This is a genomic window from Pseudomonas sp. fls2-241-TYG-175, from assembly GCF_030209155.1.
Lineage (GTDB): Bacteria > Pseudomonadota > Gammaproteobacteria > Pseudomonadales > Pseudomonadaceae > Aquipseudomonas > Aquipseudomonas viridiflava.
The window spans coordinates 1-42581 of sequence record NZ_JARVSO010000048.1; the positions used below are offsets into that span (position 1 = coordinate 1).

The 42581-nt window shown below is 57.1% G+C and carries 38 protein-coding genes and 1 pseudogene; 17 read left to right on the forward strand and 22 right to left on the reverse strand.

Features of this window, described 5'->3' with window-relative positions; all coding sequences use genetic code 11:
• Together QRN20_RS24580 and QRN20_RS24585 are read right to left on the reverse strand one after the other, a co-directional pair.
• Window positions 1-589, reverse strand: a 589-nt coding sequence (locus QRN20_RS24580; protein WP_285361437.1) for a DUF4225 domain-containing protein, incomplete at its 3' end; no start/stop codon positions are given.
• Window positions 586-1071 carry an Hcp family type VI secretion system effector gene (locus QRN20_RS24585; protein ID WP_122424061.1) on the reverse strand — a complete coding sequence of 162 codons (486 nt, stop codon included), beginning with the start codon at window positions 1069-1071 and terminating at the stop codon, window positions 586-588. The genes QRN20_RS24580 and QRN20_RS24585, both read right to left, overlap by 4 nt.
• 289 nt (window positions 1072-1360) lie before the next feature.
• On the opposite strand from QRN20_RS24585, the gene QRN20_RS24590 reads away from it, so the two are divergent.
• Window positions 1361-2077 carry a hypothetical protein gene (locus QRN20_RS24590; protein WP_285361439.1) on the forward strand — a complete coding sequence of 239 codons (717 nt, stop codon included), beginning with the start codon at window positions 1361-1363 and terminating at the stop codon, window positions 2075-2077.
• 110 nt (window positions 2078-2187) lie between these two features.
• On the opposite strand, the gene QRN20_RS24595 is transcribed toward QRN20_RS24590, so the two are convergent.
• Window positions 2188-2763: a BRO-N domain-containing protein gene (locus QRN20_RS24595; protein ID WP_285361441.1), complete on the reverse strand. Its 576-nt coding sequence runs from the start codon at window positions 2761-2763 to the stop codon at window positions 2188-2190.
• 427 nt (window positions 2764-3190) lie between these two features.
• Between QRN20_RS24595 and QRN20_RS26980 the strand changes: the two are divergent.
• Together QRN20_RS26980 and QRN20_RS24600 are read left to right on the forward strand one after the other, a co-directional pair.
• A pseudogene (locus QRN20_RS26980) lies at window positions 3191-3382 on the forward strand (McrB family protein); the annotation flags it as partial.
• 53 nt (window positions 3383-3435) lie between these two features.
• A complete protein-coding gene (locus QRN20_RS24600) occupies window positions 3436-4578 on the forward strand; it encodes a protein NO VEIN domain-containing protein (RefSeq protein WP_285361443.1) in 1143 nt (380 codons plus the stop codon).
• Window positions 4579-4681: 103 nt separating this feature from the next.
• Here QRN20_RS24600 and QRN20_RS24605 read toward each other — a convergent pair whose 3' ends face one another.
• The 6 genes from QRN20_RS24605 to QRN20_RS24630 all read right to left on the reverse strand — a co-directional run bounded on the left by QRN20_RS24605 (window position 4682) and on the right by QRN20_RS24630 (window position 14770).
• Window positions 4682-5668 carry a hypothetical protein gene (locus QRN20_RS24605; RefSeq protein ID WP_285361445.1) on the reverse strand — a complete coding sequence of 329 codons (987 nt, stop codon included), beginning with the start codon at window positions 5666-5668 and terminating at the stop codon, window positions 4682-4684.
• Window positions 5661-7490, reverse strand: coding sequence for an ORC-CDC6 family AAA ATPase (locus QRN20_RS24610; RefSeq protein ID WP_285361446.1), 1830 nt, complete (start codon window positions 7488-7490; stop codon window positions 5661-5663). Before QRN20_RS24610 ends, QRN20_RS24605 begins: the two co-directional genes overlap by 8 nt.
• 12 nt (window positions 7491-7502) lie before the next feature.
• On the reverse strand, window positions 7503-8567 hold the full coding sequence (locus tag QRN20_RS24615; RefSeq protein WP_122531780.1) for an HD domain-containing protein: 1065 nt from the start codon (window positions 8565-8567) through the stop codon (window positions 7503-7505).
• Window positions 8564-9616: a DNA cytosine methyltransferase gene (locus QRN20_RS24620; RefSeq protein ID WP_122446225.1), complete on the reverse strand. Its 1053-nt coding sequence runs from the start codon at window positions 9614-9616 to the stop codon at window positions 8564-8566. Before QRN20_RS24620 ends, QRN20_RS24615 begins: the two co-directional genes overlap by 4 nt.
• 146 nt (window positions 9617-9762) lie before the next feature.
• The gene (locus tag QRN20_RS24625; protein ID WP_029242457.1) at window positions 9763-11010 is read right to left on the reverse strand and encodes a ribonucleotide-diphosphate reductase subunit beta; all 1248 of its coding nucleotides are present in this window, start codon (window positions 11008-11010) and stop codon (window positions 9763-9765) included.
• 847 nt (window positions 11011-11857) lie between these two features.
• Complete coding sequence (locus tag QRN20_RS24630; RefSeq protein ID WP_004887321.1) at window positions 11858-14770, reverse strand: ribonucleoside-diphosphate reductase subunit alpha; 2913 nt, start codon at window positions 14768-14770, stop codon at window positions 11858-11860.
• Between the two features lie 688 nt (window positions 14771-15458).
• Here QRN20_RS24630 and QRN20_RS24635 point away from each other — a divergent pair.
• Genes QRN20_RS24635 through fhuF form a run of 3 tightly spaced genes read left to right on the forward strand, consistent with a single transcriptional unit; the run spans window position 15459 to window position 18538 of the window.
• Window positions 15459-16196, forward strand: a complete 738-nt coding sequence (locus tag QRN20_RS24635) for a response regulator (protein ID WP_285361452.1) — start codon at window positions 15459-15461, stop codon at window positions 16194-16196.
• A 6-nt stretch (window positions 16197-16202) separates the two neighbouring features.
• Window positions 16203-17813 (forward strand): ATP-binding protein, encoded by a 1611-nt coding sequence (locus tag QRN20_RS24640; RefSeq protein ID WP_285361454.1) that lies wholly within the window; start codon window positions 16203-16205, stop codon window positions 17811-17813.
• Between the two features lie 47 nt (window positions 17814-17860).
• Window positions 17861-18538, forward strand: coding sequence for a siderophore-iron reductase FhuF (fhuF, locus tag QRN20_RS24645; protein ID WP_502942245.1), 678 nt, complete (start codon window positions 17861-17863; stop codon window positions 18536-18538).
• 31 nt (window positions 18539-18569) lie between these two features.
• Here fhuF and QRN20_RS24650 read toward each other — a convergent pair whose 3' ends face one another.
• Window positions 18570-19295: a 4'-phosphopantetheinyl transferase family protein gene (locus tag QRN20_RS24650; RefSeq protein ID WP_205853421.1), complete on the reverse strand. Its 726-nt coding sequence runs from the start codon at window positions 19293-19295 to the stop codon at window positions 18570-18572.
• A gap of 436 nt (window positions 19296-19731) precedes the next feature.
• A complete protein-coding gene (locus QRN20_RS24655) occupies window positions 19732-20520 on the reverse strand; it encodes a dienelactone hydrolase family protein (protein ID WP_004887304.1) in 789 nt (262 codons plus the stop codon).
• Between the two features lie 160 nt (window positions 20521-20680).
• Here QRN20_RS24655 and QRN20_RS24660 point away from each other — a divergent pair, with 160 nt between their 5' ends.
• The 4 genes from QRN20_RS24660 to QRN20_RS24675 all read left to right on the forward strand — a co-directional run bounded on the left by QRN20_RS24660 (window position 20681) and on the right by QRN20_RS24675 (window position 25121).
• A complete protein-coding gene (locus tag QRN20_RS24660) occupies window positions 20681-21025 on the forward strand; it encodes a hypothetical protein (RefSeq protein WP_004887302.1) in 345 nt (114 codons plus the stop codon).
• A gap of 33 nt (window positions 21026-21058) precedes the next feature.
• Complete coding sequence (locus QRN20_RS24665) at window positions 21059-21736, forward strand: response regulator (protein ID WP_004887300.1); 678 nt, start codon at window positions 21059-21061, stop codon at window positions 21734-21736.
• Window positions 21733-23079, forward strand: a complete 1347-nt coding sequence (locus tag QRN20_RS24670; protein ID WP_004887298.1) for an ATP-binding protein — start codon at window positions 21733-21735, stop codon at window positions 23077-23079. Before QRN20_RS24665 ends, QRN20_RS24670 begins: the two co-directional genes overlap by 4 nt.
• Window positions 23080-23768: 689 nt before the next feature.
• Window positions 23769-25121, forward strand: a complete 1353-nt coding sequence (locus QRN20_RS24675; protein ID WP_004884198.1) for a dicarboxylate/amino acid:cation symporter — start codon at window positions 23769-23771, stop codon at window positions 25119-25121.
• Between the two features lie 63 nt (window positions 25122-25184).
• Here QRN20_RS24675 and QRN20_RS24680 read toward each other — a convergent pair whose 3' ends face one another.
• Both QRN20_RS24680 and QRN20_RS24685 read right to left on the reverse strand, forming a co-directional pair.
• Complete coding sequence (locus tag QRN20_RS24680; RefSeq protein ID WP_004884196.1) at window positions 25185-25679, reverse strand: SprT family zinc-dependent metalloprotease; 495 nt, start codon at window positions 25677-25679, stop codon at window positions 25185-25187.
• Window positions 25680-25800: 121 nt separating this feature from the next.
• On the reverse strand, window positions 25801-26400 hold the full coding sequence (locus QRN20_RS24685) for a Yip1 family protein (RefSeq protein WP_004884193.1): 600 nt from the start codon (window positions 26398-26400) through the stop codon (window positions 25801-25803).
• A gap of 219 nt (window positions 26401-26619) precedes the next feature.
• On the opposite strand from QRN20_RS24685, the gene ttcA reads away from it, so the two are divergent.
• Window positions 26620-27444: a tRNA 2-thiocytidine(32) synthetase TtcA gene (gene ttcA, locus QRN20_RS24690; protein WP_025993790.1), complete on the forward strand. Its 825-nt coding sequence runs from the start codon at window positions 26620-26622 to the stop codon at window positions 27442-27444.
• 6 nt (window positions 27445-27450) lie between these two features.
• On the opposite strand, the gene QRN20_RS24695 is transcribed toward ttcA, so the two are convergent.
• From QRN20_RS24695 to arsC, 4 genes are read right to left on the reverse strand one after another with little or no spacing between them, the layout of a single operon-like run.
• Window positions 27451-28122: a DNA-3-methyladenine glycosylase I gene (locus QRN20_RS24695; RefSeq protein ID WP_029242373.1), complete on the reverse strand. Its 672-nt coding sequence runs from the start codon at window positions 28120-28122 to the stop codon at window positions 27451-27453.
• Between the two features lie 38 nt (window positions 28123-28160).
• Window positions 28161-28577 (reverse strand): DUF2069 domain-containing protein, encoded by a 417-nt coding sequence (locus tag QRN20_RS24700; RefSeq protein WP_122410118.1) that lies wholly within the window; start codon window positions 28575-28577, stop codon window positions 28161-28163.
• On the reverse strand, window positions 28570-29175 hold the full coding sequence (wrbA, locus tag QRN20_RS24705) for an NAD(P)H:quinone oxidoreductase (RefSeq protein ID WP_004884184.1): 606 nt from the start codon (window positions 29173-29175) through the stop codon (window positions 28570-28572). Before wrbA ends, QRN20_RS24700 begins: the two co-directional genes overlap by 8 nt.
• Window positions 29172-29525, reverse strand: a complete 354-nt coding sequence (gene arsC / locus QRN20_RS24710; RefSeq protein ID WP_004884183.1) for an arsenate reductase (glutaredoxin) — start codon at window positions 29523-29525, stop codon at window positions 29172-29174. Before arsC ends, wrbA begins: the two co-directional genes overlap by 4 nt.
• A 131-nt stretch (window positions 29526-29656) precedes the next feature.
• On the opposite strand from arsC, the gene QRN20_RS24715 reads away from it, so the two are divergent.
• Window positions 29657-30124 (forward strand): TlpA family protein disulfide reductase, encoded by a 468-nt coding sequence (locus QRN20_RS24715; RefSeq protein ID WP_058432039.1) that lies wholly within the window; start codon window positions 29657-29659, stop codon window positions 30122-30124.
• A gap of 293 nt (window positions 30125-30417) precedes the next feature.
• Here the strand turns inward: QRN20_RS24715 and QRN20_RS24720 are convergent, their stop codons facing one another.
• From QRN20_RS24720 to QRN20_RS24735, 4 genes are all read right to left on the reverse strand, one after another.
• On the reverse strand, window positions 30418-30825 hold the full coding sequence (locus QRN20_RS24720; RefSeq protein ID WP_057407961.1) for an META domain-containing protein: 408 nt from the start codon (window positions 30823-30825) through the stop codon (window positions 30418-30420).
• Entirely contained in the window at window positions 30822-31259 is a 438-nt protein-coding gene (locus QRN20_RS24725; RefSeq protein ID WP_004884177.1) for a hypothetical protein, read from the reverse strand. Before QRN20_RS24725 ends, QRN20_RS24720 begins: the two co-directional genes overlap by 4 nt.
• A gap of 45 nt (window positions 31260-31304) precedes the next feature.
• Entirely contained in the window at window positions 31305-32294 is a 990-nt protein-coding gene (locus tag QRN20_RS24730) for a 2-hydroxyacid dehydrogenase (protein WP_122509278.1), read from the reverse strand.
• 507 nt (window positions 32295-32801) lie between these two features.
• Window positions 32802-35555 carry a response regulator gene (locus QRN20_RS24735; RefSeq protein WP_058432041.1) on the reverse strand — a complete coding sequence of 918 codons (2754 nt, stop codon included), beginning with the start codon at window positions 35553-35555 and terminating at the stop codon, window positions 32802-32804.
• A gap of 247 nt (window positions 35556-35802) precedes the next feature.
• Here QRN20_RS24735 and cysM point away from each other — a divergent pair, with 247 nt between their 5' ends.
• The 5 genes from cysM (at window position 35803) to QRN20_RS24760 (ending at window position 41939) form a co-directional block, all read left to right on the forward strand.
• Complete coding sequence (gene cysM, locus QRN20_RS24740; protein WP_057407955.1) at window positions 35803-36705, forward strand: cysteine synthase CysM; 903 nt, start codon at window positions 35803-35805, stop codon at window positions 36703-36705.
• On the forward strand, window positions 36705-38060 hold the full coding sequence (rlmD, locus tag QRN20_RS24745) for a 23S rRNA (uracil(1939)-C(5))-methyltransferase RlmD (RefSeq protein ID WP_122501121.1): 1356 nt from the start codon (window positions 36705-36707) through the stop codon (window positions 38058-38060). Before cysM ends, rlmD begins: the two co-directional genes overlap by 1 nt.
• Before the next feature lie 157 nt (window positions 38061-38217).
• Window positions 38218-40461: a GTP diphosphokinase gene (relA, locus tag QRN20_RS24750; protein ID WP_025993800.1), complete on the forward strand. Its 2244-nt coding sequence runs from the start codon at window positions 38218-38220 to the stop codon at window positions 40459-40461.
• A 75-nt stretch (window positions 40462-40536) separates the two neighbouring features.
• Entirely contained in the window at window positions 40537-41370 is an 834-nt protein-coding gene (gene mazG, locus QRN20_RS24755; protein WP_088234777.1) for a nucleoside triphosphate pyrophosphohydrolase, read from the forward strand.
• Window positions 41371-41396: 26 nt separating this feature from the next.
• The gene (locus tag QRN20_RS24760) at window positions 41397-41939 is read left to right on the forward strand and encodes a DUF2058 domain-containing protein (RefSeq protein WP_285361463.1); all 543 of its coding nucleotides are present in this window, start codon (window positions 41397-41399) and stop codon (window positions 41937-41939) included.
• Between the two features lie 68 nt (window positions 41940-42007).
• Here QRN20_RS24760 and QRN20_RS24765 read toward each other — a convergent pair whose 3' ends face one another.
• Entirely contained in the window at window positions 42008-42187 is a 180-nt protein-coding gene (locus QRN20_RS24765; RefSeq protein ID WP_088234779.1) for a hypothetical protein, read from the reverse strand.
• Window positions 42188-42581 lie beyond the last annotated feature (394 nt).

A 42581-nucleotide genomic window follows, 5' to 3' on the forward strand; every position in this document is an offset into this window, starting at 1 on the left:
CACAGCTAAGCGCTTTACCTGTCTTTAGCCAGGTGGGGTTTATGGAGCGCTTACGGTCTACCGTCCCATAAGCCATGTTGCCGTGAAACTCCGTCCCTCCCGCCAGTTTCGAAAGTTCCTGATACGCCTTTCGTGTCGGCCCCTGTGTATCCGAGCGGTCTTCGATAAGATTGCGTCCGTTCTCATAGATGTTGTTAGCCCCATGCGCCATCAGAGGGACTCCAAACACGAGGCAGAGCGTCCCGAAGGAGCCGTAGCACACGGCTACACCGTTAGTGACCTGCAGAGTCCCTGCGAGGATGCCGACGCTTTTTTTACCGATCTCAAGTGACTGCTCTACGAAGCTACGCTGCGTCGTCTCAATCGCCTCCAGCCCCTCATCAACACTCTTCCTGCCGGCCTCCACATCCCGAACAATCCCTTGCGCGTAATAGGCCACGTCCCGATTGAACTGCAGCCTGAGCGTCCCGTCGCGGATGTGCCGGGCAGACACCGTACAAGCCTGTCCGGCGAGATGGCCTGCCGCCTCGCTGACCTGCCACAGGTCGTCGTGGCGCCCGGACGACCGTTGCCTCTCCGGCAGGCTCATTCCTCTGCGATCCACGAGGCGTAGCCGCTGGTGTTTCCCTGGTGATGGGTCCAGATGATGTCCCGGTAGCGGATGGCGACATGCTCTTGGGGTTCTGCGTCGTTCTGCAGAATGGCGTGGGGCATGTCGAGTGTCAGGTCGGCGATGATGCCTTCCCGGATTTCAACGGTGTAGAACTTCTCCTGAACGCCTGTGGGCGAGGTGCGATAGAAGTCGACTGTGCAATCAACCGGCTCCCGATTGGCGAGCGCCTGACCGAGCATTGGGGAGGATTTATCGACGTGTTTGGTGATGACGACCGGTCGGTGAGTGGCGTGCTTGATGTTGTCGATGTTGCTCATGTTATGGGTCAGCGACAGCACCATGATCTCGTCCAGGTGACCCGCCTGACATTTCGCACCCATCGACTCGGGGCTAGAGCATCCTGCAGAAATGAGGCCTTGATCCTTGCCTTTGATGGTCATGTAACCGTGGTTAGCCATTCTGCGATCGTCCTGAAAAAGAGAACGGGCAGTGTATTTTCGGGATCCCGGAATGAATGTAGGACGCGTCTGAAAATGCCTTTGGCGAACAATGCCGACGTCGTGATCCGATCAGACCTAGGAAGCCTTGATTGGCGCTAGTCCTCAACGTCGTAAGAAGCACCCCATAACTTAATCAGATTTGCCTGACATCATCATAAGGCTCCAGTCATTAACGCCCGGATTGCTTTGCGCTCTGATGAACGCCCGAACGCCAACACACTGCGTTCACAGTCGTTCAAGGAAAGCCATGAGCAACGAAATCGAACAGTACCTGCACATCAAAGCCCAGATCGAACAAGCCGACAGGCATGTCGTCGAGACGCTACGACAGGAGCACAGCACCAGCAGACGACTGCAGATGAGCACCAAACGCTTCTGGTCATGCGTGACCGCTCCGCTGTTCCTCGCCGTACTGGTCGCACTCGCAGGCCTGATCGAACCCATGCGCTGGATCTACTACACCAGCTGGGGACTGATCGCGGTTTCGTATGGGGCGCTCTTTGCCTACCCGGTTCTGTGCATCGGGCGTTACCGAGACTCGGTGAGAAATGTGCTGGCTGCACCCTTCGCCGGTCTGGCGGGCATCAACATCAGAACCCGCCTGCTCATCGACGAACAATTCCTGCCGCTCCTGACATCGCTTTCCAGTCATACACTGGCACTCGGCGCGCTTGAACTGAAAAACGAGCGCAGCGGCTTCGAGAGACGCCTGCGTCTGGTCACCGGCGTACTGCAGAACATCGGCATCGCCCCGGGCGTGCTTGCCCTGTCAGCCGGGCTCGTCAGTCTGTACAAAACCCTGTTCGGCATGGGCTCGTTCGCACTCTACCTGGACTGGGTGTTCACCCTGGCGGCAGTCAATCTCTTCCTGTACCTGCTGTGTGGCTACGCCCAGAACGTACTGACCCGCGACGACCGCATGATCGCCCTGACGGAACTGGCGATGGAGCGCAAGAAGGGTTAGCTCGACGCGGGCTGCAAACGCGCAACATCGACTTCCCCACAGCGCGGCTCAGCGCAACGGCTGAACATCCAAACCAGTGGCCGCCAATCTGGACGGCCACCTCATCACACTCACCCCAGCCGAAACACCGGCAATGCCGAACGCCACCACCGCTTGCTCACGTGTCGCGGCGCCGGCTCAGTCTGCATCTGCGGATGAGCCAGCATCAACGGCATGTCCCGCAGCCTGATCCACGGCTCGCTCTGCCAGTGCAACACACTCACCGACAACCCCGGCCATTGCAGCATGCTCAGGTGCGGCGCGTGATCATCAGACGGCACCTCGGCGTCCCGCAGCATCGGCACCACCTCGTGGGTCAACCACTGCCGCAAACCGCGATTCTCCGCGTGATAGTGATGCACCAACATCGCGTAAGCCCCCGACTCACTCACCATCAACTCCGGCTCAGGGCCGCTGTGCTGCTCAAGCGTCATCATTCGGTACTGGTCCGCATCGAGCTTGCGCATCGTGCGCTCGTTCAACGGCCAGCCTATGAGGCGACCGAGATTGCGGGCGCTGAACCAGGGTTGGTGTTCGTAGAGCAGGGCCTTGAGAGGGCGGTTGTGGCGGTGGAAGAGGGTGGGTACGTAGGCGCACGTTTCCGCTTGAAGTTGATGAGCCTGTGCCTTGAATCTGTCGCTGAACATGCTGAACCTCTACAAAGGACTTGGAATGGCGCTAAGACCAACGTAGAGCGGGCTTAAGAAATCCCAACGGAGCGGCTCGGCATTTCTGAGTTCGCGTTCGAATAGAACGAAAAATTCAGAGCTAATGCTGAAGTCACTGTGTCTACGTTGGGTGTTTCTTAGGCACCGGCGGTTAAGATAAACGCGTACTTAACGCTCTGCTATCGGATAGGGGGCGGCGCTAATGTCAGATTTTTCCGTTCGTTTGAGTGGCATTCAGACAGCTCAATCTGATCGTTCCAACGCTCCGGCGTGGGAATGCAGCCCGTGACGCTCCGCGTCACATTCTCGCGCCCTCGCACAATCTCCAGAACGACCAACCCTTTGCTTTACCCGTGCTGGCAATCTAGATACTGTTGACGGAATTTTCCTACAAGGACGTTCCGCAATGCCTTCGCTTAATCAGATTTTCTTCGGTCCGCCCGGTACGGGGAAAACCTACGCCACAGTCGAAGCGACGTTGCAGATTCTTGATCAACCTTTTCTCGCCAGAAATCCGGATGATCGAATGGCTTGGAGAATACGGTTTGTTTCTGTGTTCAAAGCGGAACGTTTTACTGCTTGGCAGTCTTCTAGCTCGTCGACTCCAATAACGGGGCCTGAAGGCCCATCGCTCGTGTGGGATATCCGGTAATGTCTAGAATTTTTCGCCTGCAGAGTCCTGAAGCTGTCCAGGTTGCTATGGATGAATTCACTGAGATGGGACGTGAGGGATTCCTTAAGCGTTACGGATACGGTCAATCGCGTGATTTCCTTGTTCGCAATCCTAAAAACGGTGAACTATGCGATTCCAAAGCTATCGCTGGCGTTGCATACGGCAAGCAGCATCTGAATGAGGAAGCGTTGACTGCTAAAGCTTTTTCGGGCGGAGAGAAAACAGTGGTTCCTACGCTTGAAGCATTGGGCTATGAAGTCATTCGGATCGGGACGGACTGGTCTGAGGCAGAGGTGGATGCTGCTGTAGCTGAGTACTTCAGAATGCTGCAGCTTGAAGCAGAGGAAACTCGCTACAACAAAACCGAGCATAATAGCGCGTTAAGAAAGAAGCTTAACAATCGTACTAAAGGCTCGGTAGAAATGAAACACTCAAATATCAGTGCTGTTTTATCTGATCTTGGCCTTCCCTTTATCAGTGGTTACAAGCCTAGAGGAAATACGCAGCTGTTATTGCGTAAAGCGGTCCAGGCATTTTTGAATGGACACGTCTCCACGGTTTCAAAAATTGTCGATGCACTTGAGGAAGTAAAGACTCCTGGCGAAAAAAACTACAAAGCTGTATTGGTTGAACCGCCAAGCTTTCGTCCGGCGGTAGGCACGTCCAAGACTAAGCGACGAGAAAGAATTCCACGTCGTTTCGACTATGCCGCGCGTGACGAAGCTAACCGCTCTTTGGGGCGTGCAGGTGAAGAATGGGTTGTTGGTTTTGAACAGCATAGACTGACTGAACTCAAACTTCCGGAGCTATTTCAGCATGTCGACTGGGTGTCCGATCGTCTGGGAGACGGAGCGGGTTTCGATATTCTCTCATTCGATCAAGAAGATTTGAAACGCTACATAGAGGTAAAAACGACTAATGGAAATGTTGAAACCTCATTTGTGATTAGCCACAACGAACTCGAGTTCTCGAAGGAGATGGTTGATCGTTTTTATTTATATCGCTTATTTCAGTTTCGCCAAGATCCAAAGCTTTTTATTTTGAATGGCGATATTTCAAAATATTTATATTTAAAGCCTTTGGATTATAGGGCCAGCTTTCGTGAGCAGTTTTCATATTAATTTATTTAAATGGTAGTTGATAATACCTACACTTTAGAAAACGACGCTATATCCAAAATTATTGAGTCGTAAGGTGGGTCCCTAAGCTAGGACCCACCTGTGCTCAATAAAAATCAGCATCTACAGGTAAATCTATAATGGTTACTTCATCCCCGGGTTTGACATATCCTAAGATGTTGTATTCTTGAGGTTGAGCATAACATATTTGAATTTTTGGATTTTCGAGAGCGGCTAAAGCAGCGCCAATTGTCGATATTTTATTATTAAGCGCACATATAATTATATTGTCATTTGGGAAACTGTTTATATGATTAATTAGTATTTTTTTAGTGGTTAGTGGATTGTTACATGAAAATTCAAATTGTAATGGCGAGTCATCTACAAGTTCGTTCTCGATGACATAGTTGAAAATATTTTTAGCGAATTCTCTGTTCGTATTATGGTGTTCTAAAAGCACAGAATCTTTTCTAGAGCCATAACCGATAGACAATCTCGCGGGTTCATATCTAGAAATTACTTCCATGGCGCGATCTGATTCAAATCCCGCCATGATGATCAAATGAAGTTTTCTGGATGGAAGCATCATCCCAGGAAAGCCCAATATAGATCGGATGTCAGATATGCCTCTGCTAAGCCATTTTGAGTTGTTGTCGGTGTTATAACTATACTCTGAGGCCGTGGTATAGATTATCGTAGTTTTTTTAAATAGATTTTCACTTGCCAGAAGGCCGATAATCGCAACTAATAGCTCGTGAGATAATGACGTTATGTCCAGTATAATATCTAGCTTTAATACTTTAAGGTTTTGTATTTCTTCTTGTAGTCGGTCTATAGTGTTGATGAGTGAGTGTGAGTTTAAGCCTATTAATTCACGCGTTTCTTTAGTCTTGGATATGAAGTCTTCATGGTAGTTCGTTTGAGGTGTTCCGGCCCTTACAGGGTTAAGTATTCCAATAGTCTTCTGCGGAAGATCTTTTGCTAAGTTTTCAACTGCGCACAAGCTACGTTGGTCGAATCCTAAGCCAATCAAAAGAGCAAACTGACGCCCGGCAAATTCTTCGTTTAGCAAGTTTAATTTTATTTTATGCATTGTCGTTATCTCCTAAAAGTGATAGCTGTGGAGACTCTGCTAGTGTATTACTTATCCCTTGTTTGCGTAAACGATTAACAAATTTGTTAGGCCTTTCAGATATCTCAAGTAAAAAATCATTTTTGAGGGAGAGATATCCGGAAAATCCTATAGGGTCTAGCTTGAATGCGGGAGCTAGTCTTCGAGATAATACGTAAAGCTTCGTACGTCCCATGCCGCTTTTATTACCTGTGGTGTCAGCGTAAAGATAGCCATACTTTACACCCATTTTTATTATTTCTTCAAGCTCTAGACTGGGTGTGTCGCTGATGATAAATGAAAACAGTCTTCTTTGAGAGGCTTTTTCATCCATAATATGGGCTTGGAAAAGAGAGCCTAATCCTTGAATTAGATTTCTGAGCCGGTCGATATTGCCAAGATCTGATGTTATGTCTGGATCATTCTGAACCTCACCTCGCATTTCATCGAACTTGTCTATTAGCAATTCATCCGATTGTTTACGAATTTCATCATCTTGGATTGCGGCGGAAATATGCGTTACTAAGTTTCCGTCATTATACTTAACCTGGTCTGCGAACATTCGTGCAGCTGGTTCTAGAAAAAACCTAATTATCCCTGATGATATATGGATTAACTGTTCAAAGCCCGCGTACTTATAGTTTGAGCCTTGCTTAGATATTCCGGATAAGCGTCGGATATACTCTGGTCTCGCGGCTCTATATGCATCATCACCTGCACGATAACCACCGCTAGAGCTGTCGCCCCAGCTATCTTTTAACTCGGAAGAAATATCTTTAATTGCTTTCTCCTGGTTCTCATCAACAGGGAAAAAAGCCGAAGGCTTAATATCTCCATACCCACTTCTTCTCAATCTTTTTTGGACTATCTTTTCAATTAGCTTAGGGTAGTTTTCTTTTAGTGATCCGGTGTAGACAGAAGTAAAGTTTATCTCGGAATAGTCATGCGGTGCTTCAATTTTTATTCCAGAAGACGTCGAGTACGTTTTGTAACCCAGTTGTGTAGATATTTTGAGAGATAGCACATCCGTGCTTCTATATGATACCCATGTATTTAAGACTTTGGTCTGCTGCAGTGTCAGATTGTCAGCATCATCCAAAAGCAGAAAGACCGGACAGTCTGGAATTATACCAGAATCTCTCAAGCCTTTTATTACCGGTTGCAATACATCTTGAAAGCCTAGCAACGGGCCGGTGTAAGGCAGGTAGTCTTTTGAAAATGCTCTCCGTTTAATATAACTAACCGTCATAGCCTGTAACATATCAAATATTTCAATAATTTGAGAAATGCTTGATATATTTTCGTTGTTCGTCAGATCTTTTGACCATCCTACGTATTGGAGTCTTTTAATTAGAATTGATTTAGAAAAGTTATGAATGTTTTGGTTCGTTTGAGATGCTTCAAGATGGGGTATGCAGTTTGACAGGATTGATACAAACAATGCGCTTAATATTTTCGTTGCTAAAACATGTTCTGATAGTATATATCCGCTAGGCTCACTTTCAATTCGAGAGTATTCAGCGGAATTAATCTCTGTAGCCTTTATAGATAAGTATGCTCCGTAAAACGGTAACTCATAAAGCGAGCAGTTTCTTGTAATCCGCTGTGCGTCAGGAGTCATCATTTTAAGCATCATACTTTTACCGCTGCCTCTGTGGCCGTGTAAAAATTGATGGCCACTCAACTGTAAGTTGTCGTACTCAGCATACGGTACAAATAGATCTACCAATTCCTCTGCTGTCAGATTTTCGGGCGTTTTCACCGAGAAAGGATTGGTTTTTATTTCGGATGACTGAATGTTCAAATTTAAATCCTTTTAGTGATTTGAATATTTTTGTGAGAGAGCAATTCCGCTATGCTCTATCAACTGTTCCCTTAAGCTTTTAGTGCTCTTGTCAGGGTAACCGGTATCGATCAAATCAGGTACTCTGATCGACTCAATCTGGTCATGATGATCGTCAACAATGGTTATCTTTGCTCGAATTGCTTCGACTGCATAAATTCCTCGGGTATACATATTGCAGTATTTTCTTTCCCGATTCATTTTCTCTAGACGATCAAGTATTTCATCTATTAGGTAAACCGAGTCTATTTCTTTGTCGCCGTCTTTTCTAATGCCGCAACCCCAAGGTTTGCTTACATGTTCTGTTTTAAGTTCGAACTCAACTCTTACGGTTTGCTCTTTAGTTGCATATTTTGATCCTTTTATGGCAGCCGCATACTTGTGATAGACTTCACTTTGAGGTGGTAATATTCCATGCTTCAATAGGTAGCGAGCTGCTCTCCCGCTATGCTCACATATTTCGTCAGCAAACCTTAATGTGGCTGCAATAAGGCGCGGTCTTATTTCAATATTCGCTATAGTTTCCGTGGTGTGTAATTCACCAATCGTATCTTTATTTCCATTTATATAGCCACCATGTGATTCGGCGATTTTTGCTATTATTTTCAGTTCCGATGGATCACCTCCTACCAAAGCCTGATGTTGTAAAAGGAAGGGAAAACATTTTTTTTCATGATCGTCACGCCCATGGATGTTGCCTACGTCATGAATGCGAATGGCCACCAATAGTACATATAGCTCATAGGGACTAAGTACGGACCATGTGTCGATATTATCTTCACTAGCTCCCAGCAAATCGCCTGCATAGCGCACTACTTCGTCAAAGTGCTCAGAGTTGTGTGCTGTATAGTAGCCGTGAGCTTCAGAGTTTACTGCTAATCCAGTATCGACTTGTGGATAAATATCTACGCGTAGCATATTTACGAAACCACAGTACTGAGTATAGTAGTTGTTAGGCATTCTTGGAAACTTTGAGGTTTCACTACTTTTTGCTATGAAGATTTTTTCAAGAAGTTGAGGGTTGGTTAGAGTACTCATGTCGCAGCCCTCAGCATATCAAAAACAGCTTTTGCAAGGATTGGGGGCACAGCATTCCCTACTTGTTGCTGTTGAAAACCTATAGATCCGTAAAATTTGAATGCGTCTGGGAAAGACTGTAAGCGTGCAGCTTCTCTCACTGATAGACCTCTATCCTGCCATGGATGAATTAACATGTTTTTCCTAAAATTACCAATTACCACCGATGGCTCGTCTGCTTTTAATCTTCGGTAGATTCCTGTATGGCAGCGGGTCGCATCTTTATAGTTCTGCATAAGTGCTAGAGGGATATCTTCCCAGTTTCCACCTTGCGGAATGTGCTTATATCGCTCTATAATGTGTTTCGCATTTTTTGTTACTATATTGTTCCAGCATTCTTTATTATTGTTGCGTATTAGTTTTGCATAATCAGACTTTGGTTTTCTTGAGTAGCCAAGAAGATCTCGGGTGTCACCATTCTCTAATAGTGGCAAGTCCTCAATGGCCTCTTGAACACTAACTCTTTTAAATGACACTGCTGGCGGCGCCGTTAAAGTTATGCCATGCAGAGATCCTATGATAAATAGGCGGTTTCTCCTTTGGGGCACTCCGTAATCTGCTGAATTAAGTACGAAATGACTAGTGGCGTAACCAGCCTGTTTGAAACCATCCAAAACTTTTTCTAAAAAATAGCCGTTTTCAGTCTCAATTAAACCTTTAACATTTTCAAATACTACCCAGTCCGGTTTTGTTTCCTTAACAATTCGCAAGTACTCTTCAAATAGCCAGTTGTTTGGGTTTGTCGTACTTCTATTTTTTTGGTTTGAAGTTGAAAACCCTTGGCATGGTGGCCCTCCAAAAAGTACCTTTAATTCATTGCCAATAATTGGCATGTCTTTAGATGATACATCCTTCACGTTTTTGTGAATTAGCACGGTCTCAGGATGATTGCTTTTAAAAGTCTTTATTGCATTGGAGTCTATTTCTACCGCAAAGCGTACGTTGATGCCGCTTAGCTGTGCTCCCGTTGACATTCCACCAGCCCCGCAGAACAGATCAATTCCTAGCACGTCCGTCACTTCTCAAAAAATTAGTCCGTTAACATATGCCGAATCTCTACCTAGGAAAAAGCTATCAGAAAGGCACTGTTAAAAAAAGATATTATCGCATTTAAATGAAAAAAAGCCTCATAGAGGCTTTTTATATTGCTATAGCTTTAATCCCAGCTCAACGCCCCACCTGTCTGATACTCGATAACCCGAGTCTCGAAGAAGTTCTTCTCTTTCTTCAAGTCCATGATCTCGCTCATCCATGGGAACGGGTTGGTGGTACCTGGGTACTCTTCCTTCAAACCGATCTGGCTCAGGCGACGGTTGGCGATGAACTTGAGGTAGTCCTCCATCATCGCTGCGTTCATGCCCAGTACGCCGCGCGGCATGGTGTCACGTGCGTATTCGATTTCCAGCTGAGTGCCCTGCAGGATCATCTGCGTGGCTTCTTCTTTCATCTCGGCATCCCACAGGTGCGGGTTTTCGATCTTGATCTGGTTGATCACGTCGATGCCGAAGTTCAGGTGCATGGATTCGTCGCGCAGGATGTACTGGAACTGCTCGGCGACGCCGGTCATTTTGTTGCGACGGCCCATGGACAGGATCTGGGTGAAGCCGCAGTAGAAGAAGATGCCTTCCAGAACGCAGTAGTAGGCGATCAGGTTGCGCAGCAGTTCCTTATCGGTTTCGACGGTGCCGGTTTCGAACTTCGGATCGGAGATCGAACGGGTGTACTTCAGGCCCCAGGCTGCTTTCTTCGCGACCGATGGAATCTCGTGGTACATGTTGAAGATCTCGCCTTCATCCATGGCCAGCGATTCGATGCAGTACTGGTAGGCGTGGGTGTGGATCGCTTCCTCGAAGGCCTGGCGCAGAATGTACTGGCGGCACTCCGGGTTGGTGATCAGGCGGTACACGGCCAGTACGAGGTTGTTGGCAACCAGCGAGTCGGCGGTGGAGAAGAAGCCCAGATTGCGCATGACGATGCGGCGTTCGTCGTCGGTCAGGCCTTCCGGGTTTTTCCAGAGGGCGATGTCGGCGGTCATGTTGACTTCTTGCGGCATCCAGTGATTTGCGCAACCGTCCAGGTACTTCTGCCAGGCCCAGTCGTACTTGAAGGGTACGAGCTGGTTCAGGTCGGCGCGGCAGTTGATCATCATCTTTTCGTCAACGGCAACGCGAGCGCTGGCGCCTTCGAGTTCGGCCAGACCTTCAGCGACGTCCAGTGCATCCAGCGCCTTCTTGGCGCGGACCAAGGCTGCGGAGTCGTTGGCGGTGACGGCACGTGCTTCCTGGGCCGCTGCGCCACCGGCGCTGTCGAGGCGGTCCATGTTGGCTTCGTTGGCGTGACCGGCGTTAGCCGCTTTGGCAACTACTTCGCCGTCTTCTTTATCGAATTCGTCCCAGCTCAGCATGGTGATGAGGCTCCCGCTTGAGGATCGCCGTAGCGACCTTGGTTAGATTTTAAGGTGTGAAGTGCCCACGTCGTCAGGTCGAAAACGCAGATACTGAAATTGAGGCTGTCTTTGATGCCGCGATTGACCGGTTATGAGCGTGTCGGTCGTCCGTTCGGTTTGCTGCCGTGGCAATGCCCTACAGGCGAGCAAAGCGAGTGATCTGGATTGCTTTGAGGTGATGCAATTTTGCTGATGCAAATTGTCATTCGAGTACCCTGAAGCGAGCGCGGGATTATACAGATTTTGCCCGGCACTTGTTGAACCGAAAGTAGATTTCGGTGGGTGATTCACGCTTTTTTCTCGCAGGCTTCAGCATCGGTTTACGCATTGCTGAGAGCCGCATGAAATTCAGCTGAATCCCTTATCTAGTGTTTTTTACATTTCGAAACGCAGCATATAGTGCCTGCCGGTTTTGGGCAACAGGCTGCGTTGTCGCACATAGGTCCGGTTTTCACCGATGCGTAATAGGTAGATTTCCTGCGCATCGCGGCTGCTGGGCTTCTTGGCGTGATGAGATATTTGAGGGGATGATTGGCGGTCTTTTTCGGCGCTGATTTTAACTGCGAATTCATGCGGGAATCGACGAGCGGTGTATTGGCGCCTTTCAGTGTTTCTTCAACACAGACTGTATTTGCGCGCAGCTTTAGACCTTGTTTTTTCAGACCCAATGGGACGCAGAGCGTCACGGGCGGCATGCCAACGCGGAGCATTGGCACGATCACATAATCGAGTTTATCCAGCGCAACAAAAAGCCCCTGAAAAGGGGCTTTTTGTTTACTGCCGTACTGGGCTCAGACGCTCAGCCTTATTGGCAAGCCTCGCAATCCGGCTCGTCAATGGCGCACGCCTTTGGAACCGGTGCCGGACCTGCCGGTGCGGCTTCGGTCGGGCGCGGGGCGGTGATGGCCGAGTCGTCCGGGCCGTGGCCGCCGCTCGATACTGCATTGAGCTTACCGGTGTTGACGGTCGACTTCTCGGTGCTGGTCGCAGCCAAGGCACGGAGGTAGTAAGTGGTTTTCAGACCACGGTACCAGGCCATGCGGTAGGTCACGTCCAGCTTCTTGCCCGATGCGCCAGCGATGTACAGGTTCAGCGACTGAGCCTGATCGATCCACTTCTGACGACGGCTTGCCGCGTCGACGATCCACTTGGTGTCCACTTCGAAGGCAGTTGCGTACAGCTCTTTGAGCTCCTGCGGGATGCGCTCGATCTGCTGCACCGAACCGTCGTAGTACTTCAGGTCGTTGATCATGACCGAGTCCCACAGATCGCGAGCCTTGAGGTCGCGAACCAGGTACGGGTTGATCACGGTGAATTCGCCCGACAGGTTCGATTTCACGTACAGGTTCTGGTAGGTCGGTTCGATCGACTGCGACACACCGGTGATGTTGGCGATGGTGGCGGTCGGTGCGATGGCCATGATGTTCGAGTTACGGATACCTTTCTGCACACGGGCACGTACCGGTGCCCAGTCCAGGGATTCCTTCAGGTCGACGTCGATGTACTTCTCGCCACGCTGCTCGATCAGGATCTGTTGCGAATCCAGCGGCAGGATGCCTTTGGACCACAGTGAACCTTGGAACGTCTCGTAGGCGCCACGCTCGTCGGCCAGGTCGCAGGACGCCTGGATGGCGTAGTAGCTGACCGCTTCCATCGAGGAGTCGGCGAACTGCACGGCAGCATCGGAACCGTACGGGATGTGCTGCAGATACAGCGCGTCCTGGAAGCCCATGATGCCCAGGCCGACCGGACGGTGGCGCAGGTTGGAGTTCTTGGCCTGCGGCACGGAGTAGTAGTTGATGTCGATGACGTTATCGAGCATGCGAACGGCTACGTCGACAGTGCGCTTGAGCTTGTCGGTGTCCAGTTTGCCGTTGACGATGTGGTTCGGCAGGTTGATCGAGCCCAGGTTGCAGACAGCGATCTCGTCCTTGTTGGTGTTGAGGGTGATCTCGGTGCACAGGTTCGAGCTGTGAACCACGCCCACGTGCTGCTGCGGGCTGCGCAGGTTGCACGGGTCCTTGAAGGTCAGCCATGGATGGCCGGTTTCGAACAGCATCGAGAGCATCTTGCGCCACAGATCCTTGGCCTGGATGGTCTTGAACAGCTTGATCTTGCCTGGGTATTCGGTCAGCGCTTCGTAGTACTCGTAACGCTCCTGGAAGGCCTTGCCGGTCAGGTCGTGCAGGTCCGGTACTTCGGATGGCGAGAACAGGGTCCACGGGCCGTCATCGAAGACGCGCTTCATGAACAGGTCAGGGATCCAGTTGGCGGTGTTCATGTCGTGGGTACGACGACGGTCATCACCGGTGTTCTTGCGCAGCTCGATGAACTCTTCGATGTCCATGTGCCAGGTTTCCAGGTAGGCACAGACAGCGCCCTTGCGCTTGCCGCCCTGGTTGACTGCTACAGCGGTGTCGTTGACCACTTTCAGGAACGGCACGACGCCTTGCGACTTGCCGTTGGTGCCCTTGATGTAGGAGCCCAGCGCACGAACCGGCGTCCAGTCGTTGCCCAGACCGCCTGCGAATTTGGACAGCATGGCGTTGTCGTGGATCGCGTGGTAGATGCCCGACAGGTCATCCGGCACGGTGGTCAGGTAGCAGCTGGACAGCTGTGGACGCAGGGTGCCGGCGTTGAACAGTGTCGGGGTCGACGACATGTAGTCGAAGGACGACAGCAGGTTGTAGAACTCGATGGCGCGGTCTTCACGAGCCTTCTCTTCGATGGCAAGGCCCATGGCCACGCGCATGAAGAAGATCTGCGGCAGTTCGAAACGTACGCCATCCTTGTGGATGAAGTAACGGTCGTACAGGGTCTGCAGGCCCAGGTAAGTGAACTGCTGATCACGCTCGTGGTTGATCGCCTTGCCCAGCTTCTCGAGGTCGAACTCGGCCAGCACAGGGTTGAGCAGCTCGTACTTGATACCCGCAGCGACGTAGGCAGGCAATGCCTTGGCGTACAGGTCGGCCATCTCGTGGTGCGTGGCGCTTTCGGCCACTTGCAGGAAGCTCAGGCCTTCGGCACGCAGGGTGTCCATCAGCAGGCGGGCGGTCACGAACGAGTAGTTCGGCTCACGCTCGACCAGCGTACGGGCAGTCATCACCAGCGCGGTGTTGACGTCTTTCAGCGCAACGCCGTCGTACAGGTTCTTCAGGGTTTCGTTCTGGATCAGGTCGGCGTCGACTTCAGCCAGACCTTCGCACGCTTCGGTAACGATGGTGTTCAGGCGGCCCATGTCGAGCGGCGCGAAGCTGCCGTCAGCGCGGGTGATGCGGATCGACGGGTGAGCCTGGACTTCGTCTTCCGGTGCACGAACGGCACGCTCCTTGGCGCGCGAGTCACGGTAGATGACGTAGTCGCGGGCCACTTTCTGCTCGCCGGCACGCATCAGGGCCAGTTCGACCTGGTCCTGGATTTCTTCGATGTGGATGGTGCCGCCCGAAGGCATGCGACGCTTGAAGGTGGCGGTGACCTGTTCGGTCAGGCGGGCAACGGTGTCGTGGATGCGCGACGAGGCGGCAGCAGCGCCGCCCTCAACTGCAAGAAACGCCTTGGTGATGGCAACGGTGATCTTGTCATCGGTGTAAGCGACGACAGTGCCGTTACGCTTGATCACGCGCAGTTGACCAGGAGCGGTTGCGGACAGGTCCTGCTGGGCCTGGCCTGACAACGGCGCAGTGGTCGGCGAGTTCTCGCGAGTTGTGTCTGTTTGCATGGGTGTCTCCACGTTCTTTAAGTTTGTTCGGGCATCGCTGCCCACCTTTCCGTTTTGTGACAGTGAGTCGCCAACCGGACGACTCAATGACTCCAAAACGGAGGTGGAGGCGGGTTTGGCCGCTTCCGGGTTTTGAAGTCAAAAAGGGACTGGGTCATGTGCCCAATCCCTTGCAGATCTGATGAAGCTTGCGTGTTCTATGTTGCAAGACGTGTACCGGGTCGCCTGGGTGTAAGCGCGCGCGGTTTGGTTACTGATTACGTCTTAAAGTTCAACCCCTCAAACGCAAGAAAAATGCTTGAATTTTTCAATTGAGTTGTGCTGGAGTTTTCGCAGAAAACCCTACATGTAGGGTGTGACTGCAGGTCGGGCTACAAGATAATGCGTTTCGGACATCAATTGCAACGTACGACCTGTGGATAAACTTGTGAGTACTTTGTGTATGAATCACCGACATCGCGTGTAGGCCGCATGGCTGCTGCGTCGGACCGTTTGTCACTGATTTTTACAGATGTCATTGGGCTGCAACGGATTTTTGCGGGCGCGAACCCTATCACAGAAAAAGCAGCCTGCAAGGGGCATCTGGCATGTCGTGTGGTTTGCCGCGCGATTGCTACAATCGCCGGACATCCGCGCGATGCGGCGGTGCCTGAATCCGCTATTCGATAACAACAAAAGGAAGCCCTTCGTGGAGCCACATACCTGGCAGGTGCTCATCGTCGAGGACGATCAGCGATTGGCGGAACTGACCTGCGACTACCTTCAGAACAACGGCCTGAGCGTCAGCATCGAAGGCAATGGCGCGCTGGCGGCAGCGCGCATCATTCAGGAACAGCCGGATCTGGTCATCCTCGACCTGATGCTGCCCGGCGAAGACGGCTTCAGTATTTGCCGCAAGGTGCGCGACCGCTACGACGGGCCGATCCTGATGCTCACCGCCCGCACTGACGACACCGACCATATTCAGGGGCTGGACACCGGCGCTGACGATTTCGTCTGCAAGCCGGTTCACCCGCGCGTGCTATTGGCGCGTATTCACGCCCTGCTGCGCCGTAGTGAGGCGCCACAGGTGCCCGCGGCCGAGCTGCGCAGGCTGGTGTTCGGGCCGCTGGTGGTGGACAACGCACTGCGCGAGGCCTGGTTGCGCGAAGAGAGCATCGAACTGACGGGTGCCGAGTTCGACCTGTTGTGGCTGTTGGTGGCCAACGCCGGGCGCACGCTGTCCCGTGAAGAAATCTTCACGGCCCTGCGCGGCGTGGGGTATGACGGGCAGGATCGCTCCATTGATGTGCGCATCTCGCGCATCCGTCCCAAGATTGGCGACGATCCTATCCACCCGCGTCTGATCAAGACCTTGCGCAGCAAGGGCTATCTGTTCGTGCCTGAAGCCGCGCAGGACATGAGCGGCCATGTGTTCAGCGGCTGACCTGTCATGAATTCGATCTTTCTGCGTATCTATGGCGGCATGCTGGGCGTTCTGGTGCTGGTGGCGCTGCTCGGCATGCTCGCGCTGCATGGCCTCAATCAGGCGCGTGGCGAGCAGTACCGCGAGCGACTGGCCCACGGCACGTTCACGGTCATGGCCGATAACCTGATCGCCCTCAACGATGTGGAGCGTCGTCGTGCGCTGGCGGTCTGGGAGCGTTTGCTGGGTATTCCGCTGAGTCTGCAAAGCCTTGAGCAGGCACAACTGGACAGCAGCGCCCGCAGTCGGCTGGCGCGTGGGCAGGTGGTGGTCGAGCAGATCGGCCCGCATGCGGCAAAGGTCTATCGCCAGTTGAGCGACAAGGAGCCGCTGCTGTTGACGGGCGAGGTGCAGCAGATCACCGAGCAACTGGCGAGGGCGACTATTTACCTGCTGATCGATGAATTGGTGCGCTCTCCGGTCGATGAGCAACCGGCGCGCTTGCAGGCGTTGCGGGTCGACAAGGGGTTCGGTTTCGACATGCACCTGCTGGCGCTGGATCAGGCTGATCTGGATGACGACCAGCGTCGCCGCATCTATGAAGGCGACACGGTCATGGCGCTGGGCAAGGGCGGTGACTCGATCCGTGTGTTGGCCGGGATCGTTGATACCAATTGGGTGCTGGAAATCGGCCCGCTGTATCAGATGAATCCCTATCCGTTGCAATGGCTGGTGCTGATCGCCTTGCTGGGGCTGTGTTTCATCGGCCTGGTGGTGTACCTGCTGGTGAGGCGTCTGGAGCGTCGGGTGCTGGCGCTTGAAGCTGCGGCGACCTTGATTGCTCAGGGCAGCCTGCAGACGCGCGTGCCCACTGAGGGCTCGGATTCGGTCGGGCGCTTGGCGGCGGCCTTCAACAGCATGGCTGAGCATTTGCAGCGTTCGCTGATGATTCAGCGCGAGCTGGTGCGCGCGGTGTCCCATGAGTTGCGCACGCCGGTGGCGCGTTTGCGCTTCGGGCTGGAGATGGTCAGCGACGCGACCACGACCGAAGCACGCCTGAAGTACATGCGCGGCATGGACAGCGATATTCAGGACCTCGATAAACTGGTGGATGAAATGCTGACGTACGCCCGGCTTGAACAGGGGGCACCGACGTTGAATTTCCAGCGTATCGATCTGGAGGCGTTGATTGATCAGGTGATTGCCGAGCTGGCGCCGTTGCGCGCTGATGTGCGGGTTTCACGGGGTGAGTGCATCACCGCGGCTGAAGGTGAAACGGCGTGGGTCGAGGCGGAACCGCGGTACATGCACCGGGCCTTGCAGAATCTGGTCAGCAACGCCATGCGCCATGCCGAAACGCAGGTGTCCATCAGCTATCGCCTGGGTGCGCAGCGTTGCCGCATCGACGTGGACGACGACGGCCCCGGTGTTCCGGAAGACGCCTGGGAGCAGATATTCACCCCCTTCATGCGCATCGACGACAGCCGTACACGCGCCTCGGGCGGGCACGGGCTGGGACTGTCGATTGTGCGGCGCATCATCAACTGGCACGAAGGGCGAGCGCTGATCGGGCGAAGTGAAAGCCTGGGCGGCGCTTGCTTCAGTTTGTCCTGGCCACGTACGCAGGCGCCGAGGTGAAGGGTCATCCATCGAAAGATCGCTTTTGTGGGAGTAGTCAGTCAGTTATGTTTGATGAAAGCCAGCTTGAACTTCGTACATCCGCCAGCGACGTCGTGGCACTGCCCGACCTGCTGCACCCCGAGCGGCTGGACGCGCTGCTGCTGAGTCTTTATGGCGCAACGCTCATGCCCAGCCATTTGCCGGTGCTGGTGTCGCAGTGGGCGAAGTATTACTTCATGCAGATCATCCCGGCGGTCCTGTCGGCCAGTCTTCTGGAAGGACGTCATTACGCGCTGCACCTGGATCAGGTCTCGCTGACGCTGGATGAGCGAGGGCTTCCGGTGGGCATCCGGTTCGCAGAAGAGGTCGTCGTATTGGCGCAGGTCGAGACTGATCCGTTCCAGCGCTTTGCCGGTCTGCTCGACGATAATCTGCAGCCTTTCATCACCACGCTAAGCCGTTACGGCGGGCTGGCGAGCAGTGTGTTGTGGAGCAGCGTGGGGGATACGCTGGAAACCTGCCTGACAGAACTCGCCGCAGGCAGCCATGCATCATTGGCGGCAGGGTTCGCCTTGCTGGCTGAGCGCAAACGTCCCGATGGCCGCCTCAATCCGCTGTATCAGACGGTGGCCTATATAACGCAGGCCGAAGACGCCGAACCGCGCAGGCAGCGAAAAGCCTGTTGCCTGAGTTATCAGGTGGAGTGGGTCGGTCGGTGCGAGCATTGTCCGCTGCGCGATTGATCCCAGAAGACAGCGATCCCGATGGCACTGATCAAGCAGGGATCGCGATCAGGCTCAGCAGATGATCGTCCTGCACGCTGAACTGGCCTTCCAGTTCCTTGCCGTGGTGCCATTCGCTGGACAGGTCGATCAGCAGGCGCAGGCGGGCACTGCCGTCCTGCGACCATTCCAGTAGCTCGGCGTGCTCGAAGTAGAAGCGCTGCTGCACGATGGGATAGAGGGCCTTGAACAGCGCTTCCTTGATCGAGAAGGTCAGCGTCACGCGCTGGGCGACCTGATCGTCAGGCCCGTTGGCCATGTCCGCCAGCTCATTGGCCGTCAGGATTTCCCCGGCCAGACGCGAGGCACGGTCGTGGCTCAGCAGATGTTCGGTGTCCAGTCCCAGCCCGCGCCATTGCTGTTGGTGCGCCACGATGGCTGCGGCCCAGCCGGTGCTGTGGGTGATCGAGCCACAGATTTCGCCTGGCCAGATGGGCGCACGGTCTTCAGCGATGCCGGGGATGTACTGACGTCCGTCAAGCCTGCGCAGTGCGTCGCGGGCACACAGACGACCGGCGAGAAACTCGGTCTGACGCTTGGCAACCGAGCGCTGGATGCTGGCAGGTTTGTCGACAGCGGTGTGCTGAAAGTCGCCATCGACCAGCTTGAGCGGATCGAAACGGCCACTGACCAGCACCGCACCGGGTACCGCGTAAGGCAACGGCCAGTGCTGGACAAGTTCGGGACAGCAGGCAGGAAGGGCAGGTGATTGAGTCATGAACGGCATTTTGCCGGGGGATCGCGCTTGAGGGAAGGCTTGCGATGATCCATCCGATGCTCCGCGTCCGCTTTGGAATAGGACGCGGAGCGTCCCGGGCTGCATACCCACGCGGAGCACTCATCGTTATACACAAATCGACCTTGGAGGAATGCGGTATCTGAAAGTGGGAGCGGACTTGTCCGCGAATACTGCGTTTCAGACGCTGCATCTTCGTCGGATGTACCAGTTTTCGCGGACAAGTCCGCTCCCACTGCTGAAATCGTGCTCGCACCAGATGCTCATCGCGACTTGTGTATAACGATGAGCGCGGAGCATGGGCACGATCAGCACACTGACGGTGATCGTTCCTCACGCTCCGCGTGGGAATGCCTCTCAGGACGCTCCGCGTCCGGGCTGGATGCCCACGCGATGGGCACGATCAGCCTGCGAGAGATCAACCAAAGATTTTCTTGAAGAACACCTGCATGTCCGACCACGAACTCTGGTCAGCCGCCTTGTCGTAACCGATGTCCGGGCCGCCGTGTTCGCCATGGCTCAGGCGGTCGGCGTCGGGGTTGGTGAAGCCGTGTTTGGCGCCGTCGATGCTGACGAATTTGTAGTCAGCCTTGGCGTCGTCCATTTCTTTCTTGAAGGCCGCGACGTTTTCAGGCGTCACCATGCTGTCCTTGGCGCCATGTTCGACCAGCATCGGCACCTTGATGCCCGGTTTGGCGGGCGTGTTGGTGACCAGTGCGCCGTGGAAACTCACCACACCCACCAGCGGCTCACCGCGACGGGCTGCATCGAGCACGATTTTGCCGCCGAAGCAGTAGCCAATCGCGGCGATCTTTGCAGGGTCGGTCTGGGGCTGTTTTTTCAATTGCTCAAGGCCCGCATCGAAACGCTTGTCGGCGGCGTCGCTGTCCTTGAGGGCGGCCTGCATGAAAGCCATGGCGTCTTTCGGGTGCTCGGTGTTCTTGCCGTCGCCGTACATGTCGATGGCCATGGCGCTGTAACCCAGCGCAGCCAGATCACGGGCGCGACGCTTGGCGTATTCATTCAATCCCCACCATTCATGAACCACCAGCACGCCGGGGCGCGGGCCTTTTATCGCGTCGTCGTAGGCGTAGTAACCCACCAGTTTGGTGCCGTCGGCACTTTTATAATCGACCTGTTCGGTCTTGATCGCGGCCTGGGCAAGTCCCGCAAGGCCCATCATGATCACTGCCATCCACACGCGCATGTTCAGCTCCTTCTTGAGTGGGGTGTCGCATTGAACGGCAACAATAGCCGATTCGGTGCCATTCAGCGCAGGTTCATGCAGCGTTCAGTCGGGGTTCAGGGCGGCACGCTTACTGTTGAGCCATACCTTGACAGCGTCCCCGAGCGCAAAAGGAGTCCGCATGTTGAACATCAACAAGTTTTTCCTGGCCCTGGCTTTTCTGGGTGGTAGTGCGGCGGCGCAAGCCGGTGATGGCAGAGTCGAGCCGACGCGTATCGAGTTCGGCAAGACCAGCGAACGCCTTGATGATGCCAACGGCTGGAGCCACGAACTGGGCCAGCAGGACCGCAGGAATGTTGCAGTGGGGACGCTTTACTCGCCGCCGGTTTACGGCGTGGTGTCGGGCACCCACAATGGCATGCCCGTCAGCCGTGATATTTTGCTGGGCAGCTATGATGTAACCCGGCATGTGCCTGTGAGCGCTCGGCTGTTGAGTACCGATGCGACGCTGTCGATTCATTCCTGATATTAAGGCTGGGGCTGTGCCTGGGAGGGCTGCATGAAGTTGTTGGTGGTTGAGGATGAAGCGTTATTGCGGCATCACCTGCGGACCCGTCTGACCGAAGCGGGGCATGTGGTCGAAGCGGTAGCCAATGCCGAAGAGGCGCTGTATCAGGTCGGGCAGTTCAATCATGATCTGGCCGTGATCGACCTGGGTCTGCCCGGCATCGGCGGTCTGGACCTGATTCGTCAGTTGCGCACCCTGGGCAAGTCTTTTCCGATCCTGATCCTGACCGCGCGCGGCAATTGGCAGGACAAGGTCGAAGGTCTGGCTGCCGGCGCCGACGACTACGTGGTCAAACCGTTTCAGTTCGAAGAGCTGGATGCGCGGCTCAACGCCTTGCTGCGGCGTTCAAGCGGTTTCATTCAGTCCACCATCACTGCCGGGCCGCTACTGCTGGACCTCAACCGCAAGCAGGCGGCGCTGTCCGAGCAGCCGCTCGCGCTCACGGCCTACGAGTACCGGATTCTTGAGTACCTGATGCTTCATCATCAGCAGGTGGTGCCCAAGGAGCGATTGATGGAACAGCTGTACCCCGACGATGACGAGCGCGATCCGAATGTGATCGAAGTGCTGGTGGGTCGTCTGCGTCGCAAGCTGGACAGCAACATGGCCTTCAAACCCATCGAAACCGTACGCGGCATGGGCTATCTGTTCACTGAGCGCTGTACGTGATTCGCTCGCTTCGCCTGCGCCTGATGCTGGGCGCTGTGACGCTGGCGATCATCTTCATGCTGTTGATGCTGCCTGCGTTGCAGAGCGGCTTCAGCCTGGCGTTGCGCGGCGCCATCGAGCAGCGGCTGGCGTCGGACGTGACCACGATGATTTCTGCGGCGCGTGTCGAGGACGATCATCTGTTGATGCCGTCGGTGCTGCCGGGCGAGCAGTTCAACCTGCCGGGCAGCCGCCTGATGGGCTACATCTATAACCGTCAGGGGCAGATGGTCTGGCGCTCGCTGTCCACCGAGGACCTGGACATCGACTACCACCCCAACTATGACGGGCAGGGCAGTCAGTTCACCAAGATCAAGGAAATCAACGGCGACGAGTATTTCGTCTACGACGTCGAGATTCGCCTGCTGGGTGGCCGCAATGCCGCGTTCAGTATCGTCGCCGTGCAACCATTGCGCGGTTATCAGGAAACCGTCAACAATTTGCGTCAGAAGCTCTATCTGGGGTTCGGCGCGGCCTTGCTGGTGTTGCTTGGATTGTTGTGGGGCGGCCTGACCTGGGGCTTGCGTGCCCTGAGGGGACTGAGTCACGAGCTTGATCAGGTGGAAGCCGGCGAGCGCGACAGCCTGAGCGAAAAACACCCCAGTGAACTGCTGCGTCTGACCGATTCCCTCAACCGCCTGTTGCGCAGCGAACGCGAGCAACGGGCACGCTATCGCGATTCCCTGGGCGATCTGGCCCACAGCCTGAAAACCCCGTTGGCGGTCTTGCAGGGGGTCAGTGAAAACATTGCCAAACGTCCCGAAGATGTCGAGCAGGCCCGCGTGCTGCAATCGCAGATCGAGCGCATGAGCCAGCAGATCGGCTATCAACTGCAGCGCGCCAGCCTGCGCAAGAGCGGGCTGGTGCGTCATCACGTGATGCTGCGGCCGGTGATCGAAAGCCTGTGCAACACGCTGGACAAGGTGTACCGCGACAAGCGGGTCAAGGTCACGCTGGACCTGCCCGAGGATTGTCAGGTGCACATGGAAGAGGGCGCACTGCTGGAAATGCTCGGCAACCTGTTGGAAAACGCCTACCGACTGTGCCTGAGTGAAGTGCGCGTCAGCTTTAGCGCATCGGCGTCCGGCGACGAGCTGTGCATCGAAGACGACGGTCCCGGCGTTCCTCAGTACCAGCGGGCTCGCATCCTCGAACGCGGCGAACGTCTCGATCGCCAGAATCCGGGGCAGGGCATCGGCCTGGCCGTGGTCAAGGACATCATCGAAAGCTACAGCGCACAACTCACGCTGGACGATTCGCCTCTGGGCGGCGCAGCGTTCAGGATTCACTTCATGGCGGAGTAGGTGTGGGGCTGAATGTGACGCTCTGCGTCACGGGCGGGTGCGCAATACCAACCTGTGGGAGGCGGCTTGCCGGCGATGAACGATGACGCGATTTTCCTGAAATACCGGGTCGCCTGCATCGCCGGCGCTTGAGATCACGCTGATCGTTCCTACGCTCCGCGTGGGAATGCCGCCCAGGACGCTCCGCGTCCGCTCTTGAATGTGGCGCAGATGCGTGACCAAGCTCCAGCGTTATCCATGTCATGCGCTCGGCTCACTGAATCCGCAATCTGTGCCATTTGTGACGCAGAGCGTCACGGGATGCATGCCCACGCGGAGTGAAGGGCACGATCAGTGGTGAGGCGGATTTGTGCATAACGATGAGCGCTCCTGCGTGGTAACGCCGCTCAGGACGCTCCCGTACCTGCTACGGCAGGCGGATACCCGCCACTGAAGCCCGGTTTTCAGCTCAATACGGCGGAAAACCGCCATCTCTTTTTCCGGTTTCCGGCTATCGTTACCCCAGCGCCCTTGTAATACGTGGCGTTGATGTCCTTTTGCCTGCATGGCACGCCTATTGCTATCTAACCTGTAGAGGTCTGCCCCGCGCAGCTCGACAAAACAAATCCCTCCAATGCAGGAGGGTTAGCGCTTTATAGGCTCGCGTGCATCCGGTGAAGATGCCGACGACGCCCTTGAGGATAACTGCAATGACGACTCGTCAGCCCATCTACAAATCTCTCTATTTCCAGGTAATCGTAGCGATTGTCATCGGTATCCTGATCGGCCACTTCTACCCTGACACCGGCAAGGCCCTCAAGCCGCTGGGTGACGGGTTCATCAAGCTGATCAAGATGGTCATCGCCCCGATCATCTTCTGTACCGTTGTCAGCGGCATCGCCGGCATGCAGAACATGAAGTCGGTCGGCAAGACCGGTGGTTACGCATTGCTGTACTTCGAAATCGTTTCGACCATCGCCCTGTTGATCGGCCTGATCGTTGTGAACGTGGTTCAGCCGGGCGCCGGCATGAACATCGACGTCAGCACCCTCGACGCCTCCAAGATTGCTGCTTACGTGACGGCTGGTCAGGACCAGAGCATCGTCGGCTTTATCCTCAACGTCATTCCGAACACCATCGTCGGCGCATTCGCCAACGGCGATATCCTGCAAGTGCTGATGTTCTCGGTGATCTTCGGTTTCGCCCTGCATCGCCTGGGTGCCTACGGCAAGCCCGTGCTGGACTTCATCGATCGCTTCGCTCACGTGATGTTCAACATCATCAACATGATCATGAAGCTGGCGCCAATCGGCGCGTTCGGTGCCATGGCCTTCACCATCGGTGCCTACGGCGTGAGCTCGCTGGTGCAGTTGGGTCAGTTGATGATCTGCTTCTACATCACCTGCGTACTGTTCGTGGTGCTGGTACTGGGCGCCATCTGCCGCGCTCACGGCTTCAGCGTCTTCAAACTGATTCGCTACATCCGTGAAGAACTGCTGATCGTACTGGGTACGTCTTCGTCTGAATCGGCCCTGCCGCGCATGCTGATCAAGATGGAGCGTCTGGGCGCCAAGAAGTCGGTCGTAGGTCTGGTTATCCCGACGGGCTACTCGTTCAACCTGGACGGTACTTCGATCTACCTGACCATGGCGGCCGTGTTCATCGCTCAGGCGACCAACACCCATATGGACATCACACACCAGATCACCCTGTTGCTGGTCCTGCTGCTGTCCTCCAAGGGTGCTGCTGGCGTGACCGGTAGCGGCTTCATCGTTCTGGCTGCCACCCTGTCGGCTGTCGGCCACCTGCCGGTTGCCGGTCTGGCGCTGATCCTGGGTATCGACCGCTTCATGTCAGAAGCCCGCGCCCTGACCAACCTGGTCGGTAACGCCGTTGCCACCGTTGTGGTTGCCAAGTGGGTAGGCGAGCTGGACACCGACAAGTTGCAGTCCGAGCTGACCTCCGGTGGTTCCGCGATCCTGGAAACCCGTCCTGAAGACGACCTGGGCGTCGCTGAAGGCCCGACTCCAGCCAACGCTGTGAACACCGGCAAAACCGTCTGATCATCAGGCCATGAAAAAACCCATCTTCGGATGGGTTTTTTTATGCCTGCATTTCAGCAGCAGTTACTCGGTTCGGGTCTCGCCGCTGAACACCAGCGTCTGACGGCAGCGTCTGCACAGGTAGCGTCTGCCTTTGCTGACCATGCTGTGGCGCTGGGCGGTGAAGGGGAAGTCGCTGTCGGCGCACGGGCAGCGATAGATATAGCGCGTCACGCTGCGGCGCTTGACGGCGTAGGTATGGCAACGGTTGGGCGGCAGTTCGTACACGCCGCGCATGATCAACTGCCACTCTTCGCCGTGCGGCTGGATGCTGCCGCCGAACAGCTGGTGGGCGATCAGGTGCGCGACTTCGTGCGGCACGGTCTGGCGCAGAAAGTCTTCGGCGTTTTCCTGATACAGCTGCGGATTGAAGCGCAGCAGATTTTCATGCAGATGGGCAACGCCTGCCTTCTGACCGCGCAGCTTGAAGCTGACGACCGGGCGTTTGAACGTGCGTTTGAAGAAGGCTTCGGCTTGTTGGTAACAGGTTTCGACGCGGGAATTGAGTTGCTCGGGCATGCTGTGTGGCTCTCCAATGCGCCAAGTATGCCGTAATGTGGAGGCCGGCTGAAAACGTCAGCCGCCCGGTGGTCATTTACATAGACGGGTCTGCACTGCAACAGACCCGCTCAGCTCCTGCTCAATTGGTGTATTCCGGACCTATTCCGATGCCCCACAGCACCACGGTAAAAGCCATGATTGCGACCAGCACCACCAGACCGACCGACAGCACGGAACTGGAGAACATGAACCCCTCTTCCGAGGCTATGTTCATGAAGGTCGGCAGGCCGACGTAAAGCAGATAGACCGTATAACAGACCGCTGCAGTCCCGGCCACCATGCCGAGCCACAGGTGCGGGTAAAGTGCTGCCAGTCCGCCGAAGAACAGCGGCGTGGCGGTGTAGGTGGCGAACGCGATGCACTGCGCGAGGGTGGGCGTGGCGTCGTAGGTGCGTGCCATCCAGTGAATGAAACTGCCCATGACCGCCACACCTGCCAGCATGGAAACGTAAGACATGATCGCCATCCAGATAGCGCTGCCATGGGTGAGCATGACCGGTGGCCGCTCGCCGATCACCCAGCCTACCTGCGTGGTGCCTATGTAGGCGGAAACCACCGGGATCGCCGCCAGAATCAGCGTGTGCGAAAGGTACAGGTGGCCGATGGACTCATCCTCGCTGCGGATCTGCTTCCATTCCTGGTCGGGGTGCGTGAACAGGCCCCAGACGTGATGGATCATGAGCGTACTCCTTGATGTTCGGATTCGGCTTCATGAACCAGTATAGAAACCTGAGCTGTCGATAGAACCCAAGGCTTAGAGCGTTTGGCGATTGCCCGGACTCTGTTAATAGCGTGAGGTGCTGAACATCAGGCACGCGTCCATTGTTTAACCCGCTCACGGTTTTGCGTAAAATGGCCGCCTTTTCTCACTGTCATCGTCAGCGGATACCACCAGTACATGGGCACCCTTTCAGTCAATCAGAACAAACTGCAGAAACGCCTGCGTCGGCTGGCCGGCGAAGCGGTTGCCGACTTCAACATGATTGAAGAGGGTGACAAGGTCATGGTCTGCCTGTCCGGTGGCAAGGACAGCTACACCATGCTCGATGTGCTGATGCATCTGCAGAAAGTCGCGCCGGTGAAGTTCGACATCGTCGCCGTGAACATGGACCAGAAGCAGCCGGGCTTTCCCGAGCATGTGTTGCCGGCCTACCTGAAAGAGCTGGGCGTCGAATACCACATCGTCGAGAAGGACACTTACTCGGTGGTCAAGGAACTGGTGCCGGAAGGCAAGACCACCTGTTCCCTGTGCTCACGTCTGCGTCGCGGCACGCTGTACACCTTCGCCGACGAGATTGGCGCGACCAAGATGGCGCTGGGTCATCATCGTGACGACATCGTCGAGACCTTCTTCCTCAACATGTTCTTCAACGGCTCGCTTAAGGCCATGCCGCCCAAGCTACGCGCCGACGACGGTCGCAATGTGGTGATACGCCCGCTGGCGTACTGCCACGAGAAAGACATTCAGGCGTATTCGGATCTCAAGGCGTTCCCGATCATTCCGTGCAACCTGTGCGGCTCCCAGGAAAACCTGCAGCGTCAGGTGGTCAAGGAGATGCTTCAGGACTGGGAGCGCAAGACGCCCGGCCGTACCGAAAGCATCTTCCGCGCCCTTCAGAACGTGCAGCCTTCGCAGCTGGCGGATCGCAATCTGTTCGACTTCACCAACCTGCGCATCGACGAAACCGCCGCCTCGCGGTTCGTCAATGTGGTCAATATCTGAGCGTGATCAGTGGTTGACCGTGAACGCCAGCATGGCTGACAGCTGGCACATCGGTCTGCCGCTTTCGGCGTGCCACTGATTGAACGCGTCCTGCACGATGGCCTGATCGCGTTTGCTGGTCGGCACCCGGTCAACGAGGTTCTGTGCGTTCAGCGCCGCGACGACGTCGTAGCTGGGAATGAAGGTGTCCTTGCCGACCATGCGCAGGAAGCGTGGCGCGGACAGTCCGCCCATCTGGTTGCCGTGCTTGGCCAGGTATTGCCAGAGGCCGGTGATGTTATCGACCGGCCACTGGGCGATGAACTGGCCGAAACTGCCGTGTTCCTGCTCGATGTCCAGAATCAGCTGCGCGTTGCGCGGCACGCTCTTGAGTTTGCCCAGATGGCGAATGATGCGCGCGTCCTGCATCAGACGTTCCAGGTGATCGGCCCCCATCAGCACGACTTTTTCCGGATCGAAGCGAAAGAACACCTCTTCGAACGCGGGCCACTTTGAGTCCACCAGACTGTGCTTGAGGCCTGCACGAAACACGCGCAAGGCCAGGGTCGACAGGTAGCGGTCGGCGCCGATGGCTTGGAGTTGTTTCGGTGTCTTGGGGGTTGGCAGGTGGGCTTCCAGTGCTTTGGCGGAGCCGAAACGGTTCAGGCAGTACTCGTTCAGCCATTTGTAATCGTGCATCGGTTCTCCAAAGGACAGTCAAAAGGCAGGTCGAGGCTTCAGACCTGCGGCGGCGCTGCAAGTTTGCGGTTTAGCTGAAAGCGCCAGCGTACGTAGAGCAGCGTGCTGATGAACACCGCGACGCTGAGTGCCATTTCCAGCAGGCCGAACAGCCAGCGATTCGGGTCAAAAGCGGCGAGTGCGCCCTTGATGAAGTACAGGTTGATCACAAAGCAGGTCCACGAATGGCCGCGTGGACTGCCGCTGAGCATGCCCGGCACAAGGATCAGCAAGGGCAGCAATTCGATGGCCAGAATCACGCCCGGTCGTGCACCGTGCAGATCAGCGAATATCAGGTAATACACCGACAGCAGCGCGATCATGCCCAGAAAACCGATCAGGCTCGCTGCCCGACTGAAACGCACCCGCGACTCCAGCCATTCCCTGGCCGGTAGCGCCTTGGGCGTTTTAGCCACGCGGGGTGTCCAGTTGCAGGGCGATTTTCGCCAGACGCTGGCCCTGTGCGCGACACAGATCGGTTTCGTGGCGGTCCAGCGGGCGTTTGCCGTCGGCACCGGCGTGATGGCTTGCGCCGTAAGGCGTGCCGCCGCCCGTGGTTTCCAGCAGCGCCGACTCGCTGTACGGCAGGCCCATCACCAGCATGCCGTGGTGCAGCAGCGGCAGCAGCATCGACATCAGCGTGGTTTCCTGACCGCCGTGCAGGCTGGCGGTGGACGTGAACACGCCGGCAGGCTTGCCGACCAGTGCGCCGGTCAGCCACAGATTGCTGGTGCCATCGAGGAAATACTTGAGCGGCGCGGCCATGTTGCCGAAGCGGGTCGGGCTGCCCAGCGCCAGGCCCGAGCAGTGCTTGAGGTCATCGAGGGTCGCGTACAGCGCGCCGTTTTCCGGAATGCTCGGCGCGGTCGCTTCGCAGTCGGCGGAGATGGCTGGAACGGTGCGCAGCCGAGCTTCCATGCCGCCCATCTCGATGCCGCGGGCGATCTGGCGGGCCATCTCGCTGGTAGAGCCGTTTCGGCTGTAATACAGAACCAGAATGTAGGGCGTGCTCACGGCAATAGCTCCAGAACGTTCTCGGGTGGGCGGCCAATGACGGCCTTGTCGCCAACGACCAGAATCGGCCGTTCGATCAGTTTCGGATGGGCGGCCATGGCGGCGATCAGTTGTTCGTCGCTCAGACTCGCGTCGGCCAGGTTCAACTGCTTGTAGTCATCCTCACCGGTGCGCAGCAGTTGTCGCGCGCTGATGCCCAGCTTGCCGAGAAGTTCGCGCAGTTGGGCGGCATCCGGTGGGGTTTCCAGGTACAGGACGACGTCGGGACTCAGGCCGCGGGCCTGAAGCAGTTCCAGCGCGCCGCGGGATTTGGTGCAGCGCGGGTTGTGATACAGCGTCAGATCGGTCATTTGCAGGTCGCATCTTGCAGGGAGTGACGCGTATTCTACCCACGCGACGGCACTGTTCGACATATCGGGCGGTCAATAGTCGTATTCGGGTCATAAGTAACCGGTCTTCAGAGTCGAGGAAGGAAGCACAGATGGTTAGGCGATTGGCAGCAGCGGTGGCACTTGTCGGCAGTATGCTGCTCAGCGGATGTGGCGCGGATCTGGGCATGGACCAGAACGGCCAGAAGGTCGCCAGCGACCGGATTGACGGTCATTGGCTGGTGGTGAACTACTGGGCCGAATGGTGTGGTCCGTGCCGCGTGGAAATCCCGGAATTCAATCAGTTGTCCGAGCAATTGAAGGACAAGAAGGTCACGGTGCTGGGCGTCAACTTCGACAACCTGCAGGGCGACGAGCTGAAAAAGGCCGCGAACGCTCTGGGCATCAAATTCACCGTACTGGCACAGGACCCGGCCGAGCACTACGACCTGCCACCTTCCGAAGCGCTGCCGGTGACCTACATCATCGACGACAAGGGCAAGATGCGTGAGCAGTTGCTGGGCGAGCAATCCGCCGCCACCGTGATGCAGAAGCTCAAGACATTGCGCGGGGAAGGGTGATTCTCCGCGGTTGATCGTTCCGCACGCTCTGCGTGGGAATGCCTATTGGGACGCTCCGCGTCCAGCAGTGGTGAGTCAGTAAAACTTCTGGCGCCTGACCCAATGGGACGCGGAGCGTCCCGGGCTGCATACCCACGCGGAGCATGGGCACGATCAGCGCGTGGGATATCACTGATCGTTCCTCAGAGCATGGGCACGATCAGCGTACTGACGGTGATCGTTCCTCACGCTCTGCGTGGGAATGCCTCTTGGGACGCTCTGCGTCCAGCGGTGGTGGGGTCGCCGCAGTCTTATCAGCTCTCTTCCAGCCAGAACCGCAACGGCTTGCCTTCGGCGGGCCACAGGCGCAGTTGCTGGATCGGCGAGATGTCCCAGCGCTGGACGCTGGACATGGATTTCAGGAAGCGTTCTTCCTGTTCCATCAGCGCCGGTGCGCACATCTTGCGGGTTCTGCCCAAGGCGCCGAAGCTGATGGTGCCGTCGCGCAGGCTGTAGGGCGCAAACCAGTGGTTGCACCCGGCATTGCCGTAGGCGCGGCCGTCGGCACCCAGGGTCATGGTCAGGCGGCTGTTGTCGATCAACGGACGTTCGCCGATCCATTCCATCACGTAACTCTGATCCTGCCGAATGGCAGGCGCTTGCGTCGAGCAACCCGCCAACACTGCGCTACCGATCAGGCTTGCCAGCAAAAACTGTTTCATGCCGCCTGCCCCTGGCACTTCCTGCAGAGGTGCTTCTCGCCTTCGGTTTTCCAGCCCAGCTCTGCAATGCGTGCAGTGGCAGCAGGTTTCTGCGCCTTGACGCCCAGCTTGCTCTCGACCATGAATTCGAACTTCAACTCGGCGTTGCAGCTGTCGCAATGGACCTGCCACTCGTGGATCGCCAGTTCGTCGAATACCGGGCCGTGTGCAACGGCGACCCATTGGCCGGCCGGGTTGATCAGGTGCCGGACTTTTTCGACCGTCAGGCGCATATAAAGGCTTTTGCTGCCCTTGATGGTCACCAGCAACTGGTCGTTGTTGTGGATCGAGCCGCCGTTGCCGGTGACCTGGTAGCGACCAGGCCCCAGTGTGCGGCACTCGGTCAGGGTGTGTTGCGGGTTGAGCATGCTGTAGCGGAAATCGTGTTCGACCATGGGTCCTCCAAAATTGCGCGCATCCTAACACGCAGCGACGCGAGGTTAACCCTCTACCCGATTCTGCGGCGTGCCTGCCGACCAGGCGACGATGTTGTCCAGTGTGGTGTGGGCGATGGCACCCAGCGCTTCCTTGGTCAGGAATGCCTGATGCGCGGTGACGATCACATTGGGGAAGGTCAGCAGCCGCGCCAGCACGTCGTCCTGCAGCGGCAGGTCGGAACGGTCGGCGAAAAACAGCTGGGCCTCCTCTTCGTACACATCCAGCCCCAGATAACCCAGTTGACCGGTCTTGAGGGCATTGATCAGCGCGGGGGTTTCCACCAGTGCGCCACGTCCGGTATTGATCAGCATCGCGCCGGGTTGCAGGGTCGCCAGCGACTGTTCGTTGATCAGGTAGCGAGTCTGCTCGGTCAGCGGGCAATGCAGGCTGATGATCTGCGCCTGGGCCAGCAGGTCGGGCAAGCTCAGGTATTGCGCGCCCAAGGCTTCAACCTCGGGATTGGGGAAGGGGTCATGGGCGAGCAATTTGCAGCCGAACCCGGCCATGATTTTCGCGAAGGTCGCGCCGATCTGCCCGGTGCCGACGACCCCGACGGTCTTGCCGACCAGATCGAAGCCGGTCAGGCCGTGCAGGCTGAAATCGCCGTCGCGGGTGCGATTGCAGGCACGGTGCAAGTGACGGTTGAGCGACAGGATCAGCGCCACTGCATGTTCGGCCACGGCATGTGGCGAATAGGCCGGAACCCGCACCACGCTCAGCCCCAGACGCAGGGCAGTCGGCAGGTCCACATGATTGAAGCCGGCCGAGCGCAGGGCGATCAGCCGTGTGCCGCCCGCCGCCAGTCGTTCCAGTATCGGGGCGCTCAGGTCATCATTGATGAACGCACAGACCACCTCATGACCTTCGGCCAGTGCGGCGGTCTCGATGGTCAGGCGAGCGGGCTGGAAGCTCAGTTCCAGTCCGTCCGGCAGGCGCTCGGCGAGGAAGCTGGCGCGGTCGTATTCCTGGCTGCTGTAGATGAGTACACGCATTGGAAGGTCCTTTTGCGGAATCAAAACTTGATTGTTCACGCAGATATTGCGGTGCTTGCCTGGGACGCGGAGCGTCCTGAGCTGCGTTCCCACGCGGAGCGCTCATCGTTATACACAAGTCCGCAAGACGCGCAAAACGGGGGCCAAAACGAAACTGACTGACTGAATGCATACCCCTTGGTCGCAGCGAGACTCGGGTGTAACGCTGAGCACAAGCATGGGCATGATCGGCGTGCTTGAGATCACGCTGATCGTTCCCACGCTCTGCGTGGGAATGCCTCCCAGGACGCTCCGCGTCCGCTCTCGAATGTGGCGCAGATGTCTGCCCACGCTCCAGCGTTATCCGCGTCATGCGCTCGGCTCACTGAATCCTCAGTCTGTGCCATTTGTGACGCGGAGCGTCACGGGATGCATGCCCACGCAGAGCGATGGGCACGATCAGTGTTGAGGCTGACTTGTGTATAACAATGAGCGCGGAGCGTGGGGAAGATAAAAGTTTCTTAATAATCAAGCCGTTACCCGCGCTTCAGCCTCAAGGCGGGTAATGGCCTTGTCCAGGTCGTCCAGCGCGTCTTCGGTGTGCGGTGCGTTCTGTTTGAGCAGGGTTTCGGCGCGCTGGCAGGCGGTGCGCAGTTGCGGAACACCGCAGTAGCGCGTCGCGCCGTGCAGGCGGTGGACGCGTTCGATGAGGCCTTGAATATCGTCGTTGGCACGCGCCGCCCGAATGGCTTCGCGGTCGGCGTCCAGCGAGGCCAGCAACATGGCCAGCATGTCCGCCGCCAGATCGGGTTTGCCAGCCGCCAGACGCAGCCCTTCTTCGTGATCGAGCACCAAGGGGCCGACGTGGGCGTTGGAGCTTTCGGTCTGGCGTTCCGGTATCGGATTACGCAGCGCCAGCCCGGTCCACTTGAGCACCACCTGCGCCAGTTGCCGTTCGCTGATCGGCTTGGTCAGGTAGTCGTCCATGCCGCTTTGCAGCAGCGAGCGTTTTTCATTGGCCATGGCGTGGGCGGTGAGGGCGACAATCGGCAGCGAGGTCTGATTGCGCTCGGTCTCCCACGCGCGAATCGCTTCGGTGGCCTGACAGCCATCCATGCCCGGCATCTGCACGTCCATCAACACCAGATCGAACGCTTCCTGCTGCACCGCGCTGACCGCCGCGTAACCGCCGTCCACCGCCACGACCTCGGCGCCCATGTCTTCGAGCAGAGTCTGCACCAGCAACAGGTTGGCCGGGTTGTCGTCGACGCACAGTACACGCGGCGCGCGGCTCGACAGGGGCAGGGCGACATCGGTGCGAACGGCCCGTGGTGCGATCAGTTCGGATAGCGCCTTCTGCAATTTGCGGTTGCACGCCGGTTTGGCCTGCAACTGGGTGTACACATCATGCACCGACATCTGGAACAACGCATGCTCGGTGGTCGGGCACAAAACCATCACCTTGCAGTTGAGGTTTTCCAGGTCCCAGATGTGTTGGCGCAGCCGTTCTGGCGAAATCTCCAGCGCTGTCACGCCCAGCACCACCAGGTCGATGGCCTGCGGCGTTTCATGCGCTGCGGTCACGCCGTTGAGCAGGTTCTCCAGATTGTTGAAGACCACGGTCTGCAGTCCGCAGTCTTCCAGTTGATGTTCCAGCGCCTGCCGCGCCAGATCGTGATGTTCCAGCACCGCCGCACGCAGGCCTTCCAGAGCCTGATTGGCGGTTTCTTCCCTGTCCTCGCGCGCCTTGGGCAGGTTGAGGCTGATCCAGAACTCCGAACCCTCGCCCGGCGTGCTGTCGACGCCGATCTCGCCCCCCATCTGCTCGATCAGACGTTTGGAAATCACCAAACCGAGGCCGGTGCCACCCGGTTGCCGGGAAATGGAATTGTCGGCCTGGCTGAAGGCCTGAAACAGCGCCCGTACATCCTGGCTCGACAGACCAATGCCAGTGTCCTGCACGCTGATGCGCAGTTGCGCGTGCTCTTCGGTTTCCTCCTCAAGCATGGCGCGGGCGACAATCGTGCCCTGACGGGTGAACTTGATCGCGTTGCTGACCAGATTGGTCAGGATCTGCCGCAGTCGCAGCGGGTCGCCCGACAGCGCCAGAGGCGTATCGCGGTACACCAGACTGACCAGCTCCAGCTGTTTGGCGTGGGCGGCCGGGGCAAGAATGGTCAGGGTGTCCTGCAGCAGGTCCCGCAGGTTGAACGGAATGTTGTCCAGCACCAGCTTGCCGGCCTCGATCTTCGAGAAGTCGAGAATCTCGTTGATGATGCTCAGCAGGTTGTCGGCGGATTTTTCGATGGTGCCCAGGTAATCGTACTGGCGCGGGGTGAGTTCGCTTTTCTGCAGCAAGTGGGTGAAGCCCAGAATGCCGTTGAGCGGCGTGCGGATTTCGTGGCTCATGTTGGCCAGGAACTCGGATTTGATCCGGCTGGCTTCGAGCGCTTCCTTACGCGCCAGATCCAGTTCGATGTTCTGGATTTCGATGGTTTCCAGATTCTGCCTGACGTCCTCGGTCGCCTGATCGATGCTCATCTGCAGTTCTTCCTGTGCATTCTGCAGGGTCGCCGCCATGCGGTTGATGCCGGAAGCGAGTTCATCCAGTTCGCGGCTGCCCAACGGTGGCAGGCGCGTCTCCAGGTTGCCATCCTTCAACTGCGACACGGCCTGCTTGATCTGGCTCAGCGGACCGTTGATGGTGCGGCTCATGCGCACCGCCAGAATGGCCGTGAAGGCCAGTCCGGTGAAAATCAGCAGCAGGCTGGCGAACAGGCTGCGATAGCCTCGCAACAGCGTACCGTTGTGGGATATTTCCAGTTCGACCCAGCCCAGCAGTGTGTCGGCTTCGGCGGGGATGATCGGACTGGTCAGGTGACGCTGATGACCGAACACCGGCAGCAGATAGCGCGTGGCGTCATTGCCGGACGAGTTGAGCAATTGGGTGCTGCTGCCGATGGGCGAGGGGCTGATCATGGTCGGCCCGGCATGGGCGAGTACGCTGCGGTCGGTGTCCAGGAACGACACGGCGCGCACGTCGGCTTGTTCAAGGGTCTGGGTCGCGATGCGCGTAAGCAGGATCCTGTCCTTGCGACCCAGCGCATTGGCCGACAGCGGTGCCAGATCCTGCGCAATCATCTCGCCGCGCTGCAACAGCTGGCTTTGCAGCTCGTACAGCTGCATCCAGGTGAAATAGCCACCCAGCACCGCCGCCATCAGGCTGGCGGGCAGAATAGTCAATAGCAGTACGCGGCCTTTTATACCCAGCTTGTTCAGCACGCTCTTTCTCCAGCAACCGGTATCAGTCCGTCGATTTCAGGCAGCAGTCGCCTGGCCCTATCGGCACGAGGGGATGAGTTTAGCCATTTAACGGCAGAGTGGGCACATTAGTATTGCGGGCCAGATGCACGCAATTGCACAGGTCTCGTTATGCGTTTCAGTTATAGGTCGTGCACTTTGCGTGATATGGGGTTTGAGCGTTTGCCGTTATGATAGGCGCCCCCGCAGTCTGGATTGCGAATACGCCATGACCCTGCAGTATCAAACCATTGCCGATTGCGTCGGCAACACCCCGCTCGTGCGTCTGCAACGCATGGCGGGTAACACCAGCAATACCCTCTTGTTGAAGCTTGAAGGTAACAATCCGGCCGGCTCGGTGAAAGACCGTCCTGCGCTGTCGATGATCACCCGCGCGGAACTTCGCGGCCAGATCCACGCCGGTGACACCCTGATCGAAGCCACTTCCGGCAATACTGGTATCGCGCTGGCCATGGCTGCCGCGATCAAGGGTTACCGCATGATTCTGATCATGCCGGACAACTCCAGCGCCGAGCGCAAGGCTGCAATGACAGCCTACGGTGCCGAGCTGATTCTGGTCAGCAAGGAAGAAGGCATGGAAGGTGCCCGTGATCTGGCCGAGCGCATGCAGACCGAAGGTCGCGGCAAGGTGCTGGATCAGTTCGCCAACGGTGACAATCCGGAGGCGCATTACACCTCCACCGGTCCGGAAATCTGGCGTCAGACGGGCGGTACGGTCACGCACTTCGTCAGTTCCATGGGTACGACCGGCACCATCATGGGCACGTCGCGCTACCTCAAGGAGCAGAATCCCGAGGTGCAGATCGTCGGTCTGCAGCCGATGGAAGGCGCATCCATTCCTGGCATCCGTCGCTGGCCCTACGAGTACCTGCCGAAGATTTATCAGGCCGATCGCGTCGACCGTATCATCGACATGGGCCAGACCGAAGCCGAAGACACCATGCGTCGACTGGCCCGCGAAGAAGGTATCTTCTGCGGTGTGTCGTCCGGTGGCTCGGTGGCAGGCATGCTGCGTATTTCCCGCGAAGTCGAAAACGCCGTGATCGTGGCAATCATCTGTGACCGAGGCGACCGTTACCTGTCGACTGGCATCTACGACGCGCCCAACTGATGGCCAAGCATGAGAGAGGGTTGCGCTTCCAGCCGACTGGAGGCGTCAAATCCGTGCAGGTGCCTGTCGGTAAAAAGCAGCGCCTGACCATCGAACGCCTGTCGGATGACGGGCGTGGTATCGCATTTCTGGAAGGTAGAACCTGGTTCGTCACCGGCAGTCTGGCGGGCGAAGAGGTTGAAGCGCGGGTGCTCAATGCACGCGGCAAGGTCGTCGAAGCGCGCACCGAGCGTGTGTTCACTGCCAGCGAAATGCGCCGTGCGCCCCTGTGCAAGCACTTCGGGCGTTGCGGGGGCTGCAGCGTGCAACATGTGCCTCATGACGAACAGCTTGCCCTGAAACAGCGCATGCTTGCCGAGCAGCTTCTGCGTGTAGCCAACGTGGCTCCTCAGGAGTGGGCGGCGCCGCTGACCGGTTCCGAACTGGCCTACCGCAGACGTGCGCGAGTCGCCGTGCGCTGGGACGTTAAGGCCAAACGGCTGGACGTCGGCTTCCGGGCAACGGCCAGTCAGGACATCGTCGGTATCGAGGAATGTCCGGTGCTGGTACAGGCCTTGCAACCGATCATGACGCAACTGCCGACGATGCTGCGCAGCCTGAGCAAACCTCAGGCGTTGGGGCATGTCGAGCTGTTCAGTGGTTCTGCCACGGCGGTCCTGCTGCGCCATACCGCGCCGCTGGCCGAGGCGGACCTGGCGATTCTCGAGGCATTCTGCGCAGAGCACGGCGCGCAGTTGTGGCTGCACGGTGAGGGCGATCCGCAACCGGCGAACCCGGACGATCAACTGGGCTATCGCCTGGCGCCCTGGAACCTGCAACTGGACTGGCGTCCGGGGGATTTCATTCAGGTCAACGCGCAGGTCAATACCGCGATGATCGAACAGGCGCTGGAGTGGTTGGCACCTGCGGCCGATGAAAGGGTAATGGACCTGTTCTGCGGCCTCGGCAATTTTGCCTTGCCGCTGGCAGGGCTGGCGAAGGAAGTGGTCGCCGTCGAGGGCGTTGCGACTATGGTCGAACGTGCGGCGGCAAACGCGGTGAGTAATGATCTGCGCAATGTGGCGTTTTTTCAGGCGGATCTTTCGCAGCCGCTGACGAACGCGAGTTGGGCAGCCGAGGGGTTTTCTGCGGTACTCTTGGACCCACCGCGTGACGGTGCATTCGAAGTGGTGCGCCAGATCGGAAAAACAGGCGCCCGGCGGTTGCTCTATGTGTCATGCAACCCGGCAACTTTGGCTCGTGATACGGTCGAATTGGTCAATCAGGGCTACCGTTTAAAACGTGCCGGAATACTCGATATGTTTCCTCAGACGGCGCATGTCGAGGCGATGGCTTTATTTGAAATGAGTAAGTGAGCAGCGGTTCATTGGATCGAATCAGCGGCTGACAGGGAATCTCATTTAATCCGACTGGCCCGCGAATGCCGGTCCTTGCTTGCCCGGCAAGTGGCATTCGCTCAGAAGGCTGGCGACTGATGGCGCTATTCATCGCGCCGTAGGGAAGGTAAGCAGCATGGTACAGGTGAGAGCGCACCAGCCGATAAACACAGACGGCAGCATCAACCTCGACGCATGGCTTGATCATATTGTCAGCGTCGACCTGGTCCTGGACCGGGAAGTCATGAAAAAGGCCTGTGAGTTCGCCCGGCAAGCCGAGCAGAACGACAAGGCACTGAAGAATCACTGGGCAGACGGCACCTCCAGTTTCCAGACCGGTCTGGAAATCGCGGAGATCCTGGCTGACCTCAAGCTGGATCAGGACTCGCTGGTCGCAGCGGTCATTTACCGGGGCGTGCGCGAAGGCGTGATTCCGCTGCCGGATGTCGAGCAGCAGTTTGGTGCCACAGTGGCCAAACTGATCGACGGCGTGCTGCGCATGGCGGCGATCAGTGCCAGTCTCAGTCCGCGCCAGTCGCTGGTGCTGGGCAGTCAGGCTCAGGTCGAGAACCTGCGCAAGATGCTGGTGGCGATGGTCGATGACGTGCGCGTCGCACTGATCAAGCTCGCCGAGCGCACCTGCGCGATTCGTGCGGTGAAGAACGCCGACGACGAAAAGCGCAACCGCGTGGCGCGGGAAGTCTTCGACATCTATGCGCCGCTGGCTCACCGCCTGGGTATCGGGCACATCAAGTGGGAGCTGGAAGACCTGTCTTTCCGCTACCTTGAGCCTGACCAGTACAAGCAGATCGCCAAGCTGTTGCACGAGCGTCGTCTGGACCGCGAGCGGTTCATCAGCGACGTCATGTCCCAGCTGGAAAACGAACTGCTGGCCACCGGCGTCACTGCCGATATCAGCGGCCGTGCCAAACACATCTATTCCATCTGGCGCAAAATGCAGCGCAAGGGCCTGGCGTTCAGCCAGATCTATGACGTGCGTGCGGTGCGCGTGCTGGTCCCGGAAATGCGCGACTGCTACACCGCGCTGGGCATCGTGCACACCCTGTGGCGGCACATTCCCAAGGAGTTCGACGACTACATCGCCAACCCCAAGGAAAACGGCTACCGCTCGCTGCACACTGCGGTCATCGGGCCGGAAGGCAAGGTGCTGGAAGTCCAGATCCGTACGCATTCGATGCATGAAGAGGCCGAACTGGGCGTCTGCGCGCACTGGCGCTACAAGGGCACGGACGTCAAATCCGGCTCCAACCATTACGAAGAGAAAATCTCCTGGCTGCGTCAAGTGCTGGAATGGCATGAAGAACTGGGCGACATCGGCGGGCTGGCTGATCAGTTGCGGGTCGATATCGAACCGGACCGGGTCTACGTCTTCACGCCTGACGGTCACGCCATTGACCTGCCCAAGGGCGCAACGCCGCTGGACTTCGCTTATCGGGTCCACACCGAGATCGGCCACAACTGCCGTGGTGCGAAGATCAACGGCCGGATCGTGCCGCTCAACTACAGCCTGCAGACCGGTGAGCAGGTCGAGATCATCACCAGCAAGCACGGCACACCGAGCCGCGACTGGCTGAACTCGAACCTGGGTTACATCACCACGTCGCGGGCGCGGGCCAAGATCGTTCACTGGTTCAAGCTGCAGGCGCGCGACCAGAACGTCGCCGCCGGCAGAACCCTGCTCGAGCGCGAACTGGCGCGTCTGGCACTGCCGCAGGTCGATTTCGACAAGCTCGCCGACAAGGCCAATCACAAGACCGCCGACGACATGTTCGCCGCGCTCGGTGCCGGTGATCTGCGTCTGGCGCAACTGGTCAACCTGGCTCAGCAGCAGGTCGAACCGGATCGCATGAACGAGCAGCTGGAGCTGATTCCGCGCAAGGCTACGGGCTACAAGCCGGGCAAGCGTGGCGATATTCAGATTCAGGGCGTGGGCAACCTGATGACCCAGATGGCCGGCTGCTGCCAGCCGCTGCCGGGCGATGCCATCGTCGGTTACATCACTCAGGGGCGCGGGGTGAGCATTCACCGGCAGGATTGCGCCTCGGTGCTGCAACTGGGCGGGCGCGAACCCGAGCGGATCATTCAGGTCAGCTGGGGGCCGGTGCCGGTGCTCACCTATCCGGTGGACATCATCATCCGCGCCTACGACCGTTCCGGTCTGTTGCGTGACGTGACTCAGGTGCTGCTCAACGAGCGGATCAACGTGCTGGCGGTCAATACTCGCTCGAACAAGGAAGACAACACCGCGCTGATGTCGCTGACCATCGAGATTCCGGGTCTGGACGCGCTGGGACGGTTGCTGGGGCGTATTTCCCAGTTGCCGAACATCATCGAGACGCGCCGTAACCGGACGCCCTGATTCAAGGCTTCCATAGTCGCCACTGTCCGACGGTATGCCGGACAGTGGCGACATCGCGGTAACAGAGATTTTGCAATGCACACACTTGAAGACCTCCTGCACCTCATGGCCCGGCTGCGCGATCCGCAGTACGGCTGCCCTTGGGATCTGAAGCAGACCTACGCCACCATCGTCCCGCACACGCTGGAAGAAGCCTACGAAGTGGCCGACGCCATTGAGCAGGGTGACTTCGATCAGCTTCAGGGCGAGCTGGGCGACCTGCTGTTTCAGGTGGTGTTCTACGCCCACCTGGCCAGGGAAGAAGGGCGCTTCGAATTCGAGGGCGTAGTCGATGGCATTGTCCGCAAGCTGCTGCGCCGTCATCCGCATGTGTTTCCGACCGGCGAGCTGTATGCGCCCATGGAAACGCCACGCCTGACGGACCAAGAGGTTAATCGGCGCTGGGATGAAATCAAGGCCCAGGAGCGTGCAGAAAAGTCGTCCGCGCCCGAGCAGTTGTCCCTGCTCGACGACGTGCCTGTTGCGCTGCCTGCGCTGAGCCGCGCCACCAAGCTGCAGAAACGCGCCGCTCAGGTCGGCTTCGACTGGCCTGCCGCCTTGCCGGTGGTCGACAAGGTGCGCGAAGAACTCGATGAAGTGCTTGAGGCAATGGTCGATAATGACGCTGACGGCATTGCCGAAGAAATCGGCGATCTGCTGTTTGTTGTGGTGAATCTGGCCCGGCACCTTAAAGTCGACCCGGAAACTGCGTTACGCTCGGCCAACAGCAAGTTCGACAGACGCTTCCGATTTATTGAACAGGCGTTGCGCCACGCCCAGCGACCCATCGAGGAATGCAGCCTCGAAGACATGGACGCGTTGTGGGGCGAAGCCAAACGTCAGGAAAAAAACGCACCCCGCTGCGGCTGAGTGGTTGTTTAAGAGAGAGAAAAGAGATGGCGGGTATTTCACTTCGCGACCAGTTGCTCAAGGCAGGTCTGGTCAACCAGAAGCAGGCCAAGCAGGTCGGCAAGGAAAAGCAGAAAGAGCAGCGTCTGGTGCACAAGGGCCAGGCTCAGGTCGATGACTCGCAGAAGCGCGCGGCTCAGGAAGCGCTGGCCGAGAAGGTCAAGCGCGATCAGGAACTCAATCGTCAGCAGCAGGAGAAGGTCGAGCAGAAGGCCCGTGCCGCTCAGGTCAAGCAACTGATCGAGGCCTCGCGTCTGCCCAAGCTGACTACCGAGGATTACTACAACTTCGTCGATGACAAGAAGGTCAAGCGCATCTCGGTCAACGCGCTGGTGCGAAACAAACTCAGCAGCGGCTCGCTGGCCATCGTCCACCACGGTGGCGGTTACGAGATCATTCCGCGTGAAGCAGCGCTGAAGATCCAGGAGCGCGATCCACGCCGCATTGTGTTGCTCAACACCCCGACCGAAGCGCCGGATGTGGACGACCCGTACGCGGCCTATCAGGTGCCTGACGACCTGATGTGGTAAGCCTCTTCGCCAGCATGACAAAACCCGCCTTGAGCGGGTTTTGTCATTTTACGATTCTGAAATTGCGGTCAATGGTTGCCCTGGCTTTCCAGCGCTTCCAGCTCTTCTTTATACTGATAGGCTTCGGATTCTATGTGAAACATGCCGACCAGTTGATCCTGTTGATGCACGTCCCAGATCTGAATGCCGTCGGCAACGGCTTCGTGAGAGAGGTGGGCGTCGTCGCGTTCAGTAACTCTGACAGTCATAGTGTTAGCTCCTGACTTTGGCAGCCTTGATGGTTAGGCCTCTGGATACTGCGGCGATGTGTCGCAGGACTCTTTTATAGGATCCGTTAGCAGGCTAAGTAAATAGCCCGTTCAGGTTCCGGGTCGGTCAGAAATTAACCGCTGCGCTGCAGCCCTAGAAACACGCGGGCTGCGGCCAAGTATTGATTAAATGAAGGATTTTTCATGTGTCCCGGTGGCGGGTACAACTGCCACAAACGGTGTTGTCTGCTGGTGCGGACGCGGAGCGTCCCGAGAGGCATTCCCACGCAGAGCGCTCATCGTTATACACAAGTCACCTGGCTCTCCAGTGAGACAGCAGCACTGCCGTGCTTTTTTGCGCGATAGTGCGGACACCGCCGATTGCGACGTGGGT

Excerpts from the sequence above, each read along its gene's own strand:
- QRN20_RS24585 (WP_122424061.1), bottom strand. The coding sequence starts at position 1,071 with ATGGCTAACCACGGTTACATGACCATCAAAGGCAAGGATCAAGGCCTC.
- QRN20_RS24590 (WP_285361439.1), top strand. The coding sequence starts at position 1,361 with ATGAGCAACGAAATCGAACAGTACCTGCACATCAAAGCCCAGATCGAA.
- QRN20_RS24595 (WP_285361441.1), bottom strand. The coding sequence starts at position 2,763 with ATGTTCAGCGACAGATTCAAGGCACAGGCTCATCAACTTCAAGCGGAA.
- QRN20_RS24600 (WP_285361443.1), top strand. The coding sequence starts at position 3,436 with ATGTCTAGAATTTTTCGCCTGCAGAGTCCTGAAGCTGTCCAGGTTGCT.
- QRN20_RS24605 (WP_285361445.1), bottom strand. The coding sequence starts at position 5,668 with ATGCATAAAATAAAATTAAACTTGCTAAACGAAGAATTTGCCGGGCGT.
- QRN20_RS24615 (WP_122531780.1), bottom strand. The coding sequence starts at position 8,567 with ATGAGTACTCTAACCAACCCTCAACTTCTTGAAAAAATCTTCATAGCA.
- QRN20_RS24625 (WP_029242457.1), bottom strand. The coding sequence starts at position 11,010 with ATGCTGAGCTGGGACGAATTCGATAAAGAAGACGGCGAAGTAGTTGCC.
- QRN20_RS24630 (WP_004887321.1), bottom strand. The coding sequence starts at position 14,770 with ATGCAAACAGACACAACTCGCGAGAACTCGCCGACCACTGCGCCGTTG.
- QRN20_RS24640 (WP_285361454.1), top strand. The coding sequence starts at position 16,203 with ATGAATTCGATCTTTCTGCGTATCTATGGCGGCATGCTGGGCGTTCTG.
- fhuF (WP_502942245.1), top strand. The coding sequence starts at position 17,861 with ATGTTTGATGAAAGCCAGCTTGAACTTCGTACATCCGCCAGCGACGTC.
- QRN20_RS24650 (WP_205853421.1), bottom strand. The coding sequence starts at position 19,295 with ATGACTCAATCACCTGCCCTTCCTGCCTGCTGTCCCGAACTTGTCCAG.
- QRN20_RS24655 (WP_004887304.1), bottom strand. The coding sequence starts at position 20,520 with ATGCGCGTGTGGATGGCAGTGATCATGATGGGCCTTGCGGGACTTGCC.
- QRN20_RS24660 (WP_004887302.1), top strand. The coding sequence starts at position 20,681 with ATGTTGAACATCAACAAGTTTTTCCTGGCCCTGGCTTTTCTGGGTGGT.
- QRN20_RS24665 (WP_004887300.1), top strand. The coding sequence starts at position 21,059 with ATGAAGTTGTTGGTGGTTGAGGATGAAGCGTTATTGCGGCATCACCTG.
- QRN20_RS24675 (WP_004884198.1), top strand. The coding sequence starts at position 23,769 with ATGACGACTCGTCAGCCCATCTACAAATCTCTCTATTTCCAGGTAATC.
- QRN20_RS24680 (WP_004884196.1), bottom strand. The coding sequence starts at position 25,679 with ATGCCCGAGCAACTCAATTCCCGCGTCGAAACCTGTTACCAACAAGCC.
- QRN20_RS24685 (WP_004884193.1), bottom strand. The coding sequence starts at position 26,400 with ATGATCCATCACGTCTGGGGCCTGTTCACGCACCCCGACCAGGAATGG.
- ttcA (WP_025993790.1), top strand. The coding sequence starts at position 26,620 with ATGGGCACCCTTTCAGTCAATCAGAACAAACTGCAGAAACGCCTGCGT.
- QRN20_RS24695 (WP_029242373.1), bottom strand. The coding sequence starts at position 28,122 with ATGCACGATTACAAATGGCTGAACGAGTACTGCCTGAACCGTTTCGGC.
- arsC (WP_004884183.1), bottom strand. The coding sequence starts at position 29,525 with ATGACCGATCTGACGCTGTATCACAACCCGCGCTGCACCAAATCCCGC.
- QRN20_RS24715 (WP_058432039.1), top strand. The coding sequence starts at position 29,657 with ATGGTTAGGCGATTGGCAGCAGCGGTGGCACTTGTCGGCAGTATGCTG.
- QRN20_RS24720 (WP_057407961.1), bottom strand. The coding sequence starts at position 30,825 with ATGAAACAGTTTTTGCTGGCAAGCCTGATCGGTAGCGCAGTGTTGGCG.
- QRN20_RS24725 (WP_004884177.1), bottom strand. The coding sequence starts at position 31,259 with ATGGTCGAACACGATTTCCGCTACAGCATGCTCAACCCGCAACACACC.
- QRN20_RS24730 (WP_122509278.1), bottom strand. The coding sequence starts at position 32,294 with ATGCGTGTACTCATCTACAGCAGCCAGGAATACGACCGCGCCAGCTTC.
- cysM (WP_057407955.1), top strand. The coding sequence starts at position 35,803 with ATGACCCTGCAGTATCAAACCATTGCCGATTGCGTCGGCAACACCCCG.
- rlmD (WP_122501121.1), top strand. The coding sequence starts at position 36,705 with ATGGCCAAGCATGAGAGAGGGTTGCGCTTCCAGCCGACTGGAGGCGTC.
- relA (WP_025993800.1), top strand. The coding sequence starts at position 38,218 with ATGGTACAGGTGAGAGCGCACCAGCCGATAAACACAGACGGCAGCATC.
- mazG (WP_088234777.1), top strand. The coding sequence starts at position 40,537 with ATGCACACACTTGAAGACCTCCTGCACCTCATGGCCCGGCTGCGCGAT.
- QRN20_RS24760 (WP_285361463.1), top strand. The coding sequence starts at position 41,397 with ATGGCGGGTATTTCACTTCGCGACCAGTTGCTCAAGGCAGGTCTGGTC.
- QRN20_RS24765 (WP_088234779.1), bottom strand. The coding sequence starts at position 42,187 with ATGACTGTCAGAGTTACTGAACGCGACGACGCCCACCTCTCTCACGAA.